Source organism: Maricaulis maris MCS10, assembly GCF_000014745.1.
Taxonomy (GTDB): domain Bacteria; phylum Pseudomonadota; class Alphaproteobacteria; order Caulobacterales; family Maricaulaceae; genus Maricaulis; species Maricaulis maris_A.
The window spans coordinates 111,655-168,661 of record NC_008347.1 but is presented as its reverse complement, the minus strand read 5'-3'; the positions used below and the strand labels follow the sequence as shown (position 1 = coordinate 168,661).

General features: G+C 62.7%; 52 protein-coding genes and 2 tRNA genes (2 of these 54 running past the window's edge). 16 read left to right on the top strand and 38 right to left on the bottom strand.

Annotated elements, in window-relative coordinates; all coding sequences use genetic code 11:
* From MMAR10_RS00855 to MMAR10_RS00830, 6 genes are all read right to left on the bottom strand, one after another.
* Positions 1-1,040, bottom strand: the 5' portion of a protein-coding gene (locus MMAR10_RS00855; RefSeq protein ID WP_011642104.1) for a type I restriction-modification system subunit M. It extends 487 nt beyond the left edge of the window; only the first 1,040 of its 1,527 coding nucleotides appear in the window; it begins with the start codon at positions 1,038-1,040; the stop codon falls past the left edge of the window.
* Positions 1,040-4,453 carry a DEAD/DEAH box helicase family protein gene (locus tag MMAR10_RS00850; protein ID WP_011642103.1) on the bottom strand — a complete coding sequence of 1,138 codons (3,414 nt, stop codon included), beginning with the start codon at positions 4,451-4,453 and terminating at the stop codon, positions 1,040-1,042. The genes MMAR10_RS00855 and MMAR10_RS00850 overlap by 1 nt, the downstream gene beginning before the upstream one ends.
* Positions 4,450-5,301, bottom strand: coding sequence for a WYL domain-containing protein (locus MMAR10_RS00845; RefSeq protein ID WP_011642102.1), 852 nt, complete (start codon positions 5,299-5,301; stop codon positions 4,450-4,452). The genes MMAR10_RS00850 and MMAR10_RS00845 overlap by 4 nt, the downstream gene beginning before the upstream one ends.
* A gap of 79 nt (positions 5,302-5,380) precedes the next feature.
* The gene (locus MMAR10_RS00840) at positions 5,381-6,472 is read right to left on the bottom strand and encodes a hypothetical protein (RefSeq protein ID WP_041636665.1); all 1,092 of its coding nucleotides are present in this window, start codon (positions 6,470-6,472) and stop codon (positions 5,381-5,383) included.
* A gap of 115 nt (positions 6,473-6,587) precedes the next feature.
* Complete coding sequence (locus MMAR10_RS00835; RefSeq protein WP_011642100.1) at positions 6,588-7,715, bottom strand: hypothetical protein; 1,128 nt, start codon at positions 7,713-7,715, stop codon at positions 6,588-6,590.
* A gap of 124 nt (positions 7,716-7,839) precedes the next feature.
* The gene (locus MMAR10_RS00830; RefSeq protein WP_011642099.1) at positions 7,840-8,337 is read right to left on the bottom strand and encodes a hypothetical protein; all 498 of its coding nucleotides are present in this window, start codon (positions 8,335-8,337) and stop codon (positions 7,840-7,842) included.
* A 114-nt stretch (positions 8,338-8,451) separates the two neighbouring features.
* Here MMAR10_RS00830 and MMAR10_RS15895 point away from each other — a divergent pair, with 114 nt between their 5' ends.
* Complete coding sequence (locus MMAR10_RS15895; RefSeq protein WP_011642098.1) at positions 8,452-8,799, top strand: helix-turn-helix domain-containing protein; 348 nt, start codon at positions 8,452-8,454, stop codon at positions 8,797-8,799.
* Between the two features lie 136 nt (positions 8,800-8,935).
* On the opposite strand, the gene MMAR10_RS00820 is transcribed toward MMAR10_RS15895, so the two are convergent.
* On the bottom strand, positions 8,936-10,642 hold the full coding sequence (locus MMAR10_RS00820; RefSeq protein ID WP_011642097.1) for a site-specific integrase: 1,707 nt from the start codon (positions 10,640-10,642) through the stop codon (positions 8,936-8,938).
* A 108-nt stretch (positions 10,643-10,750) separates the two neighbouring features.
* Positions 10,751-10,840, bottom strand: a tRNA-Ser gene (locus tag MMAR10_RS00815).
* A gap of 272 nt (positions 10,841-11,112) precedes the next feature.
* Here MMAR10_RS00815 and msrA point away from each other — a divergent pair.
* The 3 genes from msrA to MMAR10_RS00800 all read left to right on the top strand — a co-directional run bounded on the left by msrA (position 11,113) and on the right by MMAR10_RS00800 (position 13,360).
* Positions 11,113-11,766, top strand: coding sequence for a peptide-methionine (S)-S-oxide reductase MsrA (msrA, locus tag MMAR10_RS00810; protein WP_011642096.1), 654 nt, complete (start codon positions 11,113-11,115; stop codon positions 11,764-11,766).
* An 88-nt stretch (positions 11,767-11,854) separates the two neighbouring features.
* Entirely contained in the window at positions 11,855-12,529 is a 675-nt protein-coding gene (locus MMAR10_RS00805; RefSeq protein ID WP_011642095.1) for an HAD-IB family phosphatase, read from the top strand.
* A 117-nt stretch (positions 12,530-12,646) separates the two neighbouring features.
* Positions 12,647-13,360 (top strand): DUF4386 domain-containing protein, encoded by a 714-nt coding sequence (locus MMAR10_RS00800; RefSeq protein ID WP_011642094.1) that lies wholly within the window; start codon positions 12,647-12,649, stop codon positions 13,358-13,360.
* Here the strand turns inward: MMAR10_RS00800 and serA are convergent.
* The 6 genes from serA to MMAR10_RS00770 all read right to left on the bottom strand — a co-directional run bounded on the left by serA (position 13,357) and on the right by MMAR10_RS00770 (position 20,825).
* Positions 13,357-14,577, bottom strand: a complete 1,221-nt coding sequence (gene serA / locus MMAR10_RS00795) for a phosphoglycerate dehydrogenase (protein WP_011642093.1) — start codon at positions 14,575-14,577, stop codon at positions 13,357-13,359. The two genes, MMAR10_RS00800 and serA, sit on opposite strands and share 4 nt — an antisense overlap.
* 134 nt (positions 14,578-14,711) lie before the next feature.
* Positions 14,712-15,242 (bottom strand): peroxiredoxin, encoded by a 531-nt coding sequence (locus MMAR10_RS00790; RefSeq protein ID WP_011642092.1) that lies wholly within the window; start codon positions 15,240-15,242, stop codon positions 14,712-14,714.
* A gap of 73 nt (positions 15,243-15,315) precedes the next feature.
* Complete coding sequence (gene lepA, locus MMAR10_RS00785) at positions 15,316-17,124, bottom strand: translation elongation factor 4 (protein WP_041636663.1); 1,809 nt, start codon at positions 17,122-17,124, stop codon at positions 15,316-15,318.
* Between the two features lie 824 nt (positions 17,125-17,948).
* Positions 17,949-19,295, bottom strand: a complete 1,347-nt coding sequence (locus MMAR10_RS00780; RefSeq protein WP_011642090.1) for an APC family permease — start codon at positions 19,293-19,295, stop codon at positions 17,949-17,951.
* 23 nt (positions 19,296-19,318) lie between these two features.
* On the bottom strand, positions 19,319-20,395 hold the full coding sequence (locus tag MMAR10_RS00775) for an aromatic ring-hydroxylating oxygenase subunit alpha (RefSeq protein WP_011642089.1): 1,077 nt from the start codon (positions 20,393-20,395) through the stop codon (positions 19,319-19,321).
* A gap of 64 nt (positions 20,396-20,459) precedes the next feature.
* Complete coding sequence (locus tag MMAR10_RS00770) at positions 20,460-20,825, bottom strand: VOC family protein (RefSeq protein ID WP_011642088.1); 366 nt, start codon at positions 20,823-20,825, stop codon at positions 20,460-20,462.
* A gap of 80 nt (positions 20,826-20,905) precedes the next feature.
* On the opposite strand from MMAR10_RS00770, the gene soxR reads away from it, so the two are divergent.
* Positions 20,906-21,382 carry a redox-sensitive transcriptional activator SoxR gene (gene soxR / locus MMAR10_RS00765; protein WP_011642087.1) on the top strand — a complete coding sequence of 159 codons (477 nt, stop codon included), beginning with the start codon at positions 20,906-20,908 and terminating at the stop codon, positions 21,380-21,382.
* Between the two features lie 91 nt (positions 21,383-21,473).
* Here soxR and MMAR10_RS00760 read toward each other — a convergent pair whose 3' ends face one another.
* From MMAR10_RS00760 to MMAR10_RS00750, 3 genes are all read right to left on the bottom strand, one after another.
* Positions 21,474-23,678, bottom strand: a complete 2,205-nt coding sequence (locus MMAR10_RS00760) for a M3 family metallopeptidase (RefSeq protein WP_011642086.1) — start codon at positions 23,676-23,678, stop codon at positions 21,474-21,476.
* A gap of 151 nt (positions 23,679-23,829) precedes the next feature.
* Positions 23,830-24,975, bottom strand: coding sequence for a peptidase U34, dipeptidase (locus MMAR10_RS00755; RefSeq protein ID WP_011642085.1), 1,146 nt, complete (start codon positions 24,973-24,975; stop codon positions 23,830-23,832).
* A complete protein-coding gene (locus MMAR10_RS00750; protein WP_011642084.1) occupies positions 24,975-26,333 on the bottom strand; it encodes a flavin monoamine oxidase family protein in 1,359 nt (452 codons plus the stop codon). Before MMAR10_RS00750 ends, MMAR10_RS00755 begins: the two co-directional genes overlap by 1 nt.
* A gap of 140 nt (positions 26,334-26,473) precedes the next feature.
* Between MMAR10_RS00750 and MMAR10_RS00745 the strand changes: the two genes are divergently transcribed.
* From MMAR10_RS00745 to MMAR10_RS00735, 3 genes are all read left to right on the top strand, one after another.
* On the top strand, positions 26,474-27,076 hold the full coding sequence (locus MMAR10_RS00745; protein WP_011642083.1) for a DUF1134 domain-containing protein: 603 nt from the start codon (positions 26,474-26,476) through the stop codon (positions 27,074-27,076).
* A complete protein-coding gene (locus MMAR10_RS00740) occupies positions 27,076-27,597 on the top strand; it encodes a GNAT family N-acetyltransferase (protein WP_011642082.1) in 522 nt (173 codons plus the stop codon). The genes MMAR10_RS00745 and MMAR10_RS00740 overlap by 1 nt, the downstream gene beginning before the upstream one ends.
* A 114-nt stretch (positions 27,598-27,711) precedes the next feature.
* Positions 27,712-29,040 carry a hypothetical protein gene (locus MMAR10_RS00735; protein WP_011642081.1) on the top strand — a complete coding sequence of 443 codons (1,329 nt, stop codon included), beginning with the start codon at positions 27,712-27,714 and terminating at the stop codon, positions 29,038-29,040.
* Here MMAR10_RS00735 and MMAR10_RS00730 read toward each other — a convergent pair.
* Entirely contained in the window at positions 29,037-29,474 is a 438-nt protein-coding gene (locus tag MMAR10_RS00730) for a MerR family transcriptional regulator (protein ID WP_011642080.1), read from the bottom strand. The genes MMAR10_RS00735 and MMAR10_RS00730 overlap by 4 nt on opposite strands.
* A 72-nt stretch (positions 29,475-29,546) precedes the next feature.
* Here MMAR10_RS00730 and MMAR10_RS00725 point away from each other — a divergent pair, with 72 nt between their 5' ends.
* Positions 29,547-30,233, top strand: coding sequence for a cation transporter (locus MMAR10_RS00725; RefSeq protein WP_011642079.1), 687 nt, complete (start codon positions 29,547-29,549; stop codon positions 30,231-30,233).
* On the opposite strand, the gene MMAR10_RS00720 is transcribed toward MMAR10_RS00725, so the two are convergent.
* From MMAR10_RS00720 to MMAR10_RS00665, 11 genes are all read right to left on the bottom strand, one after another.
* On the bottom strand, positions 30,185-30,775 hold the full coding sequence (locus MMAR10_RS00720; RefSeq protein WP_011642078.1) for a hypothetical protein: 591 nt from the start codon (positions 30,773-30,775) through the stop codon (positions 30,185-30,187). The two genes, MMAR10_RS00725 and MMAR10_RS00720, sit on opposite strands and share 49 nt — an antisense overlap.
* 27 nt (positions 30,776-30,802) lie before the next feature.
* Positions 30,803-32,155: a peptidoglycan-binding protein gene (locus tag MMAR10_RS15890; protein ID WP_011642077.1), complete on the bottom strand. Its 1,353-nt coding sequence runs from the start codon at positions 32,153-32,155 to the stop codon at positions 30,803-30,805.
* A 181-nt stretch (positions 32,156-32,336) separates the two neighbouring features.
* A complete protein-coding gene (locus MMAR10_RS00705; protein ID WP_011642076.1) occupies positions 32,337-32,951 on the bottom strand; it encodes a nucleotidyltransferase family protein in 615 nt (204 codons plus the stop codon).
* 2 nt (positions 32,952-32,953) lie between these two features.
* Entirely contained in the window at positions 32,954-35,353 is a 2,400-nt protein-coding gene (gene pheT / locus MMAR10_RS00700; RefSeq protein WP_011642075.1) for a phenylalanine--tRNA ligase subunit beta, read from the bottom strand.
* Positions 35,354-35,357: 4 nt separating this feature from the next.
* Positions 35,358-35,966, bottom strand: a complete 609-nt coding sequence (locus tag MMAR10_RS00695) for a hypothetical protein (protein WP_011642074.1) — start codon at positions 35,964-35,966, stop codon at positions 35,358-35,360.
* Between the two features lie 7 nt (positions 35,967-35,973).
* The gene (gene pheS, locus MMAR10_RS00690) at positions 35,974-37,056 is read right to left on the bottom strand and encodes a phenylalanine--tRNA ligase subunit alpha (protein ID WP_011642073.1); all 1,083 of its coding nucleotides are present in this window, start codon (positions 37,054-37,056) and stop codon (positions 35,974-35,976) included.
* Positions 37,057-37,335: 279 nt separating this feature from the next.
* Positions 37,336-37,692, bottom strand: coding sequence for a 50S ribosomal protein L20 (gene rplT, locus MMAR10_RS00685; protein WP_011642072.1), 357 nt, complete (start codon positions 37,690-37,692; stop codon positions 37,336-37,338).
* A gap of 31 nt (positions 37,693-37,723) precedes the next feature.
* Positions 37,724-37,924 carry a 50S ribosomal protein L35 gene (rpmI, locus tag MMAR10_RS00680; RefSeq protein WP_011642071.1) on the bottom strand — a complete coding sequence of 67 codons (201 nt, stop codon included), beginning with the start codon at positions 37,922-37,924 and terminating at the stop codon, positions 37,724-37,726.
* A gap of 157 nt (positions 37,925-38,081) precedes the next feature.
* Positions 38,082-38,534: a MerC domain-containing protein gene (locus MMAR10_RS00675; RefSeq protein ID WP_049755630.1), complete on the bottom strand. Its 453-nt coding sequence runs from the start codon at positions 38,532-38,534 to the stop codon at positions 38,082-38,084.
* Between the two features lie 168 nt (positions 38,535-38,702).
* Positions 38,703-40,466 carry a hypothetical protein gene (locus tag MMAR10_RS15885; RefSeq protein ID WP_011642069.1) on the bottom strand — a complete coding sequence of 588 codons (1,764 nt, stop codon included), beginning with the start codon at positions 40,464-40,466 and terminating at the stop codon, positions 38,703-38,705.
* 23 nt (positions 40,467-40,489) lie between these two features.
* Positions 40,490-41,044, bottom strand: coding sequence for a peptidase S1 (locus tag MMAR10_RS00665; protein WP_150099666.1), 555 nt, complete (start codon positions 41,042-41,044; stop codon positions 40,490-40,492).
* 170 nt (positions 41,045-41,214) lie between these two features.
* Here MMAR10_RS00665 and MMAR10_RS00660 point away from each other — a divergent pair, with 170 nt between their 5' ends.
* Positions 41,215-42,483 carry an MFS transporter gene (locus tag MMAR10_RS00660; protein ID WP_233353846.1) on the top strand — a complete coding sequence of 423 codons (1,269 nt, stop codon included), beginning with the start codon at positions 41,215-41,217 and terminating at the stop codon, positions 42,481-42,483.
* A 69-nt stretch (positions 42,484-42,552) separates the two neighbouring features.
* Here MMAR10_RS00660 and infC read toward each other — a convergent pair whose 3' ends face one another.
* The 3 genes from infC to MMAR10_RS00645 all read right to left on the bottom strand — a co-directional run bounded on the left by infC (position 42,553) and on the right by MMAR10_RS00645 (position 45,374).
* Entirely contained in the window at positions 42,553-43,092 is a 540-nt protein-coding gene (infC, locus tag MMAR10_RS00655; RefSeq protein WP_150099815.1) for a translation initiation factor IF-3, read from the bottom strand.
* 153 nt (positions 43,093-43,245) lie between these two features.
* Positions 43,246-44,229 (bottom strand): glycosyltransferase family 9 protein, encoded by a 984-nt coding sequence (locus MMAR10_RS00650; RefSeq protein WP_011642065.1) that lies wholly within the window; start codon positions 44,227-44,229, stop codon positions 43,246-43,248.
* Complete coding sequence (locus tag MMAR10_RS00645) at positions 44,226-45,374, bottom strand: glycosyltransferase family 4 protein (protein ID WP_011642064.1); 1,149 nt, start codon at positions 45,372-45,374, stop codon at positions 44,226-44,228. The genes MMAR10_RS00650 and MMAR10_RS00645 overlap by 4 nt, the downstream gene beginning before the upstream one ends.
* Positions 45,375-45,619: 245 nt before the next feature.
* Here MMAR10_RS00645 and MMAR10_RS00640 point away from each other — a divergent pair, with 245 nt between their 5' ends.
* A complete protein-coding gene (locus MMAR10_RS00640; RefSeq protein WP_011642063.1) occupies positions 45,620-46,282 on the top strand; it encodes a hypothetical protein in 663 nt (220 codons plus the stop codon).
* On the opposite strand, the gene MMAR10_RS00635 is transcribed toward MMAR10_RS00640, so the two are convergent.
* From MMAR10_RS00635 to MMAR10_RS00620, 4 genes are all read right to left on the bottom strand, one after another.
* Positions 46,283-47,257 carry a diguanylate cyclase gene (locus tag MMAR10_RS00635; protein ID WP_011642062.1) on the bottom strand — a complete coding sequence of 325 codons (975 nt, stop codon included), beginning with the start codon at positions 47,255-47,257 and terminating at the stop codon, positions 46,283-46,285.
* 124 nt (positions 47,258-47,381) lie between these two features.
* The gene (gene queG, locus MMAR10_RS00630) at positions 47,382-48,500 is read right to left on the bottom strand and encodes a tRNA epoxyqueuosine(34) reductase QueG (RefSeq protein ID WP_011642061.1); all 1,119 of its coding nucleotides are present in this window, start codon (positions 48,498-48,500) and stop codon (positions 47,382-47,384) included.
* 11 nt (positions 48,501-48,511) lie between these two features.
* Entirely contained in the window at positions 48,512-49,189 is a 678-nt protein-coding gene (locus MMAR10_RS00625; protein ID WP_011642060.1) for a glutathione S-transferase family protein, read from the bottom strand.
* Positions 49,190-49,220: 31 nt separating this feature from the next.
* Positions 49,221-50,192, bottom strand: a complete 972-nt coding sequence (locus MMAR10_RS00620) for a cation diffusion facilitator family transporter (RefSeq protein ID WP_011642059.1) — start codon at positions 50,190-50,192, stop codon at positions 49,221-49,223.
* Positions 50,193-50,341: 149 nt separating this feature from the next.
* On the opposite strand from MMAR10_RS00620, the gene MMAR10_RS00615 reads away from it, so the two are divergent.
* Together MMAR10_RS00615 and MMAR10_RS00610 are read left to right on the top strand one after the other, a co-directional pair.
* Complete coding sequence (locus MMAR10_RS00615) at positions 50,342-51,148, top strand: undecaprenyl-diphosphate phosphatase (RefSeq protein ID WP_011642058.1); 807 nt, start codon at positions 50,342-50,344, stop codon at positions 51,146-51,148.
* A gap of 74 nt (positions 51,149-51,222) precedes the next feature.
* The gene (locus tag MMAR10_RS00610; protein WP_011642057.1) at positions 51,223-52,089 is read left to right on the top strand and encodes a CPBP family intramembrane glutamic endopeptidase; all 867 of its coding nucleotides are present in this window, start codon (positions 51,223-51,225) and stop codon (positions 52,087-52,089) included.
* Positions 52,090-52,136: 47 nt separating this feature from the next.
* On the opposite strand, the gene MMAR10_RS00605 is transcribed toward MMAR10_RS00610, so the two are convergent.
* Positions 52,137-53,102: a complex I NDUFA9 subunit family protein gene (locus MMAR10_RS00605; protein ID WP_011642056.1), complete on the bottom strand. Its 966-nt coding sequence runs from the start codon at positions 53,100-53,102 to the stop codon at positions 52,137-52,139.
* A gap of 164 nt (positions 53,103-53,266) precedes the next feature.
* Here MMAR10_RS00605 and MMAR10_RS00600 point away from each other — a divergent pair.
* Positions 53,267-53,353, top strand: a tRNA-Leu gene (locus MMAR10_RS00600).
* 150 nt (positions 53,354-53,503) lie between these two features.
* Here MMAR10_RS00600 and MMAR10_RS00595 read toward each other — a convergent pair.
* Positions 53,504-53,926, bottom strand: a complete 423-nt coding sequence (locus MMAR10_RS00595) for a hypothetical protein (RefSeq protein WP_011642055.1) — start codon at positions 53,924-53,926, stop codon at positions 53,504-53,506.
* A gap of 313 nt (positions 53,927-54,239) precedes the next feature.
* Between MMAR10_RS00595 and MMAR10_RS00590 the strand changes: the two genes are divergently transcribed.
* Together MMAR10_RS00590 and MMAR10_RS00585 are read left to right on the top strand one after the other, a co-directional pair.
* Positions 54,240-55,760, top strand: a complete 1,521-nt coding sequence (locus MMAR10_RS00590) for an MBOAT family O-acyltransferase (RefSeq protein ID WP_011642054.1) — start codon at positions 54,240-54,242, stop codon at positions 55,758-55,760.
* 12 nt (positions 55,761-55,772) lie between these two features.
* Positions 55,773-57,007, top strand: the 5' portion of a protein-coding gene (locus MMAR10_RS00585) for a hypothetical protein (protein ID WP_011642053.1). It continues 25 nt past the right edge of the window; the window shows 1,235 of its 1,260 coding nt (coding positions 1-1,235); its start codon is at positions 55,773-55,775; the stop codon falls past the right edge of the window.

The following is a 57,007-nucleotide window of genomic DNA, read 5'->3' as shown; positions in this document are numbered from 1 at the left end:
CCATCCGGCACAATCGTCGCCGACCGGCCGCCGGGCTTCAGCATGCGCAGGATCAGGACCAGGAAGAGCAGCTCGGTCTTCTTAGTCTTGACCGCGCTCAACAGGTTGGGATGGACATCCTCATAATCCAGGCTGCCCTTAAAGGGCGGATTGGCGAGGATGACATCGAAGCCTTCCGTGGCCGAGGCCTGGAAATTGTCGGTGAAGCTGCCGCTCAGCGTGTCCTGATAGTGGATGTCCGGATTATCGACGCCATGCAGCATGAGGTTCATCGCCGCGATGCGTAGCATGGAGGCGTCGAAGTCGAAGCCGTGGAACATGTCGCCCTTGATGTGGTCCCAATGCCCCTCCAGCTGATCGCCGGGATAGAGGGTTTCCGTCTTGCCGGTTTCCGGGTCCGTCTCCTTGATCACGGCTTCCGGCGAGGTATAGGCCCGTAGCAGGTATTCCATGACGTTCACGAGGAACCCGCCGGTGCCGCAGGACGGGTCTGAAATGCGGTCCGTGGGTTTCGGTTCCAGCATGTCCACCATCAGCTTGATGATGTGCCGGGGCGTGCGGAACTGGCCGTTGATGCCCGCTGTCGTGAGCTTGCTGAGCAGATATTCGTAGAGATCGCCCTTGGTATCACCCTCGGTCAGCGGCAAATCATTGACGATGCTGACCGCCTTCACCAACAGAGAGGGCTTCTGGATCATCAGCTGCGCGTCCTTCATGAACTCGGCGAAGCTGGACCCTGTCGGGCTCGACTTGCGCAGATGCGGGAATACGCCATCACGGACGCGCACGAGCATCTCGTCGCCGCCCAAATGGCGGAACTCATTCCAGCGCAGATTTTGCTCATCCGGGCCGAAGCGCCGCTTGAACTCATAGCCGGTGCGGTTCTGGTGCTTCTCGTCCCGCGTCTCGTTGACGTCCAGGAGACGGATGAACATCAGGAAGGTGATCTGTTCGATCACTGTCAGCGGGTTGGTGATCCCGCCTTGCCAGAATTCAGTCCAGAGCGCGTCGACGCGGCGTCGTAATTCACTCGTCAGCATTAGTTGGGCGTCCTTTTATCTTCCGCGCTCTCACGGCTCGTTGAGGGCGGCGCGAATTGAGAAATGATGGTCATGAGTTCGTTCATCAGATCGGGCTCGTCGAAGACCCCGTCCGGTCCATCCGCATCGACCACCGTGAAAGGCTGGTCATACAGCCGGTCGACCGTGATGACGCCGAACTTGATCAGATGGTTCTGCAACAGGTTGAGGAAGCGGGTCTGCTTGGCCGTCAGTGTAGGGTGCGCGTTCACGAAGTCCGCAAAGCGGTCCCGCACCGTCGTGGCCTCCAGGCCCGTCATTTCCCGCAGTTTGAACAACAAATTCTCCGCCGTTGGCGAGAAGAATTCGTTGAGCTGGGCTTCACTGAGATCCGGGTTCTGGGTCAGGACGAGAGAGACGATAGCTTGCAGGTCGGCATCTGTGACCGGCTCGCCATTGCGGATTTTCTGCAGGATGGGGTTGGTCTCGATATGCTTCTTCAGCTCGGCATCCACCGCCTGCTTGAACGCCTTCATCTCATTGGCGGTGTAGGAGGTGGCCCGGCGGCCGTATTGAAACTCCGACGCCTCCTCTTCCACATCGATGACCTTCGCCGGTACTTTCGGCCCGGCCTTGCGGTCATGGTGGTGGATGATCTCGCGAAGCGGGATGCGAACCCGCTCCAGGTCCAACGGCTTGAGGTCGGACCAGAACGCAGCCGACTTCACCTCTTTGATGATTTCCGCCCGCTCGCGGACGGGGTTCAGGTGCATTTGCAGCGTGTCGAGCCGTCCCATCATGTCCGCTCTTAGGTCCTCGACCTCCGCAGACCCTTGAAGGGCCGCCGTCTGGAGCCGGGCGATCAACAGATCAAACGCATGGGCTTCGGTTTTGCCCCGCACATCCCGCCACTGCATCAGAGGCGCGATGGTCTGGCGAAGCGCCGCCACCGTTGTCGGGGCGAAGGATTTGACCGTTTCAAGGTCGGCGAATTGCCGCTTCTCCCGCCACTTCTCACGAACGGCGATGGAGTTTTCCGGCAGGGCCGAAACGTCGGCTGCAATTAATTGCACGACTGTCTCGAAGACCGGGATTTCACTCTTGCGGAGGGCCGTCTCCGCCAGGTCGATCCGCTGCTCGAAGAGCTGTTGCAGAAGCGATTTGGACGGGCGTGGCTCTGCGGGTTTGTAGCCGGTCTCGAAACGCTCGAAATTGCCCCAGTGATCGAAGATGCGGAAAACGGTCTTGTGCTGGCCGGGACCGAACAAATCCTCACACAGACGCGTCCCGCGCCCCACCATTTGCCAGAACTTCACCGGCGAGCGGACCGGCTTTGCAAAGACCAGGTTGAGAATTTCCGGAACGTCGATGCCCGTGTCCAGCATGTCCACGGAGATCGCGATAGTGAGGTCCTTGTTCGCGCCGTCGCCTTTGAAGTCGTCGATCAGCTGCTCTGCGCGCGGATCATAGTTGTCGATGACCTGGCAGAAGCGGCCACCATATTGCGGATAGAGCTCATCGAACACCTCGCGCAGCAAGAGGGCGTGGGCATGGCTGCGCGCAAAGATGATCGTCTTGCCGATGGTCTGTCCGCTGGCGTCCCGCAGGCCGTTTTCCATCAGATTGCGCAGGACGGCGCGGTTCGTGTCCTTGTTGAAGATCGCCTTGTCGACGACTTCTGAGGAATAGTCGTATTGATCCGGGTCTTCGCCCTGATCCTCGAGCTGCTGGCGCTGGGCCTTGGTCAGACCCTCTAGGCGGATACCTTCCCGCAGGAATTTGGTCGTGTGCTCATAGACTTCGAACGGGGTAAGGTAGCCCTCTTCGATAGCCTGTTCGAGCTCATAGTTCGCGGTCGGGTTCTGCCCCTCGCACTTGAAGAGATCGAAGGTCGACCGCGTGACGAAATCGACAGGGGTCGCGGTCAGGCCAACCTGGGGACAATCAAAGTAGTAAAACAGGTCGCCATAGACATTGTAGATGCTGCGATGGCTCTCGTCCGCGATGATCAGGTCGAAAAATCCGACGTCAAACGCCTGATAGACCTTCAGCATCGCCGGGTAGGTCGCGACGAATATCCGTTCGTTCGCATTCCCGCGAATGGCCGAGTTGACGACGCGGATCGGCTCGCCCTTGAGGAAATTTCCGAATGCGTTTTTAGCCTGTTTGCGGAGCTCCCTCCGGTCACACAGAAAGAGCACCCGCTTGGCCCATTTGGCGCGGATCAGCAGCTCTGACAGCGCGATGGCGACCCGCGTCTTACCGGTCCCCGTCGCCTGAACGATCAGGGCCTTGCGGTGCTTATCTTCGAACCGCTCACTGACGCGCTTGATGGTCTCAACCTGGTAGAGGCGGCCGGCGATGTCCTTGTTTGGCGGCAGCGCCGTCAGCGGCTGCTTATTCGCCCGCTGGAACCGCACCAGATATTGGAGGCTATCCGGCGAGTAGTAGCCGTAGACCTTGCGCGGCGGGAAACCGCCCGCATCGTCCCACAGCCAAATGTCATAGCCATTCGTGTAAAAGATCGCCGGACGGATACCGTACTGCTTCTCCAGCGCATTGGCATAGAGCTCCGCCTGTTTGCGACCCAGTTCGGCGTTCTTTGAGGTTCGCTTCGCCTCCACGACTGCGAGCGGCATACCGTCGCCATCACGCAGGACGTAGTCGACATAGCCTTTGCCGGTCTCGGTCGGCTGGTCGGCGACTTCCAACTCCTTGGCAACCTGTTCCGTCGATTTGAGACCGTTGGCGACATCCCACCCAGCCGAGGCGAGCATCATGTCGATGATCCGAGCTCGAGTTGTCGCCTCGTCGAATTCAAGCTCCGATGCCGCCTTGTCGCCTTCCTCACGGGCAGCGGAAAGCTCCTCCGTCTTCGCCTCAGCCGCCTTGGCTTTCTCGCGCTCCGCCTCGAGCTCTTTCAGCAGCACCTGCATCTGTGCTTCTTGGGCCGCCAGGCGCTCCATTGCCCGCTTTTTCTCGCGTTGAAGCTCGGTGGCACTTGCTCCCTGGACAGGGTTATCCAGCTCTTTGAAAAGCGGAAGATCGTCTGCTTTCTGGCGCTTAAACGCCACAAGCAGCCACCGCGCCAATCCGTGCGCTTCCTTCAGCAGAAAGAGAGCCGTCTTAATGGTCGCCTGCTCACCATGGGCCGCCTTGTTTCCGTGGACACGGATCGCATGAAGCTTATCGATCACAACACGCGGGATTGCTGACTGAAACGCGCTGCCACCAAGCATGTCGACAAAGGACATACGATCTTCACGAGGCAGGCGCAGATCGCGGTAGATATCCTTAGTGAGATTTTCCGCGAACAGCCGAAGCTTAACCAGGGCGCTCGCCGCGTCTGTATGCGCGTATGTCTCAGCAAACGCGCCCAGCTGAGCGAGCTCTGGCCAGTCTTTACGCAGGATTTCGAAATTGACGGACTTCATGCCAGCGCCTCCGCCAAGGCGGCGTCAAAAGCCTCACGATTACGAATGACAACAGGCGCTTCCTGGGGGCCATCGACCTGGTCAACGGCATCTAGTCTCATGCGACGAAAGAAATGGTAGAGCATGGCGCGACGCACCTGAACGCGGGAAAGCCCGCCCTCCATGCAGAAATCGGTCGCCACCGCGCTTTGCTGGCTGTCGCTGAGCCGCGGGTTGGGCTCAAGCTCGACTTCAAAGGACCGCGCCCAACTAAGATCCGCATCCGACGAGGCTTCGGCCGGTGATGCCCCACGGGCACCAGAACACCGGGAAAGCAGGAAGTCCTTAAACTTCCGATCCTGGTGGCAGAATGCACGAACATGCCAACGCAAACCATCCGATCCGAAAGCATGCGGCGACACCCACCGCCACTCCGGGTCGGGTTTATGGGATGACATCGACTGATATCTGATCTCAACCGACTTCTCGGCCCGAACAGCGGCGACGATTTCACGTAGAGTGTGAGGATCAACCTTCCGACGCGGCACTGGGCAAGCTTCAGCCTGCACGGCACCAACAGTCGCACCCTTCTCGCCAACTAATCCGCGCAGAAAGGCATCCGGGTCCAGACTTATAAAGCGCGGACTAAACTGATCCGTCGTCGTGTACCGCTTTTCACTCGCGTCATACCGAACGTTACTCGGACAGACCTCCTGGTACCGACTGAGATCTTTAGACGCCTGCGGGACCGAAACACCAAATTCACCGGCAATGTCGCCGCGATTTACGCCGCCATACCAGAAGAGACGAAACTCGATAAATTCGAGCCGTTGCTCCACACTCCAACTGATGTCTTCGACCGGCACCATCGCCAACCCCTGATGTGTATAGTTTGTTTATGGGTCGCCTTTCTATACACATCCTTTAGGCGCGTCAAGCACCACCACACTACATATTAGGCGACTGCTCCGATAGACGCCTGAGTGTTTGAAAAGCCTCCCAATCCTCCCTGAGGGCCCCATAGAGCGCCTGAGCCGTTTCGGGATGCCTGTGAGGGCCCAGGGCCTGAACGCGCCTCCAAAGGGCTATATGAGCTGGAATTTGAGCCCTGAGGGAGAGGTTGGCGCTTTCGAATTCAAAATGAGCATCCGCCAGGGCCCTGAAGCGTTGGTCTGCATTCCCTGCCCGACCTGAAAGGTCTGCTGCGATGGCGGGGCATTCTGTACGCGCCCGTCGCAATGCTGCTTTTCCCGGCCAGGTGTATTGGTCGAACGTCCAGCTCGGTAGACCTGCGATGATCTCCTCTTCGGGCATCGGATCCGGCACCACATCAAACCCTTTCCTCTGAGACGAGATTGATGCCTCCAGAACCGACACGAGCGGGAGGACATGGCCAGTAGTCCGCAGACCTGCACGAGCGATAATCTCCAGGACGGGGCTAGCCGCCAGCTCCGACACCAGGAACAGAGCGCGCTCGCGGTCAGCTTGAGGATGTCGCAGCACCAGGCCCGCACAAGAAATGCCGCTCAGCTGCCAGACCGCTTTTGCTTGCTGAACCAGCGACGCCTCTCCATCGGTCACCCATGAAGCGGCCGCGTCGACTGACAGAAGGTCGAATTCTTCCAGCGGCCCGGCTTCATGCAGGTCGTAGAGACCGAGGTGCAACAGGTTGTTGGCCACCTGGGTTTTCGTGGCTTCGCATAGTCGCCCGACGAGATATGCCACGACTGTCCAGGAGACCTTCGATGCGCCTCGCCGCGGAGCACAAGCTAGGACATCGAGCGCGAGCTGCCGGTCAAGAAGACCGACATCCTCGAACAGGGTGATACACAGCCGCCGCCAGAAACGGGCCGGTTGGGCATCAAAGAGGCGTTGTGCAGCCTGCAAGGCGAGGTCCTGACGCCCTCTTCGGATCGATTTCTGGAGAAGCGACGCGGCGATATGCAGGGTGGATCGAAGATAGGGCGTCTCGGGGAATTCCGCCGTCATTGCGTCGGCGACAACCTGCTGCCGGACCCCGGCGAGAAATTCGTTGATCATTGGAAACCTCCTTTGCGGGAGACCTCCGGGCATCCGGACCCACTACTATCGTGACTGGGTGAGCGGCAGGGTCAAATTTGAGTTCGGCGGAATTGCAATTAATTGCAATCTGCACTCAAAGCTCGAATACCGTTGTTTCGATCATCTCCTTCGGGTCGGCCGCGGCGAACTTCAGAAGCTGAGCGATGGCGGGTGCCTCGATTGCTTCTGGCCAATGCTTCCAGATGCTCTTGTCGACCAAATTCTTGAAAGTTCTGTCTGGGCTCTCCTCAGCATCCTCCAGAGCGGCGAGCTCCTGCTTCGTCAGCAACGCCTGAGCTGCCATAAAACCTCGATAACGGGCGCTATCAAGGAACTGCTGCCAACGCCCCATGGGAAGCGGAGGCTTTTTAAAAATCGTCCGGCTGAACACCCACCCCTTCGCGGGGAACTGGGTGTTCTTCAGCCCTTTGAATAACGCCGTCTTGTTCAAATTGAACTCAATCCGCGTATGAGCCAGAGGACCAAACTCCGGTTCAGCTCCGACCGCCTGTCGCTCTGCACGCTTATCGTACACCGTTACGTTCGAGCGGGACTTCGGATCGACGAAGACTGGCTGACTCTTCTTCGCCTTATAGAAATTGAGCGTCTGCACCCCTCCTTCCATCGACGTGCAAGCCCATACTTTCCATACCACGGGGCAATGGACAAAGAGGTCAGATATTTTGAGATTGAGCACGTCCACCGCGACGTCGCATCGCGTCGCCCGAGCCGAAGTTAGATGAGCCGCGAGTGGGATCGTATCACCCTCTAAATGCTTCCAAGCACGGAACAGTTTCTGGAGGTGCTCCTCGGTGAGCTGCGAAGGATTTAGCTCCAGGCGGGCTGAAGCCTGTTTCTTGTTTTTTGGATTGAGACCGAGCGTCGCCACTGAACTTCCGTCATGTTCAATTCGCAGGCCTATCCAGTATCCTTCAATCCTGCACGGTTTGATGTAAGGAAGATCGTCTGCCTCTCCGGCTGAAAGCGCGCTGGCGTAGACGTGGGGCCAATATTCTGTCGCCTGGAGGTTTTTGATGTGCTGGATCACCCCCAGCCCAGAGAAGGTAAGACGGAGTTTGTCGATAATGGGTTTGAGGACGACAACCTTATGGGTATCTGTGGCTGGGATAACCTTACAGACGCGCTTTTCCTCGATGCCTATCTCTGGGCTGTTAGAGGGAAAACTGTAGGCATCCGATATTTTCAATATTTTGGAGGTCAAGATCGGTTCTCTGGGCGGCTCACCACCCGAGATTAGCGACCAATCTCAAGACCGGAACATCTAAACAGATTTCACCGCACAGATCAATATTCTTATTTTTTTCCTGGTAAGAATTATGCTCTCTCTATCGCCTCTGTCGATTAACCGGATGCGGGCAGTTTTCCTCGAACAGATGCATGGCATCCGCGAAGCCCTCGAGTGAGACGAACCGGGGTGCGTTGTTCCCGATCTGGAAGACCAGTTCTTCGCCTTCCCGCATCTCTTCTACGACGCGCTCCGCAATGAATGGGTTCGCGATCAGATATCTGTCAGACGATGCTCGAACGGATGCGCCTGAGAAGGCGTCATCCTCGTCGATCCTGAATTGAATGCGAGGCGTCCGCGGGATAGGGATCTCACCATCGTCGAATACGAGGCCTACGGGCCCGCTATCGTGACAGATCAGGGCAATCTGTGCCGGAGATAGAGCATTGGCCTCAACATTCGAGACTGACCAGGATGCGTTGTCGGAAAACGCATTTGAGGTCTGATTGAATTCCCACCCGGACCATTCCTGAGCCTCCGCTGAGTTCGCTACAGCCGCTGCCATCGTGGCAGCTACGATCATCATCATTCGTTCCATTCTAGACTTATCCTGTTCTTGTATCGTGGAATAAAAGAACCATATTCTTACACGTCAAGTTGTCCAGAATTTTGTTACCTGTTCGCGCAACAGCCAGAAGATTAGTTCGGGTACATGACCGACCCGATTTCCAAGGACGAGCTTCAGGCGCTCTTCTGCTCACGCCTAAAACAGGCCCGCTCCAACCGCCGAATGACACAGAGCGCGCTGGCTGAGGCCAGTGATCTCACGGTGGACATGGTCAGCCGCATCGAACGGGGAACGAGCTTCCCATCCTTCAACGCGCTCGCCCGCCTGGTTGAAGCTCTTGAGATCGATCCGGCGTTTCTGTTCGGCGGCCCGGCACACTCATCGAGCGTTGAGATTAATCCGAAGCTCCGCGCCCTTCATCTCCGCTTAGAGGAGCTGGAGGACGACGACCTGGACCGCGTGACGGCCGCCATTGATCTTATCGTTCGTTGAGCTCGTCGGTCGTGAGCGCGTCCAATTGGCCGTACCCCCCAAGGTGCGCCCCATAGCGCGCCTATAGACGTCTCAAATCGAGACATGACAGGCCCGCTAAGCCTGGGGAGGTCAAATGTCCAAAACGCTGTCCCGACTATTTCAGCGCGTTGCCCTGCAACAGCGTCCGTGTCGCCTCAGCTAGCCCGAACTCGATCTTGGTCATTTCCTTCATCAGGGCCGCCAAACTCGCACCCTGACCATAACCACCGGTGATGCTCGTATCTTTGTGCCCGACGATCTCCCTGATGCGTTCATCCGGGACCTCGCTACTGCGAGCCGCATCAATGAACGCGTGCCGGAAGCTATGAAACACCAGCTCGCGCCCTTTCTTCACTCCAATGCGTGCCAGGTATCCATTGAGCTTCTTCGATGCCGCACTGGTCCGATGCCCAGCCGCACCGAGTTTGATCTCGCAGAACAGCCTCTCCTCGGCCTGTTTCGGCCGTGCGGCCAGCCAACCGGCCAAACCGTAGCTGAACAGGTTAGAATGGATTGGCACCTGCCGGACGGACGCCTCGGTCTTCAGGTCGAGGTCTCCCCTGATATCGATGTAAGGAATTTCTTCGTTTAACCGGATATCCGACTTGGCGAGTTGAAGTAGCTCTCCGGACCGCATGCCTGTGTGAAGACCGAGCAGGAGCATCCAGTAAATCCCGTCCTGCCGCTTCATCTTACCGGGCAGATGACGCTGGTTGGTGGATTTGAAACCCGCATAGAGCGGCGAGGTAAACACCTGATCCAGCTCATCTGTGGAGAAAGGACGGACGGCTTTCTTTCCTCCGCCTTTTGGCGTTGCCAGCTTTATGGTCGCCCCCGGCTCTGCCTCCAGATACCCCTCGGCAACAAGCCACCTCAACAAGGCCCGGACGTAGCCGAAATACTTCGCGGCGGTCTTCGGGTTGAGCCGGTCTTGTTCTGCTTTGGCCAGCATTTTTTCGGGCTGGCTTTCATTGAGCTTCGCCTTGGCCTTCACCGCCTGGAGGAAATCACGCAGCTCGCGTACATGCTCCGTCTTGATCTGCTTAATTGGACGGTTCGCCCCCAGAAGGGCCTGAACCATTTTGAAGGTCCGCTCCTTCTCTTCTCCGGTTTTGGGCTTCCAGGCATTTGGCCCGCTGGCATGCGCAGCGACATACTTTTCGATGGCCTCGCCCAACGACAGGCCACCCTGGATCACCTCAGCAACATTCAACACGGATGATGAAGCGGCCTTGGCTCCACCCCGGAATAGTTCGTCCTGCGTCTCGTACGGCTTAAGCAAGTCCTGCTGCCGGAAGAGCGTGTAGCGCGCATGCTCGACCTGGGCGCGAGCGATGCCCTGACAAATCGCTCTGAACGCTTCGGTTCCCTCGCTCGGAAAATCGTAGCCAGCCTCGCCTGCGACCGTCCTGGCCGTTGTAACCACAGGTGCAGAATAGACCTGGTTGCTGATCTCCCGCCCCAGGTCCAGCACCATCTCCTCGACAATCTGCTCCTGGGTGTGGTCGAGCCAGTCTTGATCCGCCGGATGCACGGGCTCCGGGGTTTGATAGCTATCCGCGAGTTTCTGGTAGAACGCCCGCGCGATCTCGCGGGCATCATCGACGCTCAACTTCTTCATAAGACGTAGCTTATCGCAGAGACGGTGAAAGGCGAGGCTCGCGTTGAGCGCCCTACTTTTCGCAACCGACGGCTCACGCGTTCGAACTGACCAGCGCAGCTCTCTTCGATCTAAGACCGACTGGAGATCGACCGGCACATAGAGCCGGACCTGGAAGCTCTTTCCGCGCACGACGAGGTGTTGCACCCGGCGGCCGCTCATCGGGCCGCCTCCGGCAGGAGGAATAGGAACAGGTAATAGGAACGTTTTAGCCTGGCGGCCAAACGCCAAAATCGTAACCGTTGGAGGGGTTTGCGGTTTTGGGAATAGTGGCGGTGAGGGTGGGATTCGAACCCACGAGACGGTTACCCGCCTACACGCGTTCCAGGCGTGCGCCTTCGACCACTCGGCCACCTCACCGCGAAGGCGCGGACTATACGCATCGGGCGGGCAGAGGCAAGGCGTCTTGCTCAGCATTTTAGCGCTCTGGTCGGAGTTTTTTCAGCGCTTCTCTCGGGCGAGGGCACCGGGATGATGGGCACCAAAAACAATCGGCCGGTTATGCGGACCGGAACGACCGCCGGAAGCGGGGCTTGGACATGACGGGATCGGCAGTCATTGCAGCCGCCGGCACTGGTTTTTCGGAGCGGGACACCTATCTTGAAGCCAGTTCTTAGGCTTCGGAGCCCGCCATGTCAGACCCGATCTGGAAATCACGCATCATCCCTGCCGAGCAGGCCCTGCCAGGCCGAGCGGACGCCCTGTCGCCGACGACAAGCCATGCCATCACCGGACGCGAGATCAAGGCTGACACACCGGAAGGCATGCAAGAAATCTTCCTGGGGCTTGGTTGTTTCTGGGGCGCGGAACGCCTGTTCTGGGAAACCGACGGTGTCTGGCACACGGCGGTCGGCTATGGCGGTGGCACGACGCCCAACCCCACCTATCAGGAAACCTGTTCCGGTGCGACCGGGCATGCCGAACTGGTCCGCGTGGTCTTCGATCCGGAGATGTTGTCGCTCGACCAGGTGCTGAAGATTTTCTGGGAGGGGCATGATCCGACCCAGGGCATGCGCCAGGGCAATGACCGAGGCACCCAGTACCGGTCGGCGATTTATGCCACCACGCCGGAACAGCTGGTGGCGGCCCATGACGCCGCTGCCCGCTACCAGGCCGAGCTTGACGGCGCCGGGCTGGGGACGATCACCACCGAGATCGTCAAGGCGGGTCCTTTCTATTACGCCGAGGACGAGCACCAGCAATATCTGGCCCGCAACCCGTCCGGTTATTGCGGAATTGGTGGCACCGGCGTGGTCTGCCCGATCGGCCGCCACGCGCCGACCTGATCCGACCAGGCTCAAAAGCGCTGACAGCCCGGAGCGGCGTGTCTAGACTCGAGCCAGACGGATCGGCTCGAATGATCAGGATGACGGCGTGACACGACTGATAGCCTTTGATGTGGATTCCACACTGCTGCGTGTTGAGTCGCTGGACACGGCGCTTGAGGCCGCCTTGGCCGGGCGTGAGGACAGGGGCGCAGCCAAAGCCCGGCTGCACGAGATCACCCGTGCCGGCATGTCCGGCAGCATGGCCCTGCGCGACAGTCTCGAGGCGCGCCTGCAGCTGGCGGCCCTCGATCGCGAACAGGTGAGGGTCGTAGGCGAACAATTACGACAGCGGCTGACGCCCGGCATGGCTCCCCTGATCCGCAAACTGCGCGATCGCGGTGATGTGTTGCACGCCATTTCAGGCGGATTTGCCGACCTGCTGGAGCCGGTCCTGACCGATCTCGGTTTTGGTCAAGGCGATATCCATGCCAACCGCTTTGTCTGGACCGGCGAGGCGGTCAGCGGCCTCGATACTGACTATCCCCTCTCGCGCAATGGCGGCAAGGCCGAGATCCTGAACAGCATTTCGGGACAGGCCCATGAGACCATCATGGTCGGCGACGGCATGACCGATTTCGAAGCCTTCGAAGCCGGCGCCGCCGACCGCTTCATCGGCTTTGGCGTCATCGCCAAGCGCGAGGTGGTAGTCGCCGCTTGTGAGTGGTCAGGCGCCAGCTATGTGCGCACGGTGGGCGGTCTGGCCAAGGCGCTGGGCGTCTGAGGCTCGGCAGGCGAGCCGGCCTGACATTCCCGTTTGGCCGATTTCCAAATCGGCAAGACAGGTCAGCCGACCAGGTTTCAGTGTGGCACCATGTTCCACGCTGAAACCGGAGTCGTTATGAGTTCTGCCCCCCGCCCCGACAATCCCGTCACCCTCGCCCGCCTGTCGGGCCTCGCCTATCTCGCCATCATCCTGTGCGGCATTTTTGCCCAGATCGCCGTCCGCGGAGAACTGATCGACTGGCAGGCTGCCAGCGCGACTGCCGACCGGATCCGCGAGCAGACGGGCCTGCTTCGCCTCGGCATTCTCGCCGATTTCACGGTCCTGTGTCTGGACGTCGTGCTGGCAGTGACTTTCTACCGCCTGCTGGCCCCGGTCGACCGGGGTGTGGCCCTGTTTGCCTTGGCCATCCGTCTGGTCATGAGCGGCGCCTTGGCCGTGGCCTTGCTCGCGCAGATCGCACCCCTGCTTCTACTGGGTGACTCACCCGTTGCCGTACAACTGGACCCCATAATGGCGGGTCAGGCCGCACTGACCTTACTGGCGCTCCACAATGAGGGCTATATCCTCGCCCTCATGCTGTTCGGCCTGCACTGCCTCTGTCTTGGCGTGCTGCTTTTCAGGGCACCCTTTTTCCCGGCCATTCTTGGCTTGGCGATGGGCGTGTCCGGGTTCAGCTACCTGGCACTCGGCATTGTCCATTTCGCCTTGCCGGCATTGGACGGGGTTGGCGGCCTGCTCTTGTTGTCGGCGGCATTGCCCGAATTCATTCTCGCTGGGTGGTTGCTGATTGTCGGCCTCAGTCGCCAGAAGTGGGAAGCAACCGGTTAGCGCACCAGCCGCGCCCGGATCGATCCGTCGAGCGCCCGGACGTGATCGATGAACCCGCTCGGGATGTCCCCTTCCAGATCGGCAGCGACATATCCCAATTCACCCCGGGTCTCGAGATGCTGGGCGGCGATGTTGGCGCCCGAGGCGCTGACCGCGTCGTTGAGGCGCGACAGGAAGCCGGGCGCGTTTGAGTGAAAGCTCAACAGACGCGTCCGGCCGGGCTTGACCTGGCCCGGCTCGATTTCGGGTACGTTGACCGCGCCCTTGGTGGCACCCAACGCCACATAGCGGGCCAGCTTGCCCGACACATCCTCACCAATCGCCTGCTGGGCCTCCAGCGTCGAACCGCCGATATGCGGGGTGAGGATAATGTTGGAGAACTTCTGCAGCGGCGAGACAAAAGCCTCGTCCTTGGACGCCGGCTCCTTGGGGAAAACGTCGACAGCCGCGCCGATCAGGTCGCCGCGCTCCAGGGCGCCGGCCAGAGCGTCGATATCGACCAGGTCACCGCGGGCCTGGTTGATCAGGATGGCGCCCTTTTTCATCTTCGCGATGGCGGCCGCATCCATGATGTTGCGGGTCTGCTCGGTCGAGGGCACGTGCAGGGTCACGACGTCGGAGATCTCGAGCAATTCATCCAGACTGGCGCAGGCACGGGCATTGCCATGCGCCAACTTCGGTTCGGTGTCGTAAAAATAGACATGCATGCCGAGCGCACTGGCCAGCACCGACAATTGCGAGCCGATATTGCCATAGCCGACAATGCCCAAATTCTTGGCCCGGACCTCGTGCGAATTGGTCGCTGACTTCTGCCACTCGCCGCGCCGGGCCGCGCTTGAGCGCATCGGGATGCCGCGCATCAGCATGATGATCGAGGCCAGGGTCAGCTCGGCAACCGAGCGGGTATTGCCGAACGGGCCGTTGAAGACCGGGATACCCCGGGCTGCCGCCACGTCGAGATCGACCTGGTTGGTACCGATGCAGAAACAGCCCAGTGCCAGAAGGCTGGGCGCGGCATCGAAGGCGGCCTTGTTCATCTTGGTGCGCGAGCGGATCCCGGCCAAGCGGGCCGGTCCGAGCGCCGCGTGGAGATCAGCGATCTCAAGCGCCGCAGCGTGGCGCTCGATCGAAAAACCGGCCGCGTCGAACACCACATCCGCCACCGGATGGATATTCTCGAACAGGACCACTGGACCGGCTTGGACGGGATCAGGCATTGCGGCATTACCTCGGCGCGTGGACGCGGCCAGAATCGCCGCATTTCATGGCGCACCGCAACACGATGCAGCTGCGCTTGTCTACCGCATGATATCGCTAACGAGACCCCGCCCCGACAATCGTAGAAGCAATATTATTCGACATTCAGCGCCCGAACAGCGGCAAGCGTCTGATCAACATGCTCATAGGGGCTCATTTCCGACCAGGAAAAGGCAATGGTCGAATTTTGATCGATCACATAGGAGGTGCGATTGGTCCAGCCCGGACGCATCATCATGCGGGCATCATAGTCACGGGCCATCCCCTCCTCGATTGCGAAGACCGGGAATGCCGACGCGCAATGCTGGGTCGAGAACTCGGCCAGACGGTCGGTATTGCCGCCGGTCACACCGATCACGGTCGCGCCTTCGGCGGTGAACTGGTCAATCGCCTCGGCAAAGGCCGCCGCCTGGGCTTCACAGCCCGAGGTGAAGGCCGCCGGGAAGAAGAACAGCACCACCGGACCTGTCGCCAGGGCCTCGGCCAGATGGAAGGAGACCGCTTCACCGGCCTGGAAGCCGGACACGGTGAAATCAGCCGCGGCATCGCCGGGGTCAAGCTCGGCAAGGGCTGGAGCCGCAAGGGCCATGGTGGCGGCTAGGCTGGCAGCAAGAATATGGCGCATCAGGAAACTCCCCGGTTGATGCCGTCTGTCTGGCAACAAAGATGGGGCGTCTGCCTCACTTGGCAAGCCCCGATCAATTATCATCCATCTTCAGGGCGGCGATGAAGGCTTCCTGCGGGATTTCGACCTTGCCGAACTGGCGCATCTTCTTTTTGCCGGCCTTTTGCTTGTCCAGCAGCTTGCGCTTGCGGCTGGCGTCGCCGCCATAACATTTGGCGGTCACGTCCTTGCGCAGGGCGGACAGGGTTTCGCGGGCGACGATGCGGCCACCCAGGGCGGCCTGGATCGGGATCTTGAACATGTGCCGCGGGATCAGCTCTTTCAGCTTCTCGCACATGGCCCGGCCCCGCAGCTCGGCCCGCGCCCGGTGTACGACCATGGACAGCGCGTCGACCGGCTCGTCATTGACCAGGATGGACATGCGGACCAGATCGCCGACGCGGTCCTCGATCCACTGATAGTCGAATGAGGCATAGCCCTTGGAGATCGATTTCAGGCGGTCATAGAAGTCGAACACGACTTCATTGAGCGGCAGCTCATAGACGACCAGGGCGCGATTGCCGGCATAAGTCAGTTCGACCTGGTTGCCGCGCCGGTCCTGGCACAGCTTCAGCACGCCACCGAGATACTCGTCCGGCACCAGGATGGTCGCCTTGATCCAGGGTTCGGCGATGGTGTCGATCTTGACCGGATCCGGCATGTCGGCCGGGTTGTGCAGGTCGATCTCGCTGCCATCATTCATGTGCAGGCGATAGACCACCGACGGAGCCGTGGTGATCAGCTCGATATTGTATTCGCGCTCGAGACGCTCGCGGATGACTTCCAGGTGCAGCAGGCCGAGGAAGCCGCAGCGGAAACCGAAGCCGAGCGCCGCCGAGGTCTCCATCTCGTAGGAGAAGGAGGCATCATTGAGGGCCAGCCGCTCGATCGCCTCGCGCAGATCCTCGAACTCGGCACTGTCGACCGGGAAAAGACCACAAAAGACCACCGGCTGGGCCGGCTTGTAGCCCGTGAGCGCCTTGTCGGCGGGACGCCGGTCATCGGTGACGGTGTCGCCGACGCGGGCATCGCGGACCTGTTTGATCGAGGCGTTGAGATAGCCCAGCTCGCCCGGACCGAGGCTGTCGATGGCCTCTTTCTTGGGCCGGAACACGCCGACACCGTCGACCGGATAGGTCGCACCCGTGCCCATCAGGCGCACTTTCATGCCCTTCTTCAGCGTGCCTTCGATGACCCGCACCAGGCAGATGACGCCGAGATAGGGGTCATACCAGCTGTCGACCAGCATCGCCTTCAGGGGCCCGTTCGGGTCGCCGGCAGCGGGCGGCGGCAGGCGGGTGACGACGGCTTCCAGCACATCCTCGATACCCAGGCCGGTCTTGGCCGAGATCATCACGGCATCAGAGGCGTCCAGCCCGATCACATCCTCGATCTGCTCCTTGACCCGCTCCGGCTCGGCGGCCGGCAGGTCGATCTTGTTGAGCACCGGTACGATCTCGTGATTGACCTCGATCGCCTGATAGACATTGGCCAGGGTCTGGGCCTCGACGCCCTGCGAGGCATCGACGACCAGCAAAGAGCCTTCACAGGCGGCCAGCGAGCGGTTGACCTCATAGGCGAAGTCAACGTGTCCGGGCGTGTCGATCAGGTTGAGAACATAGGTCTTGCCGTCCTTGGCCGTGTAGTCGAGACGCACGGTCTGGGCCTTGATCGTGATGCCGCGCTCACGCTCGAGTTCCATATTGTCGAGCACTTGCTCTTTCATCTCGCGCTGGGTCAGTCCGCCGGTCACCTGGATCAGGCGGTCGGCCAGCGTGGATTTGCCGTGGTCGATATGCGCCACGATGGAGAAATTGCGGATGAGGGACGGATCTATGGTCATGGAGCGGGCAGGTAGCATCGACAACGGGTTTGGCCAAGCGGGATAGGCTGTTTGAGCGAAATGGGGACAGGTAGAATTAGCGCCGCTATTCGCGCTAATTCTACCTGTCCGACGTTCAGCGGCCCTCCCGCCCGCCTGGCGACGCGGAGCGCGTCAGACCGCAATGCCCGAAGGGCGGGCGGGAAGGCGGGCCAAGAGGTCTCCTTTCTTGATGTTTGAAGTGATCGACAGGTTTGCCCGCGCCACGGTGTTTCCACCTGGCGGTTTGGGCAGTAGAGGGGTGCGAGGTGCCTTGCCGGTGCCTAGCTATGGAAGTGTTCGTGGGTGGCGCCGGGGGCACCTCGCACACGGAGATTTACTCAGGTCCCTTACGGGTCCCGTCTCGAAACCGACAGGATCAAACGGTCGAGCTTTGTGCCGCCGTCCTGCCGATGGCCACGCCGGGTCAGGTGGTGGTCAACTCCACCCAACCGGACGAGCTCCGTCCTCCCCACGCCCCCGGATAACCAATCCGGGCCTCAAGATGGCCTGGGAACGGGAAGGATTATGCGATGGCGCAAAAGGGGGGAGGATTAGTTTTCCGGATTTTTTCGCTGAGCTCACTTTCCCTCTCCCCTGGGAGAGGGCCAGGGTGAGGGGTAAATCCCGGTGAGCGCATGAGAAATCCCCCCTCATCCGGCCTCCGGCCACCTTCTCCCAAGGGAGAAGGAAAGGGGCGCATGGCGGGGATAAAGGCGCAAAATTTTGTCATCCCGGATCTTCGCCCTGATCAAGTCAGGGCTGCGCCCGGGATGACAAAAAAGCATGAGACCCAGACGCCACCCTCACCCCTTCGCCTGGTCCGGGCGAGACACTGTCACCGCCTTCGGCTTGCCCAACCAATAGGCCGGCAGACCGGCCAGGATCAGCACACCGCCCCAGGCCAACACCTCGAGGCCGGAGCCCAGGACGGCGAAGGCAGCATAGGCGCCGGCAGCCAGGGCAATGATCGCCCAGCCACGGGCCGAGCGCCAGGAATGCTTGAGCTCGGCCAGTGCGCTGACCAGCAGTGGCAGGAGCAGGCAGACAGTGCTCATCATCAGCAGGAAAGTAAAAGCGCCAACGAGACCGCGGGAATAGTTCGCCACCAGCAGGATCGAGCCCAGCCCCAGCGAGAGGAGCAGGGATAGTTGCGGTGCACCTCCCTTGTTGCGGCGACCAAGGGCAGCCGGTGCCAGCCTGTCGAGCGCCACCGCCATCGGCAGTTGGCCTGACAGAAGGATCGTCCCGTTCAGGGCTCCGGCAGTGGAGACCATAGCCCCCGCCGCGATCAGTCCGGGACCCCAGGGCCCCAGAATGCGAGCGGCGTCGGAGAATGGGGAGGTGGAATTGGCAAGGTCGGCCGCTGGTACGACCAGCATCACGGACGCGGTTGCGGCGATATAGACTACGGCGACCGTGACCGTTCCGATGATGGTGGCACGCGGCACGTTTGTGGCGGCGTCACGTACATCGCCTGCCGGGACGGTCGAGGATTCCAGGCCGGCAAAGGCCCACATTGTCAGGAGCGCGGTTATCGCCAGAACGGACAGGAAATTGCCACCCGACGGATTGACCGCGGGCAGGTTGGCGACATCACCGGCCACAAACCCGATGCCGATGACAATGAAGATCGGGATCAACTTCAGGATGGTCATGACCAGTTGCACGAAGCTCGCATCGCGAATGCCGTGCAGGGACACAAGGCCAAGCCCCCAGATCAGGGCCAGACCGCACCCCATCTGCAAGATGGGCGATGTTTCCAGAGCCGGGACAAACACTGTCAGATAGCCGACAAAGGCAATCGCGATGGCCGGCATGCCGATCCAGTATGACGCCCAATACCCCCATGCGACCAGAAAGCCCGTAAGATCGCCAAAGGCGTCATGGGCAAAGGCGATGGGCCCGCCGGTCCGGGTGGTTCGATGTGACAGCCGACCGAGAACCAGCGCCAACAGAATCGAACCGCCGGCGGTCACCAGCCAGCCGGAAAACCCGATCAGGCCATAGGGCGCGAGCACGGACGGCAGGAGAAAAATCCCCGATCCGATCATGATGCCGACGACGAGAGACCAACAGCCCCAGAAACCGATTGCATTGTGGGCCGGTTTCCCGGCCAGCGTCTTTGTCTCTTCCTTGGTGGTGTCGCTCATCTGTCCCCCCGGACCGGAGCCTGTCAGCCGGAATTGGCGTAGGCATCCCGTAAAAGATTGTGCCAGTGCCAGACGCCGGCCTCCTGGTCGGGCGAGAGCCGACCGGGCCGGTAGGCGCCTGAGGCGAGGCCTTTCTGGACGTGTTCACAGATCATGCGGTCCTCGTCCTGGACACTGTCGGAGAAGGCGTCATCGGCCTCGGCCCGACCGGCTTCACCGTCGGCATAGTAGAAATCAAATTCGACCCGGCAGGCGTCCGGCCCATTGGCCACCACACGATTGGTCTGCATGCGGCCCGGCAGGATATTGAGCATGGTGTTGGGATAAATGAAAAAATAGAGCGCCTCACCGGCCGCATAGGCTTCGGTCTCGGCGTCGACCGGCGAGCGTTGCAGGGACCAGTAACGCCCCAGCTCGGTCGTGTAATCGGGATAGGAAACGACCTGGGTCAGGTCGGGATGGACGAAGGGCAGGTGATAGCCTTCGAGATAATTATCGACATAGACTTTCCAGTTGCAGGCCACGTCATAAATGCGGGAATGGTGATGGTGCAGCCCGGCCAGTTCGGCGGTGTCCGCGATCGCATCCATGCCGGCCATGATCTCTGCAAAGCCTGGCCCCGGTCTGGTGCGGGCGAAGACCAGCCCGCCCCACACCTCGACCTCGATCCGCGCCAGCGCGATATCGTGATGGTCGAACCCCTCGGCGGCCTGCATTTCCGGCGCGGTGCGCAATTGCCCGTCCAGATCATAGGCCCAGCCGTGATAGGCACAGCGCAATCGCTTGGCGCCCTTGCCATCGCAAAGGGCTAGCGGCCCGGCCCGGTGGCGGCAGATATTCAGGAAACCGTTGAGCTGCCCGGCCGCATTGCGCACCAGCAGGATCGGCACGCCGCCGATCTCGCGCACGATGTGATCACCGGGCCCGGCCAGGGCCGAAACCGGCGCCACGACCTGCCAGCCGCGGGCGAGGATCTCACGCTGATCGAGCGCCAAGGCCTCAGGCCCGACATAACGGACCGGATCGAGCGCCCGGGCGGCCGCGAGCGGGCGTTTCGGGTCGGCTTGATCGCCGGTGATGGGAGCCGATGCGTCATCCATGAACGGACGCTAGCCGCATCCGCCCATCGTGCCAACAAACTCCGCCGACCACGAGCCCGCCCGATCAGGCGTAGCTGATCACCTCGAACTCGATCCCGTCCGGATCGTCGAAGTAGAAACGCCGGCCCGGCTCGTAGTCGGCATGGGAGTGGGTGTGAATGCCGCTGGCGGTGATCCGCGCTTCGGCGGCGTCAAGATCATCAACCAGGACACCGATATGGTTGAGGCGCCCGGTCGGTGTCTCAGTCGGCTTGGCGTAGGCATAAACGGCGACATAGCTGTCCTCGTTGCCGACATGATAGGTGGTGCCGCCATTCTTTGCCGGACCGTGCCAGCGCACCTGCCAGCCGAACCATTCGGTCAGGCGCCCGGCGGTGGCCCTGGGATCGCTGACCGTCACATTGACGTGTTCAAGCTTCGCATTTGTCATGGGAATCTCCTGTACTGCGACCGGCTTGGCCGCGTGGACAGGCTGTGAGATAATTGCTTAACCTTGGTTGAGGTCAAGCTTTGGAAACGAAAAAACTCACATCACCATCCGCCGCCGATCCCCTGTCAATCGGACAGCTGGCTGAACGCACCGGCGTTTCGGTCTCTGCGATCCGTTTTTACGAGAACAAGGGCCTGGTCCAGCCGAGCCGGAATGCCGGCGGACAGCGCCGTTTCAAACGCGCCGATGTGCGGCGCATCTCCTTCATCCTGATCGCCCAGCAACTGGGGCTGACGATCCGTGAGATCGGTGAAGCCCTCACCGCCCTGCCCGACCGGCGCACGCCGACCCAGGCCGACTGGGCCCGGATCAGCACCGGCCTCAAGGGCCGGCTCGACCAGCAGATCGAAGCACTGACACGAATGCGCGGGCGGCTGGACAGCTGTATCGGTTGCGGTTGCCTGTCGCTGAAGGCCTGCCAGCTCTACAATCCGCGCGACCGCCTCGCCGGCCTCGGCGCCGGCCCGCATTTCGGGGTGACAGACCCGCCGGACTGATCCGCCCGCATCGCAGCCCAAAAAAGGCCGGCAAGAAAAAAGGCCGGCAGTTTGCCCCGCCGGCCTCGTTCCAATCAGGCTTTGAAAGCCCCTATTCGGTGACCGGGAAACCGCGATCACGCATCAGGGCCGACACCTCGGCGTCGCGGCCACGGAAAAGGCGGTAGGCCTCGGCCGGGTCCATCGAGTTGCGCGGGGCGAAGAGATACTCGACCAGACGGGCCGAAACCTCCGGATCGTAGAAACCACCCGGCGCGTCCTGGAAGGCCTCGGCGGCGTCGGCGGTCAGCACATCGGCCCACATGTAGCCGTAATAGCCGGCCGAATAGCCCTCACCCGAGAAGATATGCCCGAAATGCGGCGAGCGGTGACGCATGACGATCTCGCTCGGCATGCCCAGACGCTCCAGCGTTTCACGCTCGAACGTGTCCGGATCGCTCATCTCGGCCGGATCGGTCGTGTGATAGACCATGTCCATCAGCGCCGAGGCGAGATATTCGCCGGTCGAGAAACCCTGGTTGAAATTGGCGGCCGCCCGGATGCGGTCGATCAGGGCTTGCGGCATCGGCTCGCCGGTCTCGACATGGGTCAGGAAATTGTTGACCACCGGGTCGGTCAGGACCCAGCGCTCGAGCAGCTGTGACTGGAATTCGGTATAGTCGCGCACGCCGCCATTGAGCGTCGGATAATCGACATTGGACGACAGCGTGTGCAGGGCGTGACCGAATTCGTGGAAGAAGGTCGTCGCATCATCAAACGAGACGAGGACCGGCTCGCCCGGAGCCCCTTCGACGAAGTTCGAGTTGTTGGTGGCCAGGACATTGGTCTCGCCATCAATCGTGGTGTGCGAACGGAAGGAATTCGCCCAGGCGCCCGAACGCTTGCCCTGGCGGGCGAAGGGATCAAGATACCACAGGCCGACATTGGCGCCGGTCTCGCGATTGGTGACCTCCCAGACCCGCACCGTCGGATGCCAGACCGAGACCTCGCCCTCGGGCAGTTCGCGGAAGGCAAAGCCGAACAGCTCGCCAGCGACGTAGAACATGCCTTCGCGCAGGTTATCGAGCTGCAGGTATTGCTTCACCTCTTCACTGTCGAGGTCATAGCGGGCCGAACGGACCTGCTCGGCGTAGTAGCGGTAGTCCCAGGGCTGGATGGTGATGTCGTCGCCATTGGCATCGGCCAGGGCCTGCATGTCGGCGACCTCTTCCTCGATGCGGGCGACGGCAGCGGTCCATACGCCTTCCATCAGGGCCTGGGCGCGCTCCGGCGTCCCGGCCATGCGGTTTTCCAGACGCCAGGAAGCGTAATTGTCATAGCCAAGCAGACCGACGCGCTCGTGGCGCAGCTGCAGGATCTCGCTGATGACGGCATTGTTGTCGTACTCGCCGCCATTATCGCCGCGCGAATAATAATTGTTCCAGACCTGCTCGCGCAGATCGCGCTCGTCGGAGAAGGTCAGGAAGGGGTCCATCGAGGAGCGGGTATTGATGATGGCGTACTCGCCCTCATGATCCCGTGTCGCGGCAGCCGCCGCCGAGGCCGCAACGAAGTCCGCCGGCAGGCCGGCCAGCTGGTCTTCGCTGAGATAGGTGACGTAATTTTCCTCGTCATTGAGGACGTTGTTGCCGAAGGTGCGGTGCAGCTCGGCGAGCCGGGCATTGATCGCGGCATAGCGCTCGGCTGCTTCGCCTTCCAGCATCGCGCCATTGCGGGCAAAGCCATCATAGGTCAGCTGCACGACGCGCTGTTGGGCCGGCGTCAACGTCGCCATTTCCTCGCCTTCATAGACCGCACGAACGCGGCCGAAGAGCTCTTCATTCTGGGTTATCTGCGACGAGAAGGCCGACAGCTCGCCGGACATTTCGCGCTGGATGTCGCGGAACTCCGGCGACGACATGTTGGACGACCAGATGCCCCAATGGCTGAAGACACGCCCCAGCGGTGCACCGGCGCGTTCCAGCTCGAGAATGGTGTTCGCGAACGTGGCCGGCTCGGGATTGGCGGTGATCGCGTCGATCTCGGCCAGGTTCAGCCTCATGCCCTCACGCAGCGCGGCGCTCAGATCATCGAGGCTGGCCGCGTCGAAGTCCGGCGTTCCGCCATAGGGGCCGGTCCACTCGGCGAGCAGCGGATTGTCGAATGTGGCCGGCGCAGTGTCAGCCGCGTTGGCTGCGGTGTCGGTGGTGTCGGTCATCGCGCTGGTTTCATCCGTCTCGGCGGCGTCTTGGGCAGGCGTGCAGGCGGCGGCAAAAAGCGCGGCCGTGCTCGCAGTGATCATCATAAGTTTGCGCATCTGGAATGCTCCCCGGAAAATCCTGCGCGCACACTAGCCGTCCACGGCCTGTCGCAAAAATGAAGTTTTCACCATCTGCACAGCCGTTGTCCCGGACTGCGCGATGTTTGCGCCCTGATTTCGGTGCCCCGCCAGACGGTCCTTGTCCCGATCAGCCGGACGGCTCGGTCCCGGCACGGCCCGCATCCAGTCCATGATCATCCCAGGCCGTGACCAGGGCCTCCGCCACATCCGGTCGGCCGGCCTCGATGGCCGGCAGGATATGCGCCTCCGCCGCGGCGATGCGATTGCGGACCTGCTGGCGGGCTGACGGGTCGCGGGCCAGCGCGTCGTGGCGCTTTGAGCCCTGCTCCCAGAGCGTGTCCGAGAACAGGCTGGACCCACCGTCGAAGGCCACCGGGCGAAAGAGGGAGACACAGGGTGTCTTGGTGCCGGTCATGGCGACGGCCGGGGCCTCGCCGGGCGCCAGCCGTACCAGCATGGAATTGGTCGTTTGGCTGGGTCGCATGAGGCCGCCATGATGGAGGCACAGATCGCGGTTGGAGCCCTTGGTGAAGCCGTCGCCCCGGTCATGCGAGCGCATGATTTTCGCCAGGCTGGCAAAGTCCGGCCTGTCGAGGCGTTCCAGCGCCGCCAGGGCACAGGCCCGGCGCTCGCGGGCCCGTCCTAATGTCGGGCGCAGCCAGGTCTCGTCACTCGCGCCAAAGCCCTCGATCGGCGCTCCCTCCGAAGCCATGGTCACCGGGCCTTCAAGGGTATAGGCGTTGGAGATCGCCGCGTGGCGTTTCACGCGCTCCAGCCGCCAGTCGCGGCCGCAGGTCTCCAGCACCAGCACCTCGGCAGCGTCGGCAATCAGGAAGCTGTTGTCATAACGAAACCCCTTATTGCGCCAGCCGGCCGGTCCGCCCTGCCCATGGGTTTCCAGCAGATGGATGATGATCGCCGCCGATTCATGTGCCGAGCTGCCCCGCTCCAGTCCCAGGCGGACAAGGTCCATGCCCAGCAGGGCCTTGCCCCGTTTCATCACCTTGCGCGAGAACACGGCTTCATTGCCGATCACCACGCCGGACGCATTGACGCCCATCTCGGCGCCCCACATCCAGGACGGGCGCGACAGGATGGTAGCCTGACGATCCGGGATCTGGTCGATCTCGATATGGGTGCAGGCGAGCTTTTCAGTGGTGTCGTCGGCGACCGCGGCATGCCGCTCGACCCGCTGGACCTCGCCCGGCTCACGGTCGGAATTCTTGGCGAACCAGACGGCGCCGCCGCCACGGACGACCAGGGTGTCACACATCAACCATTCTCCAACGCCGCCCGCACTTCACTGACGGCCCGTTCGGCCGCCTCCAGCGCGCCCTCGAAATATCCGTAATACTGGCTCGCCGTCTCGGTACCGGCCATGTGGACAGGCCCCAGCGGTGTGCGCAAATGCGCGCCATGTCCGGTCCAGACGCCCGGCCCCATCAGGGCCGCATAACAGCCGCGCGACCAGACCTCCGACGTCCAGTCCTGATCAACATAGTCGATGGGATGGAGGGCCTGTTCGCCGTAACAGCCGGCAAAAGCCTCAAGCACGGCGGCCCGCCGCTCCTGCGGATCGCGTGTGGCCCACAGGCGGGCCTGATCACCCTCGATGAAACCCAGCAACTGCCCCGCCGACTTGCCGGCCTCGGTATTGTCGAAGGTGACCCGGACATCCAGTTGCGGGGCAACCGCCTGACCGGCCAGCCCGCTGTCTCGCCAGAAAGGCGTGTCATACTGCGCGACACATTTGATGCAGGCGCCCGGCGGCATGCGCAGCCACAGGCCGGACTTGGCTGCGGGCAATACCGGATCCCAGTCAATCCGCATCGCCTGGTTGGGCGGCAGAGCGAGAATGGCCCGCCGGGCGGCCAGCGAACCGGTCGCAGTGTCGAGCTCGACACCCTCATCAGTCCAGCGGATCGTCCGGACGGCCGAGGACAGGCGCACCCGCTCACCCAGCCCGTCGGCGATACCGCGCGCCAGACCGGCCATATCGCCATGTACCCGGTCCTGCTGAGCCCCGCCGGTGGTCGAGACCAGATTGTCCAGCGAGGTTCCGGCGCGGGCATAGAAGAGGCCGTGCAAGAGCGAGATTTCATGCGGTTCGGCGGCAAAAACCGCACCGATTCCAACCGCAAACAGATCGAAAGCGTCGCGGCTCCAGGCCTTCCTGCGCATCCATTCGGCAACCGTCATCGAGTCCCAGAGCGCCGCCTTGGGATGCAGCCAGGGCGAGACCGGGTCGATTTGCGCCGCGAGAGCATCAAAGCCGCTCATCATCAGATGGACATTGGCGAGGACATGAGGGGCGAGTTTCGGAATGGTGCCCGTATAGCGCGACAACCGACCCCTATTGAGCATCAGCCGGTCGCCATCATCATGCAGCGGGTAGACTGACCGTCCCTCGGCCTCAATCAGTGTGTAGAGACGGTCCTGACCCGGACCGACCCACTGACCACCGACATCGACGGTGTCGCCATTGGCGAAGGTGTGAGCCATCGCCCGCCCGCCGACCCGGTCACGCGCTTCCAGCACGCAGACATCAAACTCATCCGCCAGCAATTGCGCAGCACGCAGGCCTGACAGGCCGGCGCCAATCACCACCACATCATGTTTCGTCTGCGTCATGGCGTGTCCGCCCTTCCCCGCGATCGCGCAATCATGGCACGGTCGCGGGGCGACGTTAACGAAGCCATAACCCTTTCGCCGCTCTGTCGCCCCAATCACCTGCGAAAAGCGGCAGGTCCCGTTTGCCAATGGAGCTTTCCATGCGTGCCCTCATGACTGTCATCGCTGCGCTTGCCTTCGGCGTACCCGCGCCGGTCTTCGCACAGGCGCAGGAAACCACTGATTATGGCCAACCGAGCGAGTATTCCGAGCCGGTCGAATCCTATTCCCAGGACGAGATTGTCGATGCCGTTTCCGACTTTTTCGGTGTCACCGCTGAAGCAGCGGCGAGCGCCATGGAGCGCGTGTTTTCAGACCTGGGCCGGCCGGTCGGCTATATCGCCGGCGAGGAAATCGCCGGCGCGGCCGGCATCGGCCTGCGCTATGGCGAAGGCTATCTGACGCTGCGCGGGCTTGGCGAGCGCCAGAAAGTATACTGGCGCGGCCCGTCGATTGGATTCGATGCCGGCGGCAATGCCAGCCGGGTGTTCGTGCTGGTCTATAATCTCGATGATGTGGACCGCCTCTACCAGCGCTTTCCGGGCGTCGAGGGCACGGCCTATTTCGTCGCCGGGCTTGGCGTCAACTATCAGCGTGCCGACGACGTCACCCTGGCCCCCATTCGTTCGGGGGTTGGTCTGCGCGCCGGGGCGAATGTCGGCTATCTGGCCTATTCCCGCCGCCGAGCCTGGCTGCCTTTCTGATGCAGCTGCGCGCCTTCGAGGCTGACGACGAGGCGGGTGTCGATGCCCTGTTGAAGGCCGCCTTTCCCGGCCCGGGAGAGGCGCGTCTGGTGACAGCCCTGCGCGCTGCGGACGCCGATACGCTGGAACTGGTCGCGGTAGATCACGGAAGCGTCGTCGGCAGCATCATGTTCTCGCCGGTCACAGCCAGACCGGGTTCGGGCGATGACGATCTGTTCGGCGTCGGACTGGGTCCGGTTGCCGTTGTGCCGGAACACCAGGCACGCGGCATTGGTGTCGCATTGATCGAAGCCGGGCTGACCTATCTCACCACGCTGGGCGTGCCCTGGTGCGTCCTGCTTGGTGACCCGGACTACTACAAGCGCTTCGACTTTGTGCCGGCAGCGACCTGGAACTGGTCCTGGGCCGGCGATCCGGACGGGCAGTTCGCTGCCGCCTTCCAGGCCCGCGCGCTGAACGGCGCGCCACCGGAATCCGGTGTTGCCACCGTGCACTACCACCCTGCCTTTCTCGGCGTGTGAGTCCTGACGGGACAGCCGCACCCCATCATCCCCCTTTTCGCTCTGGCTGTGACAGTGCCATACTTCCCACTGTAATTGTGGCAGCGCCCGGCGTTGCAGAGTGAGGGGGTATTCATGAGTGGCATCATCCTGTTGGTCAGCATCGGGGTCCTGTTCGTCCTCGCCCTTGCCCGCCAGATACCGCTGCAGATACTCGGTCGACTGCTCGGACCGATCACCCGACCTCTTGGCAAGCTCTTCGGCATGAAGGCCATCACCCGGGCCGGTCCCGGCACCGTCCGTCCCGCCCATATGGGACCGAGCGCCTGGGCGGCCCTGTCACGGGCGGCCCGCCACAAGACCGAAACCGAATCCGTGATGGGAGACGGTTTCGACCATGAGCGCTCGCACATGAGCCGCAGCGGCCTGTTGTTTCACTGGCTGGCGGTGAAGGTCGGCTATATCCGCATCCCGGGCGAGCTGACGCCGGATGTCGCCGAGGACTATTTCAAACAGGGCACCGAGTTCCTCAATGGCCGAGTCAAAATCTCCGCCAATCCGCAAAACCTCTATGAGGACGAGGAAGGGGCGCTGATCGCCAGCTATTTCCCGATCGATCACGGCGCGCTTTACCTGCTCAACCAGATGCGCACCACGATCAATTCGAATGTGCGCAAGCTGACCGTGGTATTCTCGACCATCATCGCCTTCGTGCTGGTCATCAACCTGCTCTACAATGACGGCTCGATCATCGATCTGCACGGCATGCTGGGCCTGACCGCGCCGCTTGCGCTCGGCCCCTTCGCCATGAGCGGCGCCGACATAAACCAGGCCTTTTTCGGCGCCCTCTCCACGTTGGGCGGGGCCTTCCTCATGTGGCTGATCTATTTCGTCGAATACGTGCCCTACCAGCGAAATAATTTCCGCGAACTGTCGAATTTCGTGACCCGTTACCTGGCCCGGCTCAACGATCATTTCCGGACCGCTGCCGGTCAGGCAAAGTCTGTCACCGTGGGTCAGGAAACAGATGCCAGCAAGGTCTCCCACGAGGCGCGGCAATGGCACACCAATGTGCTTTGGATCGCCATGCGGATTTTCTTCCTGGAGAGCTTCGTCCGCAACATCATGTTCCAGATGCTACGCAATTCCGGCTATTACCTCGTCTTCGTGCCGGTGCTGTTCCTGGCCGTCCTGGCCGGGCTGAACATCACCCTCGTCGAGCTGACCGGCTTTGACGCCGGGGCCCGACTGGCTGATCTGGGCATCATCTTCGTGTTGTTGTTCATCAGCATGTTGATCATCTATGGCGGCTTTCTGCGCCGCTCGATGATGAGCATTGACGAGATCAATCAGGATGAATGGATCGGCTTCGACAGCCTGCTGCTGGAAAACGTGCTTGGCGAGATTGTCGGCAAATACGCCGAGGATGTCGGCTACTGGAAGAACCGGATGGGTCGCGGCTAGGCCGATCCACGCGGATTGTGGTCGCCATCGCACAGACCGTGGTCCGACAGGGTCTGGATCACGCGGCAATCATCGACCACCCCGTGCGAGCACTGCGCCACCATGCGCTTGAGTTCGGTCCGCACGGCGCGCAATCCGGCCAGTCGACGCTCGACATCGGCCAGTTGCTGCCGCGCGATGCTGTCGGCCGCGTCGCATGAGGTGTCAGGCTGGCGGGTCATGTCCTGCAGCGCGCGCAGATCATCCAGACCAAAGCCGAGATCACGGCCGTGACGGATAAAGCGCAATTGCTCGAGATGGCTGGCATCATAACGTCGCTGGCCGCCGGCAGAGCGGCCGGGAGCGTCCAGCATGCCGATGGATTCGTAATAGCGGATGGTCGGGACCTTGACCCCGGTCTGGCGGGACAGCTGGCCAATGGAAATATCTGACATCACCCCTTGAACCTCCAGTCGCTAGAGGGATTAGGTTTGAGCCTAGTTGATTTGAAATGACAGGAACAGGCCATGTCAGCCAGTTGCGGACACCATCAGGACTTCGACGGCAGCGCTCCGGGTTTCCGGCGTGCTTTGTGGATCGTGATCGCGATCAATGCCGTGATGTTTGGCGTCGAAATGCTGGCCGGTGCGGCGGCCCGGTCCCAGGCGCTCAAGGCGGACGCCCTCGATTTCGCCGCCGATGCCGCGACTTACGGCCTGTCGCTCTATGTGATCGGCAAGCCGGCGCGCTGGCGGGCCAATGCAGCGATGATCAAGGCGGTCAGCCTGCTGGCAATCGGAATTTCCATTCTCGGCCTCGCCCTGTGGCGGGTAATTTTCACGCAGCAGCCCGAGCCGGCCCTGATGGGCTCGATCGCGGTGCTGGCCCTGCTGGCCAATCTGGCCAGCGTGCTGATCCTTCTGCGCTGGCGTGAAGGCGACGCCAATGTCCGCTCGGTCTGGCTGTGCTCGCGCAATGACGCGATCGGCAATGTCGGGGTTCTGGTCGCGGCGGGCCTGGTCGCCTGGACGGCCTCACCCTGGCCGGACCTCGCGGTTGCCGCGATCATGGCCGGCCTGTTCACCAGCTCCGCCATCCAGATCCTGCGCCAGGCCCTGTCGGAAAGACGCGGGAACGACCTTTCGGGCCACGCGGCGACCGGGGGTCAGTGTCCGTCGGTCGAGAAGACCGAGCCGATCGTTTCGTCGGAATGACGGCGAGGCCGGCTACGGGTCTGGCTGCGCGGCGCTGAACAATCGGTGCAGCCTGTGGCAATGCGTTCACGCACGTCCGCCAGGGTTTCGGAGAGGTCGTGGAAGCGATCCTGCCCGTCATGCCAGAGCGCGGCCGTGTCCTGGCAGGCAGCCTCCTCAAACCGGTTTTCTTCAAGACAGCGATTATAGGTCCGGCAGGACGAGGTCGCGAAACGGTAGGAAGCGTCCAGATCGGTCTCGAAGGCGGCGATGATCTCCTGCGTCCGGGTGTCCGCCACATTGGCCCCGGCCAACGCGTCGGCGCGAATGGCCTCACGATAGCCATGCACTTCGCTCAACATCTCGAGGCGTTGTTCAGCAAGGGTTTCCACCATGCACATATTGATCGCCGGTGTGACCGTGTCCGGAGCGACCGGTGGCGGCCGGTTGATGACGGGGCGCGGACCGGGCGGTGGTGACGGCTGGCTTGTATGCCCGGCGCAAGCGCCCAGGGCGGTAACGGAGGCCAGCATCATCATCAACATCGTCTTCGAGGTTTTCATCGTCCTCATCCTCCATCGCCCCGCCGCCTAGTCGGCCGCGGGCGGGGTTCCATCCATTGCCGCCTGATAACAGCCGGGCTGGTGCAGTTCATTACCGTTGGAGCGGCGCATTTCGTCGACGCGCCGCTGCCAGGCGAGATAGAAACGGTCGCCATTCTCCTGCGCCTCGTCGATAAGAGCCTGCGAGATCCGGGTCCAGCGCGCGCCTGGCTCACCATTGACGCCAACCACGCTGCGCAGGCGGCGGGCGCGATCATGACCGAGATCGGCAGCGCGGCGCAGATAGCTATCGGCCCGTTCCGGGCTCTCGACGATGCCGCACAGGCGATAACTGCCCTGGACGGTACCGGTGCCATACATGACGGCGAGATTGAAATTGGCGCCGGCATGACCGCGCTCCGCAGCCGTTTCCAGCCATTCCAGCGAGGTGTCGATATTCTGGTCGAGGCCCAAGCCTGTGGCAAACATGATGCCGAGCAGATTCTGGGCATGGGCGTCCCGCGCAGTCAGGGCGGCATGACAGACCAGGGTGACGGTCTCGGCCGGGGTCAGCACGCCGGTCAGGTCAAAACCGAGATCACTCTGGAAGTCGCGCACCGAACGACGGGTCATCGGCCCGTAATTGCCGTCCACCTCGCCATTGTAATAGCCCAGCGCTGCCAGCGCCCGCTGGCGCAGGGCCAGCTCGATGATGTCGCCATCATCCTCTGTCTGGTCAAAGCCATAGGCGATCCGGGCCAGGCTCTGCGGCGTGGTCGGACAGGAGCGTTCCAGCACGGCAGCCTGCAGCCGCTGATGGGCGACCAGCGAAGCCTGGGCGCCACCGACCGAGGATCCGATCAGCAGGGCCTCGTCCCAGGCGGCGCGCGCCTCATCGATCCGGTCGACGGCCTGATAGGCATCGCCCACCCGCAACCAGCAGCGGGCGATCGCGCCGTCATCGACATCATAGCTGTCGGGCGTGCAGATGCGCTCGCCGGGATCGCGCGCGAAAACCGGCGGACGAGTGATCGGGCGGGCCTGGGTCGACGAGCCGGGGCCGGCCACGCCTGGTGATACGTTGAGACCGCCGGGAGTCGAGCCGCCCGAATAGTCCGTGAAGCCAGGCTGCACGTCCGGCGGAGGGTCGGCATAGCTTGTAGGCGGGTTGCCGGTCAGGCTGACCCGCCCCGGCTGGGGGGCGGAAGGGGGCTGGACACTAGCGCGGCGATCATTGCCGAACGGCCACCAGCCGCCGCCACTCGTTTCCGGGCAATACTGTCCGGAACAATAGCCGGCGTCATAGGCGCGCGCATGGGTGTAGCCCAAAACCACGACCAGCCCTATCAGGACGAGAATCGTTGCCGCAGCCTGGGCCAGTAGGGCGGTCACGCGCTCCATGTCAGACGTTATCTCCCCCGAGGATCGTCGATCTTGCCGTTAGGTTTCCATTAACGACCCTAGCGGTTGTGCAACGGGCTTGCCATACGCCTCACGCGCGATTGACCAAAAATCCACGTTTCAGACAGGATTTCTTTCGCGCTATCCCCCGAGGGTTGAACCCGGCGCGCCGAGATTCGCGTCACACGGGAGCGGCAAGGAAATCGAGCTCGGGCCAGAGCCGCGACTGTTCGGCAATCTTGCGATTCCAGGCCTCAGGGCCGGCGAGATCGGGCGTGGGGCGAATCGTGCGCGAGAACACGGCAGCGAGTCCGAAGGGCGCCAGCAATTCCGGTTGACCGTCCCCGTCCAGCCGGATCGCCACCGCATGGGTCAGGGAAGCAAAATGACGAAGCGCATCATTGGTGTCGACCAATGGGTCACGCCGGGTGCCATAGGCCTCGTTGAACCAGATATGCACGCGGGCCTGATTGCAGACCTCGACCGGTACAGGCAGGTCAGCAAAGCGCGCTTCGGCGGGACCGACCACCGCCGCCTCGGCCGCTGCACCCAGATCAGACGCATCAAAATAGCCGAGATCATAGTCATTGATGCCATGCCCGCCGGGTCGCCCGGTCTGGACATTCCACACCGCCTTGTAGACCGCACCCGCCATCAGGGCCCAATCGGGAAGATCAAGGCCATGCGCCCGTTCCAGAACGATGCGGGCCAACGGGTCGGCCATCACCGCATCGATCACAAAGGCCGACTGGTCCGCTTCGGGCGGAACAGTCCAGCCGGATGCGTCACCGGTCATGATCAGCTGCGCAGGCTGGCGCCGGTGGCCTTCTCGACCTTGGCCACAATGCCAGCGGCGATCGCCTCGATCTCTTTTTCGGTCAGTGTCTTGTCGCGCGGCTGCAGGGTGACCTCGATGGCTAGGGAGACCTGCCCCTCCGGCACGCCCTTGCCGTCATAGACGTCGAACACCGAGACATTGGTGATCATCTGCTTGTCGGCGCCCTTGGCGGCGCGGACCAGCGTGTCGGCGGCGACGGACTTGTCGGCCAGGAAGGCAAAGTCGCGGGTGACCGGCGTCAGGTCGGCGCGCTCGAGCGGGGTGCGGGCCTTGAGGCCGGAAGCCTTCTTGGGCTGCGGAATGGCGTCGAGCACGATTTCAAAGGCCAGGACCCGACCATCAATATCGAGCGCCTTGAGGACAGCCGGATGGATCTCGCCGAACTCGGCCATGACATTCTTGGGACCCAGACGCAGCACGCCGGAACGACCCGGATGCCACCAGTCACGCGCCTCGGCCACGACCTGCAGATTGTCGACCGGCGCGCCGGCCGCGGCCAGTGCCGCCAGAGCATCGGCCTTGGCGTCGAAAATGTCCGGCTGGCGCGTGCCGGCCCAATGGCGGCCGGCCTCGACCCGGCGCACGCCGGTCGCGACCAGTTTCTGGCCCTTGTCGCTGTCGTCGAGATAGATCGGTCCGACCTCGAACAGGCGCGCATCATCCTGACCGCGATCGGCATTGGCCTGCAGCGCGGTGAGAAGGTGGATCAGCGCCGTCGGGCGCATCACGTCGAGCTCGGAGGAGATCGGGTTTTCCAGTTCCAGCCCGTCGCCATGACCGCCAAACAGCTTGGCCTGCTGCGTATTGCAGAAGGACCAGGTGACAGATTCCGAATAGCCCCGACCGGCGAGTGCACGGCGGGCATGGCGGGCGCGCAGCTGCATCACCGTGGCCGGCGCCTCGCGGCGTACGGGCGGGCGCGGCAGGGAGACGGCGTCCAGCTTGTCATAGCCGTGAATGCGGGCGACCTCTTCGACCAGATCGGCCTTCTGGGTACAATCCATGCGCCAGCTCGGCACGCCGACGGTGAGGACATCCCCCTCGCCTGATGGCACAAAGCCCAGGGTTTCCAGGATGCGGATGATCTCGGCGCGTGGCAGGTCGAGCCCGGTCAGGCGCTTGACCTCGGTGATTGGGAAATCGATATCAGCGGGCGCGGCCGGTGTTTCACCGGCGACAATCACCTCGGACGCCTCACCGCCGCAATATTTCAGCACCAGCTCGGTCGCCTGTTCGATACCGGCGCGTGGAGAGGCCGGGTCGACGCCGCGCTCGAAACGGTATTTGGCGTCACTGTCGATCCCGGTCGCCTTGGCGGTCGCGCGTGTGATCAGCGGTTCGAACCAGGCGCTTTCGATGAAGACATCGGTGGTTTCGGACGTCACGCCGGACCAGGTGCCGCCCATGATACCGCCAAAGCCCAGGCAGCGGGCATCATCGGCAATGACGCACTGGTCCTCGCCCGGCACGTATTCCTTGTTGTCGAGCGCCTCGAAACGGTCCGCCTCACCGCGACCGCGACGGGCCCGGATCGGGCCGTCCAGCTTGGCCAGGTCATAGACATGCAGCGGACGGCAGCGGTCGACCGAGATCATGTTGGTCATGTCGGCGAGGAAATTGATCGGACGCAGGCCGATCGCCTTGATCGCCTTTTTCAGCCAGTCCGGGCTTTCACCATTGGTGACACCCCGAATGACACGGCCGGCATAGACCGGACAGGCTTCCGACCAGTCCAGCTCGATCTTGACCGGACAGGGAAAGCTGCCGGGGATCTCGGCGATGTCGTGCGTTTTCAGCGTGCCAATCCCGGTCGCGGCGAGGTCGCGGGCAATGCCGCGCACACCCAGCCAGTCGGGACGGTTGGGCGTGACTTCGAAATCCAGCACGGGATCGGCCTGGCCGAGCGCGACCACCGCCGGCGTGCCGACATCGAAGGGCTCGGGCAGATCGATGATGCCGTCATGATCCTCGCCGAGCTCGAGCTCCTTGGCCGAGCACATCATGCCATGGCTCTCAACACCGCGGATCTTGCGCGGCTTCTTGTCGAGGGCGAAATCGAGGCCGGGGATGTAAGCCCCCAGCGGCGCGTAGATCGCATACATCCCGGTCCGCGCATTGGGCGCGCCGCAGACAATCTGCTTGGTGCCGTCGACCGTCTCCACCGTGCACACTTTCAGCTTGTCGGCGTCGGGATGTTTTTCCGCATGCGTGACATGGCAGACCGTGAAGGCCGCGAATTTCTCCAGCGGGTTGTCGATATGCTCGATCTCCAGACCGGCCATGGTCATCGCCTCGGCGATCTCATCCAGCGTGGCCTCGGTCTCGAGGTGGTATTTCAGCCAGGAAAGCGGGAATTTCATGACGCTAGCCTTCTTCCGGCGACGCCATTCCGGGCACCGCATTTCCAAGTTGTTCAAAGATTTCAGTCGTCGGGCGCACGCATTGCCGGACCGGTTCCGGCCGACCGGCCAGATCATTCGTGTCGACGACATAGCAGCGGTCAAACACCGAGCAATAGCAAGCGCGCAAGCCCCATGTCGCCCATTCAGCCAAAAGACGGTCCCGACCTGCCTCATCCATCGCGGCAGCGCGCCAGCTGAAATCGATCGGACGCACGTCATCGCCGGCTGCAAGCACCCGGCCGAGCATGGAGGACCAGTTCACATTGGCGCTTTCGGGCAGGGTGGCGAGAAGGGGGCCGAAATCCTCCACGATCTCGCCATGACGCAGGATATCCACGCGCTCGATGACCGCCGGCCCGACACCGGCATTGCGGACGCCGGCACCCAGACGCACCACATCGCCTTCATGGGAATAATAGCCGTCGATCTGCAGGATCGGATAGACCGCCCCATGCTGTTGCGCCCGCATCACCCGGCCCTGGTCCCAGGCGACAAAGAGCGCCGCGATACCCACAAGCATCGCGCCGATCCCGGTCAGGGTCTGGTGGTTATTTGTGAGCCAGCGCCACATGATCGGATCAGCTCAGACCCGTCGCCAGGTTCGCCTGCAGCAGCGGGCTGAAGCCGTAATGCGCCATCCAGCGGACGTCGGAGTTGAAGAAATCGCGCAGGTCGGGGGCGCCGTATTTGAGCATGGCGAGACGGTCGACGCCCATGCCGAAGGCGAAGCCCTGGTATTCGTCCGGGTCGAGGCCGCAATTGCGGATGACATTCGGGTGGACCATGCCGCAGCCGAGGATTTCCATCCACTTGTCGCCGGATCCGACTTTCACCGCATCGCCGACTCGCTCATAACGCACATCCATCTCCGCCGACGGTTCGGTGAAGGGGAAATGGTGCGGACGGAATTGCGCTTCCACCTGGTCGGTCTCGAAGAAGGCGGCGATGAAATCCATCAGCGTGCCCTTGAGGTGACCCATATGGGTTTCCTTGTCGATCACCAGGCCCTCGACCTGGTGGAACATGGGCGTGTGGGTCTGGTCCCAGTCGCAGCGATAGACACGACCCGGCGCGATGATGCGGATCGGGGTCTTGCCTTCCAGCATGGTGCGGATCTGCACCGGCGAGGTGTGGGTACGCAGAACCTTGCGCATGCCCTCAGCGTCCGGCTTCATGAAGAAGGTGTCCTGGGTGTCGCGGGCCGGGTGACCTTCGGGGAAATTGAGGGCGGTGAAATTGTGGAAATCGGTTTCCACGTCCGGCCCTTCTGCGACGGCAAAGCCCATATCGGCGAAGATCACCGCCAGCTCTTCCATCACCTGGGTGATCGGGTGAAGGGAGCCCTTCGGTTCCGGCCGCACCGGCAGGGTGACATCGACCGTCTCCGACGCCAGCGCCGCATTCAGGGCCGCGGCCTCGAGGTCCGCCTTGCGCGCCTCGATAACATCATTGAGCCGGGTCTTGAGACCGTTGAGCGCCGGGCCCATCACCTGACGTTCTTCCGGGCTCATCTTGCCCAGCTCGCGCATCATCAACGACACCGAGCCCTTCTTGCCCAGCGCCGCAACGCGAACTGCGTCCAGCCCGGCCTCATCGGTCGCGCCATCGATCTGGCTGCGGACCTCGGCTTCAAGCGTGTCGAGATTGGAAGTGTCAGTCATGTCATGTCGTCCCATACGGTCGGGAAGGATTTAGCGGCTGGGGTTTTGTGTGTCGACTGCCGGGCGCGGCTGGGCAACAAGAATGCCCCCTCATCCCCCCTTCGGGGACCTTCTCCCGCGAGGGGAGAAGGCGTGTCAGTGCGCCGCTAACAAGAACGCCCTCTCCCCTCGCGGGAGAGGGTGGCCCGAAGGGTCGGGTGAGGGGGTTTCTGCCACAAACAAAAAAGGCCCGCCAACGTCACGCTGGCGGGCCTCTTCAAAACTCGAACTGCCAGGCGATTAGCCCAGAGCCGCGCGGGCCTGGTCGACCAGGGCCTTGAAGGCGTCCGGCTCGTGCATGGCGATGTCGGCGAGGACCTTGCGGTCGACTTCGATGCCGGCCTTGGTGAGGCCGTTCATGAAGACCGAATAGCTCATCTCGTGCTGGCGGGCGCCGGCATTGATGCGCTGGATCCACAGGGCGCGGAAATTGCGCTTCTTGGCGCGACGGTCGCGATAGGCGTACTGGCCGGCCTTTTCCACGGCCTGGACGGCAACGCGGAAGGTATTCTTGCGGCGGCCGTAATAGCCCTTGGCTTTCTTGATGACTGACTTGTGGCGTTTAGCGGTCGCCGGTCCGGATGTAACTCGAGACATGTCTAAGTGCTCCTACTCGGTGCCAGCGGCCTTAAAGGCCGTTCGGGAGGTATTTTTTCACGATCTTGGCGTCCTGGGGTGACAGGGTCACCTGGCCGCGTTTGTTGCGGATCTGCTTGGGAGTCCGCTTGATCATGCCATGGCGCTTGCCGGCTTGACCGGCCTTCACCTTACCCGAGGCAGTGAGCTTGAAGCGCTTTTTGGCGCCGCTCTTCGTCTTCATCTTCGACATTTTCATCTCCTTTGCAGGACGCGGCGAGCGCATCCGGTGGATGGTTCAGCCAGCGGGCATGTCGATTTGGCCCGGTTGGCTGGTGTTGGAAGCGGGGGTTTATACCCTCAATGCCCCTGATTGCAAGCGGTCATGCGAGTCGCGGGCGCACGTAAACTCAGTGCGAATGATCGTCACACAGCCCGCAGTCGCGCTCATGCACATGCCCGGCTCGGGCGCGCGTCCGCCAATTGGCGAAATGAGCCCCGGCGAGCACGATCACGCCGGTCAGCGTCAGCACGGTCTCGATCGTCGTCGAGAATACATGCGAAGCCCCCAGCGCCATGATCGACAGTCCGACCAGGCCAATCACGAAGATCGGCCATCCGGCGCGGGTCGTCCGCACGCTCCAGCCCAGGCCGACCAGCGAGACAGGCGCCGCGATGGCGAGCAGCAGGAGATGCCAGTCATGGCTCAGGCCCAACAATTCACCGGCCTCGGGCGCCAGCATCGGCGTCGCCGCCGCGGCAGCCGGCAGGAACAGGCAGTGGGCGATGCACAAGGCGGACAGGCCGACGCCGGTGGCGTCGAGCTTGCCCTGGTTGTCGGCGATGTGACGGTGAAGAGGCATGGGGCATCCGGCTGCGTTGCCTGGATGATATAGTATAACATTTCCGCCTTGCAAAGGACCGAACTGCGCGACCGGGTCATTTATTTTCCGACAGGCAAACACAAGAAAGGGCGACCCGACCGGGCCACCCTCTCCTGATCCCCGCGCGCTGCGCGGCTGGTTTTCGGCCTATTCGTGGAAGCCGAGCTCGGAAATTGCCAGAACGGCCTCGGACGGCGAACCGCTCGAATAGGTGCCGACCCAGATATCATAGACACCGGCCTGCGGATCGGCGAAATGGACACCCGGATTCAGGTTCCCGGCGCCGTCATCATTGCAATACCACTCACCGTCCGGACCATTGATCACCAGTGTCGTGTCGCGATCGGACACGGCCGAGATGTAAAGATCCAGACCGCCAGGCTCAAAGCTGAGCTCGACATCCGGTGCCAGGGTGACGAAACCGCGGCAGTGCTGGCCAGACGCCGATTCAGCCTCGACATCGCCGCCGGCCATCAGCTCGACGAGATAGGGGTCAGGGACAAAACCACCGGTCAGCTCAACATTGCCGTAATTGGCCGGCAGCGAGTAATCGAGCGGGGTTTCCGGCAGGAAGCCGCCACCAAAGCCCAGTTCGGACACGTGCAGCGTCGCGGGACCGCCATCATACTCGCTATAAGTGCCGACCCAGACATCATAGCGGCCGGACATCGGATCATTGAACACGATACCCGGATCGAGCTCACCGGCGCTGTCATCATCACAATGCCAGCTGCCGTCCGGCGCATTGACGACCATGGTCGCGTCGCCGTCATAGCTGGCCGACAGGTAGAGGTCGAATTCACCGGCCTCATAGTCGAGATCGAAATCGGGCGCGCTGTCAGTCCAGCCGCGACAATTCTCTGCGACCGCCTCATAAATATCGGTCCCGCCGCCAGCGATGACATCGACATTGTAAGGATCAGGGATAAAACCGGCCTGCAGCGAAGCGGATCCGGACTGCGACGGCAGCGAGTAGTCCAGCACTGCCGGCTCATCGATATTGCCGAGGAAACCAAGCTCGGAGACATAAAGCGTCGCCGGAATGTGAGCTTCACTGGAATAGCGCGCGGCCCAGACGGCATAGCGCCCCGGCAGCGGATCGCTAATCTGCACACCCGGATTCAGGTTCTCGGCGCTGTCATCATCGCAATGCCAGTCGCCATCCGGCGATTGCACGGCAATCGTGGTGTCCTGTTCGGCCTGCATGGAGAAATAAAGGTCAAAGGTATCGCTTCCCGCATAATCGACCCAGACGTCCGGCGCGCGGTCCGCCTGACCCCAGCACATGCCGTCGGCGAAACGATCCAGCTGCAGTTCACCACCCGCCTGGACGGCCATTGTCCGCGGATCATCGGCAAAGCCTTCGCGAAGGCTCATCGTGCCGGATTGCGGCGGCAGGTTGGCCGAGGGGGCCTGAGAATAGGGATTGTCATCCTCGAAGCCGAGTTCGGAAATGTGCAGCATGGCCGGCTCGTAACCGCTACCTGAGCCAAAGGTCCCGACCCAGATATTGTAGAGACCGCTCTGCGGTTCGTCGAACATCATGCCGGCATTGAGACCGCTTCCGGCGCCGTCATCATCGCAGTGCCAGGCACCATCCGGCGTGTTGACCAGCAACACCGTGTCGACATCAGAGGCGGCCGACAGGTAAAGGCTGAAATCACCGGCCGAATAATTGAGATTGTAGGAAGGCTGGTAGCTGACAAAACCCGGGCACCATTCCGAGACATCACTGGCCGGCATGGCGCCGCCCGCGCGCAGACCGATCGACACCGGGTCCGGGATGAAGCCGGCTTCCAGCTGGCCGGCCCCATAGGCGGGCGAGGCCGAGATATCCTGCACCGCCTGCGCGGGTGCGACGAAAAGAAGGGCCGCCACTGCGGCACCGGTCATCAATTGCAACTTCATCATGTTTCTCCCCCAGGATTGAAGTGTCACTCGCTGTAAAGTTCGGAAATCGACAGGCGGACCGTTGCCGGCCCGGGCCCGAGATAGCGGCCGACCCAGATCTCGTAATTACCCGATACCGGCTCGCCAAAGCGGATCGACGGATTGAGGCCGCTGCCGCTGTCGTCATCGCAATACCATTGACCGTCCGGCGCATTGACGACCAGCGTCATGTCCTCGTCGGAATCCGCCGACAGGATAAGCGGGAATGGCCCGGCATTATAATAGACGGAGACATCCGGCTCTTCGCCGCTGATGAAACCGTGGCAGGCCTCCGATACCTCAATGGCGGCATCGATGCGGCCGTCGAGCTGGAGATCGATGGTCTTGGGGTCCGGCGTGAAACCGGCCGACAGGTAGAGACTGTCGCCCGACCCATCACCCTCACCCCACGCCTCGCCCGACCCGGCCGTCACGGCCAGTACGGTCACTGCAATCTGGGCGGAATGCCAAAGACCCATCAATATGGCTCCTGCTCGGGCGGTATCGCGAAACACCATTGCTTCGCCTGTCAGTTGAACATGCTTTGTTTCGGATATCATCAGAAATCCTGGCCGCTGAATATCGTCTGAATGGGTGAGCCGCGCTTTGGGCATACACGCGGCAGCAATAAGGCGTCGCGCATCACCATTTGCCCAGCCTGTTGAATTTCCGCAGGAAAGCGCGTTAATCGGCACTCCTGCCGCGCCTGCGGCGCGCTCAGGATATTCTCGTGCTCACGCCTTCCCTGTCGATTTTCGCTATTCAGCCTTACCGGCATTACTGGATCATGCGGCAATTATTGTCGGCAGCCCGGCAGATGCAGGCGGTCGCGATCGGCTGGCAGGTCTATGACGTAGCGCGCCAGACCCGCTCGGTTGAGGAATCGGCCTTGATGCTGGGGTTTGTCGGCCTGGCCATGTTTGCGCCGGTATTCTTCCTGTCCCTGCTGGGCGGACAGGCCGCCGACCGGCTCGACCGCAAGCTGATCCTGATCGTCACCAACCTGATCCGGGTCGCCTGCGCCATCGCCCTCGCCATCAGCCCCTTCCAATCCGGACCGGTGACGCTGGTCATCGTCTTTTCGGCTGCCACCTTTCTCGGCGTGACCCATGCCTTCTCTCCCGCCGCTTCCAGCGCCCTGATGGCGCGGATTGTGCCACGCGATGACATGCGCCAGGCCATTGCCTGGAATTCGCTGGGCTTCCAGGTCGCAGCAATCGGGGGCCCGGCGGTGGGTGGCCTGCTCTATATTATCGGACCGAGCACGGTCTATCTGGTCAGCGCCGTCATGCTGGTTGTCGCGACCGTGGTGATCGCGACAGCGAGAACGCCGAAGCACGAAAAGCTGGAAGGTCATCGCGGCCTGTCGATGGTGATCGAAGGCCTGCGCTATGTGCGCGACAACAAGGTCGTGCTGGGCGCAATCTCGCTTGATCTGGTGGTGGTCCTGTTCGGCGGCGTGACAGCGCTTCTGCCCGTTTTCGCGCGCGACGTTTTACACACCGACACGGTAGGTCTGGGCTTGTTGCGGACCGCGCCGGCCATCGGTGCCGGGCTGATTGCCTTCCTGCTGGCCGTGCGACCGCTGACCCGCAGGATCGGCATCTGGATGCTGGGGGCTATCGGCGTCTACGGTGTCGCCATGATCGGCTTTGCCCTGTCGGAGGTATTGATCCTGTCGATGATCGCCCTCGCCGTGACCGGGGCCGCCGACATGATCTCGGTCTTCATCCGCCAGTCCATCATCCAGCTGGCAACGCCGATTGGCATGCGCGGCCGGGTTTCGGCGGTGGAGTTCATCTTCATCTCGGCTTCGAACGAGCTGGGCGAGTTCGAGTCCGGTGTTGCCGCCCGCTTCATGGGCCCCATTGGCGCGGTCCTGCTCGGCGGTGGCATGGCGCTGGTCACCGCCGCCGCCTGGTTCCGGCTCTTCCCGCAACTGGCGAAGACCGACGCGCTGGACCAGATCGACGAAGAGCCGGCAAAACCGTCTGCCTGACCCTCCGGCAGACAAACAAAAACGGCGCCCCGGGAGGCGCCGTTTTCGTATCAGACATGTGAAACCCGCTTAACGCGGTGCCATCACCATGACCATCAGGCGACCTTCGAGCTTGGGCTCGAACTCGACCTTGGCCACTTCGTCGAAGTCTTCCTTGACGCGATTCATGATGTCCATGCCGCGGTTCTGGTGAGCCATTTCACGGCCCCGGAAACGCAGGGTCACCTTGACCTTGTCACCGGCCTCGAAGAAGCGATGCATGGCCTTGGTTTTCACCTGGTAGTCATGGATATCGATGTTCGGACGCATCTTGATCTCTTTGATCTCGACGGTCTTCTGCTTCTTCTTGGCCTCGGCCTTTTTCTTCTGATCCTGGTATTTCAGCTTGCCATAATCGACGATCTTGCAAACTGGCGGATCGGCATTCGGCGACACTTCAACGAGGTCGAGCCCAGCCTGTTCGGCGGCCTCAAGGGCCGCTTCCGTCGGCATAATGCCTTGCTTCTCACCAGTTTCGTCGATCAGGAGCACCCGCGGTACGCGGATATCCCGGTTAATGCGCGGGCCCTCTTTTTTGGGCGGTTGCGCAGCGTGCGGTCTACGGGCTATGGCATCTTCTCCCTGGTTGCCCCAAAGCTGAACCTTACTAATCCTCCCGGGAGGGCGCTGGATCAAGCCCTAAACAGGCAAATAGCGCCTCAGGTCCGCCGGGAGGCGGGCACTATGGTGAAATGATCACAATTGGCAAGCGTGGATAGCGGTTCACGCGGCGGCCGGAGCCCGATCGAAACCACCCGCGAAACGCATCGCGGCGATCGCCTCTTCCGGTGTGACCTGGGCCAGCGTGACCGCATGCATCAGGATCACCGGTGCCGACCCGCGCGGTGCGATCGGTGCCGGGTCATCAGTATTGCCATACAGCGCCAGAGCCGGAGCCCCGGCGGCCGTCAGCAAATGGACCAGCGGTGTGTCTTCGGAAAAGACGAAATTCGTCCGCCGGGCCAGCCCGGCCAGCTGCGGAAGCTTGGCCTTGCCGGTCAGGTCCCGCGCGCCAGGGGCGACTTGCGAGACATGGCGCCCCACATCGCGTGTGTCCGGTCCACCGATCAGGGCCGGCGTAATGCCGGATTGAAGGAGTTCGTGCGCCAGCGCCGCCCACTTCTCTTTCGGCCATCTCAGTGCCGGTTTGACGCTCTCGCCGGCAGGCGCGAGCAAGGCGAACGGCCCATTGAGCCCGAAATATTCCGGGTCGAGCATGCGCGACTGCTTGGCCAGGAAATCAACCCAGCTGGCATCCGGCGACGGCGCGCCGCCCAGCGGGTAGAAGGTCGGGCCCTGCCCCAGGGCATCATTGAGAGCCCCCGCCATGGCATCGACCGGATGCCCGGCCCCTTCGGCGCGGGCAGCAATGTCGAACCATTTGCATTTCGAAAAGCGGAAATTGCCCTTGATCTTGCGCGAGTCGGCGCTGCCGACGAGGTCGAACACCCGCACCGGCTTGGCCAGCTTGATCCGCTTGTCACGCAGCCCGACCATCGGACGCGTATCGGGACATGCATCGGTCTCGATCGCGTTGAACCACGGGCAATGCTTGAGAAAGCTCTCATAGTCCGGCGTGGTCAGCAGGATGATGCGGTCGCGGCGGAAAGTGTCGCGAATGGTCTTCGCGGCCGCGAGCATGCGCACCGTCGAGGTGAGGTCACCCCAGTGAAGGATATAGGTTATGTCGCGCTGCGGCTCGGTCATGACGCTGAGTTTAGGACCTCACGATAGACCCGCAAAGTCGAAGCTTGCAGGGAGACGGTAGAAAAATGCGTCGCGACGTGGTCGCGGGCGGCTGCGACCATGCTGTCATGCATATTCCGGTCCATCGTCAATGCGGTCCTGATCGCGGAGGCCAAAGCTACCGGATCGCCGGGGGTGACCCGCCAGCCGGTTTCACCCTCGCGAACCACTTCGCGGGCCCCGCCGTGATCAGCCGCAATGACCAACCGACCCATCGCGCCAGCTTCGGCCGCCGTCCGGCCAAAGGCCTCGGGTTCCACCGACGGTGTCAGCACCAGATCACACAAGGCCAGTGCCGCCGGCATGTCGCTGCAATGCCCGACCCGGTGGACCCGGTCCGCCACGCCCAGCGACGACGCCAGCTCATCAAGCTCGCTGACATAGGCATCTCGGCCCTGCGCGTCGCCGACCAGCAACAGGTGAGGCGGAGGCGTCCCGGTATCACCAAGCGCGGCAAGCGCGCGGATGGCCTCACGCTGTCCTTTCCAGCCGGTCAGCCGGCCCGGAAGCAATAAAAGCGGAGCCTGGCCGACCTGTCCGGCAACGCCCCATTGCCCGGCCAGTGCCTGGACACGGTCGACATCGACAATGGCTGGATCAAAGCGGGCCAGGTCGACGCCGCGCGGGATGACAACCAGCCGGGCCTCATCAATCATGTGTTCGCGCCGGACATGGTCGGCAATGAAGCCGGAATTCGCGATCACCCGCTCTCCCCGAGCCATCACCGAATTATAGCGTCGTTTGAGGCCCGATTTCGCGTTGTAGGTGCCATGATATGTGGTGACGAAACGGGCTTGGGTGCGGTCACAAGCCCATTTCGCGCTCCACGCCGGCGCGCGCGAGCGGGCATGTACGATCTGCACACCCTCGCGCCGGATCAGGCGCACCAGAGCTTGTGTATTGGACCACAGCGTGAGCGGGTTCTTGCTGGCGACCGGCAGGCGGATCAGTTCGCCGCCCAGTTGCGCCAGCTCGCCCTCAAGCCGCCCACCCTGGCTGGCGACCAGCGCCCGTCCACCGGCCGCGACAATCGCTTCGGCGACTTCCAGCGTTGTCCGCTCGGCACCGCCAGCCTCGAGTTCGGGAATCACCTGAAGAACGATCATGGCAGGTCGGGGTCTCTCGCACACATAACAGGCCGAGCGCCTGCAGGCGGAACTTCTTCCATAGCTCGCCCCGGAAAACAAACCGGCTTGCAAGGTGAGCCGCGGACTATCCCTAGGGGGCTGTCCTGCCGTATCTGGGAGGGGCAGTGCCTGTTTCGGGGGAAGGGCGTTGCCGGCATTTCATGCCGCTCGACCAATTTCATGCCGCCCGCACGTGGCGCGGCCCGACCCGACGGAGTTGACTGATGCGTAACGCTTTGCCTGCCTGCGCCCTTGCGCTGGCACTAGCCCCCCTCGCCCAAGCCCAGACCAGCGCCGCCTATCAGGAGCGAATCCGCTTCGACACCTGCCTGGGCCAAATCCAGCTCGACGCTTCGGAAGCGCTCGAGCGGGCGCAGACCTGGCGCCTTGAAGGCGGTGGCTGGCCGGCCGAAGTCTGCGAAGCCCGGGCGCTGATCGAACTGGGCGAACCCGAAGTCGGGGCAGACATTCTGGTCAGCCTGGCCGAACGGCAACCGGTCGGCATGATTGATGAGGAACAGTCCGAGCTTTTTATCCTGGCCGGGGATACCCGTTTCGCACTGGGCCTGGTCGACGAGGCCGCAGCGGCCTACGACTCCGCCCTGGCCCTGATGCCGGACTCGATCCCGGCGCGCCTCGCCCGCGCCCGCCTGCTTGCCGATGCCGGTCAGTGGGAGACCCTGGAAGCCGATGCCGAGGCCCTGATCACCCACGCACCTTACCTGGCCGCCGGTTGGCGCTATCGCGGACAATCCCGTCTGGGTCGGGGTGAGCTCGATCTGGCCTGGCAGGACATGGAGCGTGCCCGCCAACAGGAGCCTGATGACATTCCGTCACTCTTGCTGCGCGGTGCCATTCTGGAAGCGCGACGCCTGACGGCCGATTGATCAGCCTGCCTGGCGCCGGGACGCTTCGTCATCGCGCTCATCGGCGCCATCGAGCCAAACCTTGTTGCGGCCCGTTTCCTTGGCCCGGTAAAGCGCGACATCGGCAGTCTGTAGCAGGGTATCCGGTGCCGAAATGAGGTCGCCATCGGTGAGACTGGCGACACCCAGGCTGGCCGTCACCGGTACCGGGACGCCCTCATCGGTCGAGATCGTCATTGCCTCGACTGCCGCGCGGATGCGCTCACCAGCGATGCCGGCCGAGAACAGTCCGGCTCCCGGCAGGATGACGCAGAATTCCTCGCCGCCGAGGCGACCCAGCATGTCATTGTCCCGCAGGCAAGCCTGGATGGATTTCACCGCCTCGATCAACACGGTGTCCCCGGTCGCGTGACCATGGGTGTCGTTGACCGATTTGAAGTGGTCCAGATCGATCATGACAACAGACAGGGGTATGTCGTCGCGGGTCGCGCGCTGCGACTGAATTTCCAGGTACTGCATGAAAGCGCGCCGATTGGCGGCGCCGGTCAATGCGTCGGTTTCGGCCAGGCGCTTGAACTGTTTCTGCATCCGCACGAGGCGGCTGGCAGCGCGCAGGCGGGCCCGCAATTCCGTCATGTTGACCGGCTTGCGGATGAAATCATCGGCGCCGGCATCGAGGGACTCCTCGAGGCGGCGATCTTCACCGGATGCCGTGATCACGATCGTGTAAACGGACTCGGTCTCGCTATTGGCCTTCAGCGACCAGCAGGCTTCCAGTCCCGATACGGCGCCGACCTCGATCCCGGTCAGGAAAATGTCGACCGTTCCCATCTGCAGCAGTGTCAGGGCATCTTCAGCTTTGTTGGCTGTCTGGACACTGTAGCCGGCCTGACGCACGGCCTCGGACAGGATCCGCAATTGGACCGAACTGCTTTCACAGATCAGCACCGAGATCGCCTCGGACGTCATGTCAGTCTGAAAATCCGCCGAATTCATGGTGCAATGCCCATTGTGATCGATGTCATGACTGATGCTCCCCCCCGAAGCTCTGTCTGGTCAGTTTTCGATCCTCAATGTGCGTCACAAAAAGATAACATCCCCTCAATTTCGAGGCGTGGCGCTACGAAATTTTTTGCGACAGCGCCTGCCATTCAGTCACGACGTCGAGGTCTGGCTCGGCGGCGACTTTCATTTCGTGCATTTCCGAAACGCGCAGTGGTGACAACTGCCCCAGTGCCCAGACCGCCATGCCGCGCACCAGCGCAGAGCCATCGTCGAGTGCGGCCTCGACGACTGAAACCAACTCGTGGTCGCCGGAATTGCCAATGGCGATCATCACATTGCGAACAAAGCGGTCGCGCCCGATCCGTTTGACCGGCGAGGCCGTGAAGACCTGGCGGAAGGCCGCATCATCGAGCGCCGCCAGCTCGGCCAGGAGCGGCCCCTTGAGCTCCGGCCTCGGATGGAAGGCCATTTCGGTGCTGGTCTGCGCGAACTTGTTCCAGGGACACACGGCCAGACAATCATCACAGCCATAAATGCGATTGCCCATGGGCTGGCGATACTCGACCGGGATGACGCCCTTGTGCTCGATCGTCAGATAGGAAATGCAGCGCCGTGCATCGAGCCGGTAGGGCTGCGGGAAGGCGTTGGTCGGGCATATATCGAGACAGGCCCGGCAGGAACCGCAGGTATCGCGTTCGGCCTCATCCGGCTCCAGCTCGGCCTCGGTCAGCATCACGCCGAGAAACAGCCAGGAGCCGAATTCCCGTGACACCAGATTGGTGTGCTTTCCCTGCCAGCCGATACCCGCTTTTTCCGCCAGCGGTTTTTCCATCAGCGGCGCCGTATCGACGAAGACCTTGACCTGCTTGCCGGTTTTCCCGGCAAAGGCGCGCGCCAGATGTTTCAGCCGCTTCTTGAGCAGGTCGTGATAATCCCCGTTCTGCGCATAGACGCTGACCACACCCTCCGAGCGCCGTTCCAGCAGCGGCAGCGGATCCTGCTCCGGCCCGTAATTCAGCCCGACCACGACGGCCGATTTCGCCTCCGGCCACATGGCGGTGGGATGCTGGCGCCGTTCCAGCGTCTCTTCCATCCAGGCCATCGAGCCGTGATGCCCGTCGGCGACATATTCGGCGAGACGGTCGCCGGCCGCCCAAGCCTCGTCGGCGCGGCAGATGCGGGCGGTTGAGAAGCCGAGTTCAAGGGCCAGGGACAGGGTGGCGTCTGCATCCATGCCGACAACCCCTAAAAATCCAGATCCGCATAATGCGCCGCAGCCGGCACACCAGGCAGCTTGTCGGCCAGCAGACCGCGAAAGGCCGGGCGGCATTTGACGCGGGAATACCATTGCTTGACGGGCTCGAACTCGTCCCAGGGAACGTCGCCGAGATAGTCAGCGCAGGACAGGTGCGCGGCGGCGGCGATATCGGCGAGGGTGTATCTCGGACCGGCGAGGCCGTCGCGGGCTTCCAGGAGCCAGGCCATGTGATCGAGATGCCAGCGCAAATGCTCGCGGCCCGCGCGCAAGGCCGCCGGATCCGGTGCGCCCAGGCCCTGGGCCCGCTTCTCCAGCTTTTCATGCAGGAGGTAGGCATTGACCTCGCCATCATATTTGCGATCGAACCAGTCCATCAGGCGGCGCGCCTCGGCGCGCTCGGCGGGACCGCCGGGCAGAAGGCAGGGGCTGGGCGTGGTCTCTTCGAGATATTCCAGGATGGCCCGGCTCTCGACGATGACCCGCCGACCGCCCCCGCTTTCATCGATCAGGACCGGGGTCGTGCCGGCCGGATTGAGCGAGAGGAGATCGTCCGGCCGCTCCCACGGCACTTCCAGCTGCAGCTCGTGGCGCAGGGATTTCTCCTCGAGCACGAGGCGAACCTGTCGGGAGAAGGGATCGAGGGGCCAGAAGTGGAGCGTTCGCATGGTGTCAGGCTAACCCGGTTCAACCGGAAGTCTAAGCATCCTTGGTCGTGCTTTCTGCATTGAAAAATTCACCGCCATGCGGTTCCGCCACCCCGTGCGGATCGGCATGGATGAGGATGTCGGCAGCCGGGAAGGTGTCGTGCAGGCGGCGTTCGCAATCCACCAGGATGGTGTGGGCCTGCCGCAGGGTCAGATTCGGCTCCAGAGAGACATGAAACTGGATATGGACCAGCGGACCGGCGGCTCGGGTGCGCAATTCATGGACATTGATGATGCGCGGATCATCGCTGGCGAGGGCACAGATCAGGTCGCGGGCCTCATCAGGCAGTTCGCGGTCCATCAATTGGTCACCGGCCGAGCGGGCCACGGTCCAGGCGGTCCAGAACAGCCAGAGCGAGACGGCAAGCGCGGCCGCCGCATCAAGCCATAACAGGCCGAGCAGGGTCGAGCCGGCGATGCCGACAATAACCACCACATTGGCACCGAGATCGGAGAAGTAATGAGCGCGATCGCCCTCGACGGCGATCGAGCCGGTCGCGGACACGGCCCGGGTCTGGATGATGACGAGGCCGATCGTCATCACGATCGAGAGCAGCATGACCGCGATGGCCCAACCGCCGGCGCGCACCTCGACCGGATTGATCAGATGCTCGACCCCCTCGCGCATCAACAGGGCTGCCGAGACAGCAACAAAGATCGCCTGCAAAATGCCGGCAAAGGCTTCCGCCTTGCCATGCCCGAAACGGTGTTCGGCGTCGGCCGGCTCGGCGGCGTAGCGCACCGACAGATAGACGGCGAGCGAGGCGGTCAGGTCGAGCAGGCTGTCGGCCATCGAGGCGAGCAGGGCCACCGATCCCGACATCCACCACACACCGGCCTTGGTCAGCGTCAGGATCAGCGCCACCACAACAGAGGCCGCCGTCGCCTGGCCGGTATGGCTCAGCGCGTCTTTCGGGCTCAAGCGGCCGGGGCCACCCGGTCCTGCGGCAAAATCATGGGGCATGACGTGATCCTTCGATGTCGGTTTTGCTGTGCTGCAGCCCGGTCGTCAATCGAACCGGTGCGGATGCCTCTGCACAAGGGCAGGTGCGCGTCTGGCCATTCCGGCCGGATTGTTCAAATATTGCCCCACCCGTCCCGGCAGGAAATCCCATGAGCCTGATCTATCTTGTTGTTCTCGCGCTGGTGCAGGGCATCACCGAATTCCTGCCGATCTCGTCCTCGGCCCATCTCATACTCGCGCCACAAGTACTCGGTCAGGCCGACCAGGGACCGCTGATCGACGTAATGGCCCATGCCGGCTCGCTCCTGGCAGTGCTGGTCTATTTCCGCAGCGACATTGTCTCCGTGGCCATGGGCAAGCTGGCCCTTTTGCAGGGCCGGGTTACGCCGGGCGGACGCCTCGCGCTGCTGGTCGCCGCCTCGATGCCGCCGATCATCATTGTCGCCGGGGCCCTCGTCGCCTTCGACCTCGTCGACGCCCTGCGCTCGCCACGCGTCATCGCCATCGCCACGTTGGCCTTCGCCCTGCCGCTATGGCTGGCCGACCGATATGGCCGCCAGACCATCACCATCGAAACAATGAGCTTCAAACACGCCGCCCTGATCGGGATCGCCCAGCTGTTCGCCCTGATCCCCGGCGCGTCGCGTTCCGGCGTGACCATGACCGCCGCCCGCGGTCTGGGGCTGACGCGTACCGACAGCGCCCGCTTCTCCATGCTGATGGCGATCCCGGTGATCGCGGCCTTCGGTCTGGTGTCCTTGATCGAGCTGGTCCGCGCCGACGGCATGGCAGCCGGCGCCAGCCTGTCCGACGGCCTGATCGTGGCCGGCCTGTCCTTTGTCACAGCCTGGGCCGCCATCGCCGTGCTGATGCGACTGGTCGAGCGGATCGGCTTCCTGCCCTTCGCGCTCTATCGCGTTGGACTGGGGCTCGCCCTGCTGGTTTTCTTTGTTTAGGTAAAATCCGAAACAGCTTGCCCGACGCGCGCACCCATGCTTGATTAGGCTACATCCTAATTAAGGGGACTTCCATGCGTGTCATTCCGGTTTTCCTGCTGATCGCCTTCGGCTTCAGCTGGCTGGTCGCCTGGCAGATCCAGGCCAGCGGCGGGCTGGGTGCGCAAGGACCCCTCGCCAGCGTCGGCCTGTTGTCATTGATGATGATGGGCCCCGCCCTTGGCGCGATTGTCTGCGCCTTGCTGTTTGACCGGGGCCGACGGCTTGCGGCACTCGGCCTGCAAGGTTTCAGCCTCGGAACGATTGCCAAATGGACCGGCCTCGCCTGGCTGGTTGCCATCCTCGCCTGCGGTCTTGCTGTCCCGGTGACCCTGTTGCTGTCAGGCCAGGCGATGGGTGATCCCGTCGCCATGATCACCGCGCAACTCGCCGCCGCCGATCAGGACGTCCCGATGGACCCCGCGACATTGCTTGTCATCCAGCTGGCGATCGGCCTGCCGGTGGGGATCCTCTTCAATACGGCTTTCCTGACAATCAGCGAGGAGCTGGGTTGGCGCGGCTGGCTTCAACCGCGCCTGGAAGGCCTCGGCTTCTGGCCGATGTGTCTGGCCATCGGCGTACTCTGGGGCCTGTGGCACGCGCCCATCGTCCTGATGGGCTTCAATTATCCCGGCCTGGGCTGGACCGGAGTCGCCGTCATGACCCTCTTCACCACCTTGTGGACCCCTTATCACGCCCTTGCCCGCGAGCGCGGCGGCGTGATCGCCGCAGCCGGGATGCACGGTACGCTGAACGCCGTCGCCGGGGTGTCGCTGCTCTTCCTGTCCGAGCCGGACTGGCCCTGGAATGGGCCGCTGGGCGTGGGAGGTTTTGTGGTGCTGGCGGCCGGACTGCCGCTCATTGCCTGGGCGCGGGCGGGCAAGAAAAAACGGGCCGCGTAAGGCGCGACCCGTCTTTCAATCCGTCAGCCAGGGCTCAAGGCCCCGGATCAGGCCTGACGCTCGTGGAATTGGCCATAGCGGCGATAGCGTTCCAGATAGCCCGGCACGATGGCCTCGACCGTCTCACCGGCAATACCCAGATCCGCCAGTCCCTTGGCATCATCAGCGACGACATTGTCGGACTGCAGCTGGACCAGCTGGTCGCGAGTGATCAGGACCGGCATCAGCGGCAGGGCACCGACCAGCTCGGACACGGTCGCGATCACCTTGCCGATCGCCCAGGGCAGGGGAAGCAAGAAGCGCGGCCGGTCGATCTCGTCGAGGATGAAGCGCATCAGCTCTTCGAATGTATAGACGCCCGGCCCGCCCAGCTCATAGGTCTGGCCGCGCGTGTCAGAGCGCTCGAAGGCGGCCAGGACCGCCTTGCCGACATCGCCTGCGAAAACAGGCTGGAAACGGGTCTTGCCGCCGCCAAAGAGCGGCAGGGCCGGCACAAAGCGCGCCATCGCCGCGAAGCGGTTGAAGAAGCTGTCCTCGGTGCCGAACACGATGGACGGGCGCAGGATGGTCGCATCGGGCATGGCAGCCAGCACGGCGGCTTCGCCCTCGGCCTTGGTCCGGGCATAGCGCGAGGCGCTGTCTGCCGAGGCGCCAATGGCGGAAATCTGGACCATGCGCTCAATGCCCATGCCTGCGGCAGCCTGGGCAATGGTCGCTGTTCCGACGGCATGCAGGCGCGAAAAGGTCTGGCGGCCACTCTCGTTGAGGACACCGACCAGATTGACCACGCCGCTGGCCCCATCAAGGGCCCGCTCGACCGAAGCCGCAACGCGCAGATTGGCCTGAACCAGTTGAACCTGCCCGACCACGCCCATGACCCGCAGGTCCTGGGCCAGGTGCGGGCGACGCGTGGCGACGCGGACGCGATAACCCGCTTTTGCCAGCGCCCGGACAACATGACGTCCGACAAATCCGGACCCGCCAAACACGGTGATGATCTCGTCTCGCAGCATGGTTTGCCCTCACACAGATGGGATTTGATCCGGATAGACCAAAAAACCGCGGCGCTGTCCATGCGGCAATGCGCTTGCGGTCCGACTGCAGAACACAGCGATGCGTGCATTGAGCCCGTTGACAGCGCCCCGCCCCGGCTTTAGTTACCGCGCCTCGCACACCTGCCCAGGTGGCGGAATTGGTAGACGCGCTGGCTTCAGGTGCCAGTTCCCGCAAGGGAGTGGAAGTTCGAGTCTTCTCCTGGGCACCATTGCTTCAAGATTGTTGCGACGATTGAACGGTCCGCCTGGCGGGCCGTTTTCGTTTTTGGGTGCTGCACGCACGAAAACGCCCGACTGCGGGGGACACAGCCGGGCGTCTTTCAACCTGAATGCTTCGTACAGGTTATCTCTTCAGTTGCTTACGAGCCGGTCGAGACCGGGGTCGTGCGGCGCTGGATGTTGAAGCTGCCGCTGTCACCGGGCTGGATATAGGCGCGACAGAAGCCGGCTTCGGTGACCGTGAACGGGCATTCCAGCTGGGTATGCTCAACATTGAGCGTGAGGCGAAGCTCGCCGCGGTCCGGCACCGAATAGGTGCACAGGCCGCTGACCACATCACCGACCGAGAAACGGCCATTGTCGAGCAGGCCACGGCCACGCTCACGGGTGGCGACGCTGTCGCCATCACCCTGGGTAAGCTGGCAGGAGACCTCCCAGGCGCGCTCGCCCATCATCTCCAGATAAAAGGCTTCCCCACTGTCGGGGGCTTGAGCCGATGCCGGTGCCATGAAGGCAAAGGACGCGGCGAGGGAAGCAGTGATCATTTTGCTTTGGTTTTTCATGTGTTCTCCCTCCTGCGAGAAACGTGTCAGGACTTTGTATGACACTAATGTTACAGATTAGCCAATGATTGTAAAGTCCGTATACGGACGTTTCGGTTGTTTTCGCAATACCCTGCTTGCACTGCAATTATGGATAGTTCCACGCCAATCTTGATGCGCTCGCCTGTCATTTTTATTCCTTAACGACCCGTTAAAGCGGCGAATTGCGACACCCGGCCCGGCGCCCTGTGGAAAACTTTCTGGCGTGCGGGCCTGCCTTGCCGGTCGGGCAGCGGGCAGCTAGCGTCCCTGCCACCTCCGGCGCGGCGCGGTCATGATCTTCAATTCCTTCGAATTCCTGTTCCTTTTCCTGCCCGGCGTGCTGCTCACCTATTATCTGGCGCGTCGTTATATCTCGCACTGGACGGCGCTGAGCCTGCTCGCGGCGGCGAGCTTCTTTTTCTATGCCTGGTGGGACGTATCGCGGGCGCCCTGGCACGAGCTGGACGGCTGGACCTTCGAGAGCCTGATCCGCTCGCTCTGGTTCATCCGGCATGTCCTGCTTCTGCTCGGCTCGGTGATCATCAACCACATCGTGGCCCGCTTGATGCGACGCTGGGGCAACCAGCCACTCCTGGCCGTCGGCATCATCTTCAACCTGTCACTGCTCGGCTTCTTCAAATATGCCGACTTCCTGGCCGGCAATATCAATGCGCTGACCGGGCTCGACCTGCCCGAGCTGGGGCTGGGCCTGCCGCTGGCCATCTCTTTCTTCTCTTTCCAGCAGATCTCCTACCTGGTCGATGTGGCGCGCCGGAAGACCGAGCCGGGCCGCTTCTTCGCGCACGCGCTCTTTGTGTCCTTCTTCCCGCACATCGTCGCCGGACCGCTGATCCAACACCACCAGATCGCCTCACAATTCAACGACACCACGCGCAAGGACGATATCTGGGACAATCTGGGTGTCGGCCTGTCATTGTTCGCCATCGGCCTGGCCAAGAAGGTGCTGATCGCCGAGAGCATCGAGCCCTATGCCTCCTCCCTGTTCGCCATGGCCGAACGCGGCGACACTCCGGGCCTTGTGGCCGCCTGGCTGGGCGCGACGGCCTATGCGCTGCAGATCTTTTTCGACTTCTCGGGCTATTCCGACATGGCGCTGGGCCTGGCCCGCTGTCTGGGTTTCCGCCTGCCGGTCAATTTCAACGGACCTTACAAGTCAGCCTCGGTGGTCGAGTTCTGGCGTCGCTGGCACATCACGCTGAGCCATTTCCTGCGCGACCACCTCTACATCCCGCTGGGTGGCAACCGGCATGGCGAGACGCGGCGTTCGATCAATCTGATGGCGACCATGCTGCTGGGCGGGCTGTGGCATGGTGCGGCCTGGACCTTCGTGATCTGGGGCGGGCTGCACGGGCTGGGTCTGACGGTGAACCATTACTGGGCCAAATGGGGTCCCAAGGGTTGGTTTGACGGCCATCGCCGTATCATTGCCATCGGCCTGACCTTTGCCTTTACCACCATCGCCTGGGTCTTCTTCCGGGCTGAAAGCTGGACCGGCGCCGGCCGCATCCTGGCCGGCATGTTCGGCATGTCCGGACTGGGGCTGGAGGGGGTTTCGGGCGAGCTGGTGATCTGGGTCGCCTTCGGTCTCGGCCTGGTCTGGTCGCTGCCGGACACGCCGGAACTGTTCGCCGACGTGCTGGACGAGCAGACACTGAAAGACGCCCAGATCAAGCCGAAGCCGGGGCCGCGCTGGCGCTTTACCCACTGGGCCGCCATCGGCGCCGCCGTGCTGCTCTTCCTGTCGGTGCTGAACGCCTGGAAGACGTCCGAATTCATCTATTACACCTTCTAGGACCCGCCCCCGATGCAACGCTATGCCGCGACATTGCTGATTGCCCTCTTCGCCGCCCTGGCGGGGTTTGCCGGTTTCAACGCGCTGGTCGATCCGTTCGGCATCATGGGAACACCGGACATTCCCGGACTGACCTCCCGCGACACGCGCCTGTATGAAGACGGTGGGCGCGTCCATGTGGCCGACCGGCTGGCCCGGGGCGGCGACGCGGCCATCATCCTGGGCTCCTCGCGCACGGTCGATGGCTTTCCGCGCGATGCGGCCGACCTGCCCGCTGGCTTCATCAATGCCGGCATGCGCGGCACCAATATCTTCGAACTGTCGCAGGCCGCCGCGCTGGCCGCCGGAGACGCCCGGCTGCGCTGCGTGGTGATCGGCCTGGATCTCGATGAATTCGGCACCCATTCCAAGGCCAAGTCGACCTATTGGTTGTCTGCCCTGCGTGACGGCAATGCCGATTTTGCCCGCGCCCGCGTCGCCCTGTCCCCCAGCACATTCGGCGCCTCGGTACAGGTGCTGGCCGACAATCTGACCGGCTCGTCGCCGCGCGTGCCCTGGGCCGACACCTATCCGGCCGGTGCCCAGCGGGCACGCTATGAGAATGGCGCGCGCGGCATTTACCGCTTCTATCTGGGCTATCGATTCGACCCGGAACGCCTGGCCCTGTTCGAGACTGTGCTGGATGAGCTGACGGCGCAGGGCGTGCAGGTAACCGGCTTCATCCACCCGCTTCATGTCTGGCGGGAAGAGGCCCTGTTCAGGGCCGGTCGAGGCGAGGACTTCCTGGCCTTCCGCGCCGCGCTCACCGAGACCTTCGCCCGTCATGCCGAGCACGAACCGGTCGGGGCCTGCCTGCCGGGTCCGGCCCGTCAGCTCTACGATTTTTCCGGCTTTCGACCCTTCGCCGCACTGCCGGCACCGGCGGAGGACGCAACCGCTGCCCATCCGACCTTTTACGAGCCTTCCCATTATCTGCCGCATGTCGGCGCAGACATGCTGGCCATCATGGCAGGAGAGACACCCGGGGACGCCCGTGTCACCGGCGAGCGCCTGACGCCACAGACGCTGGCGCGGTCGGACGCGGCGCTGGCCGGACGCCGGGCCGACTGGCTGGCGACGGCCGACGGCGAGACGGTCACGGCGCTGCTCGACGCGGTCATCGCCGGCAATCCGTCAGCCGAGCTGGAAACACCGCAATTTCTCAATCGTGACGATGAAACCAGCGTCACCGACAAGCTGGCGCGCAT

Coding starts and splice junctions, on each gene's coding strand:
- MMAR10_RS00635 (WP_011642062.1), bottom strand. CDS start 47,257: ATGAATTCGGCGGATTTTCAGACTGACATGACGTCCGAGGCGATCTCG.
- MMAR10_RS15890 (WP_011642077.1), bottom strand. CDS start 32,155: ATGGAGCGCGTGACCGCCCTACTGGCCCAGGCTGCGGCAACGATTCTC.
- MMAR10_RS00840 (WP_041636665.1), bottom strand. CDS start 6,472: ATGATCAACGAATTTCTCGCCGGGGTCCGGCAGCAGGTTGTCGCCGAC.
- MMAR10_RS00830 (WP_011642099.1), bottom strand. CDS start 8,337: ATGGAACGAATGATGATGATCGTAGCTGCCACGATGGCAGCGGCTGTA.
- MMAR10_RS00850 (WP_011642103.1), bottom strand. CDS start 4,453: ATGAAGTCCGTCAATTTCGAAATCCTGCGTAAAGACTGGCCAGAGCTC.
- MMAR10_RS00605 (WP_011642056.1), bottom strand. CDS start 53,102: ATGCTGCGAGACGAGATCATCACCGTGTTTGGCGGGTCCGGATTTGTC.
- queG (WP_011642061.1), bottom strand. CDS start 48,500: ATGGATGCAGACGCCACCCTGTCCCTGGCCCTTGAACTCGGCTTCTCA.
- MMAR10_RS00790 (WP_011642092.1), bottom strand. CDS start 15,242: ATGCGCCATATTCTTGCTGCCAGCCTAGCCGCCACCATGGCCCTTGCG.
- pheT (WP_011642075.1), bottom strand. CDS start 35,353: ATGAAATTCCCGCTTTCCTGGCTGAAATACCACCTCGAGACCGAGGCC.
- MMAR10_RS00595 (WP_011642055.1), bottom strand. CDS start 53,926: ATGAAAAACCAAAGCAAAATGATCACTGCTTCCCTCGCCGCGTCCTTT.
- MMAR10_RS00640 (WP_011642063.1), top strand. CDS start 45,620: ATGCGTAACGCTTTGCCTGCCTGCGCCCTTGCGCTGGCACTAGCCCCC.
- lepA (WP_041636663.1), bottom strand. CDS start 17,124: ATGACCATAGATCCGTCCCTCATCCGCAATTTCTCCATCGTGGCGCAT.
- rplT (WP_011642072.1), bottom strand. CDS start 37,692: ATGTCTCGAGTTACATCCGGACCGGCGACCGCTAAACGCCACAAGTCA.
- MMAR10_RS00720 (WP_011642078.1), bottom strand. CDS start 30,775: ATGAAAACCTCGAAGACGATGTTGATGATGATGCTGGCCTCCGTTACC.
- MMAR10_RS00750 (WP_011642084.1), bottom strand. CDS start 26,333: ATGACGCAGACGAAACATGATGTGGTGGTGATTGGCGCCGGCCTGTCA.
- MMAR10_RS00725 (WP_011642079.1), top strand. CDS start 29,547: ATGTCAGCCAGTTGCGGACACCATCAGGACTTCGACGGCAGCGCTCCG.
- MMAR10_RS00760 (WP_011642086.1), bottom strand. CDS start 23,678: ATGCGCAAACTTATGATGATCACTGCGAGCACGGCCGCGCTTTTTGCC.
- MMAR10_RS00650 (WP_011642065.1), bottom strand. CDS start 44,229: ATGACCGAGCCGCAGCGCGACATAACCTATATCCTTCACTGGGGTGAC.
- MMAR10_RS00800 (WP_011642094.1), top strand. CDS start 12,647: ATGAGTTCTGCCCCCCGCCCCGACAATCCCGTCACCCTCGCCCGCCTG.
- MMAR10_RS00705 (WP_011642076.1), bottom strand. CDS start 32,951: ATGACCGGTGACGCATCCGGCTGGACTGTTCCGCCCGAAGCGGACCAG.
- MMAR10_RS00695 (WP_011642074.1), bottom strand. CDS start 35,966: ATGTGGCGCTGGCTCACAAATAACCACCAGACCCTGACCGGGATCGGC.
- MMAR10_RS00665 (WP_150099666.1), bottom strand. CDS start 41,044: ATGATATCCGAAACAAAGCATGTTCAACTGACAGGCGAAGCAATGGTG.
- MMAR10_RS00730 (WP_011642080.1), bottom strand. CDS start 29,474: ATGTCAGATATTTCCATTGGCCAGCTGTCCCGCCAGACCGGGGTCAAG.
- MMAR10_RS15885 (WP_011642069.1), bottom strand. CDS start 40,466: ATGATGAAGTTGCAATTGATGACCGGTGCCGCAGTGGCGGCCCTTCTT.
- MMAR10_RS15895 (WP_011642098.1), top strand. CDS start 8,452: ATGACCGACCCGATTTCCAAGGACGAGCTTCAGGCGCTCTTCTGCTCA.
- MMAR10_RS00675 (WP_049755630.1), bottom strand. CDS start 38,534: ATGCCTCTTCACCGTCACATCGCCGACAACCAGGGCAAGCTCGACGCC.
- msrA (WP_011642096.1), top strand. CDS start 11,113: ATGTCAGACCCGATCTGGAAATCACGCATCATCCCTGCCGAGCAGGCC.
- MMAR10_RS00735 (WP_011642081.1), top strand. CDS start 27,712: ATGAGTGGCATCATCCTGTTGGTCAGCATCGGGGTCCTGTTCGTCCTC.
- serA (WP_011642093.1), bottom strand. CDS start 14,577: ATGCCTGATCCCGTCCAAGCCGGTCCAGTGGTCCTGTTCGAGAATATC.
- MMAR10_RS00590 (WP_011642054.1), top strand. CDS start 54,240: ATGATCTTCAATTCCTTCGAATTCCTGTTCCTTTTCCTGCCCGGCGTG.
- MMAR10_RS00780 (WP_011642090.1), bottom strand. CDS start 19,295: ATGAGCGACACCACCAAGGAAGAGACAAAGACGCTGGCCGGGAAACCG.
- MMAR10_RS00740 (WP_011642082.1), top strand. CDS start 27,076: ATGCAGCTGCGCGCCTTCGAGGCTGACGACGAGGCGGGTGTCGATGCC.
- MMAR10_RS00775 (WP_011642089.1), bottom strand. CDS start 20,395: ATGGATGACGCATCGGCTCCCATCACCGGCGATCAAGCCGACCCGAAA.
- MMAR10_RS00755 (WP_011642085.1), bottom strand. CDS start 24,975: ATGTGTGACACCCTGGTCGTCCGTGGCGGCGGCGCCGTCTGGTTCGCC.
- MMAR10_RS00615 (WP_011642058.1), top strand. CDS start 50,342: ATGAGCCTGATCTATCTTGTTGTTCTCGCGCTGGTGCAGGGCATCACC.
- MMAR10_RS00625 (WP_011642060.1), bottom strand. CDS start 49,189: ATGCGAACGCTCCACTTCTGGCCCCTCGATCCCTTCTCCCGACAGGTT.
- MMAR10_RS00610 (WP_011642057.1), top strand. CDS start 51,223: ATGCGTGTCATTCCGGTTTTCCTGCTGATCGCCTTCGGCTTCAGCTGG.
- MMAR10_RS00745 (WP_011642083.1), top strand. CDS start 26,474: ATGCGTGCCCTCATGACTGTCATCGCTGCGCTTGCCTTCGGCGTACCC.
- MMAR10_RS00645 (WP_011642064.1), bottom strand. CDS start 45,374: ATGATCGTTCTTCAGGTGATTCCCGAACTCGAGGCTGGCGGTGCCGAG.
- MMAR10_RS00620 (WP_011642059.1), bottom strand. CDS start 50,192: ATGCCCCATGATTTTGCCGCAGGACCGGGTGGCCCCGGCCGCTTGAGC.
- rpmI (WP_011642071.1), bottom strand. CDS start 37,924: ATGTCGAAGATGAAGACGAAGAGCGGCGCCAAAAAGCGCTTCAAGCTC.
- MMAR10_RS00845 (WP_011642102.1), bottom strand. CDS start 5,301: ATGGTGCCGGTCGAAGACATCAGTTGGAGTGTGGAGCAACGGCTCGAA.
- pheS (WP_011642073.1), bottom strand. CDS start 37,056: ATGACTGACACTTCCAATCTCGACACGCTTGAAGCCGAGGTCCGCAGC.
- MMAR10_RS00770 (WP_011642088.1), bottom strand. CDS start 20,825: ATGACAAATGCGAAGCTTGAACACGTCAATGTGACGGTCAGCGATCCC.
- MMAR10_RS00820 (WP_011642097.1), bottom strand. CDS start 10,642: ATGAGCGGCCGCCGGGTGCAACACCTCGTCGTGCGCGGAAAGAGCTTC.